Annotated in this window: 54 protein-coding genes (2 of these 54 only partly in view); 31 read left to right on the top strand and 23 right to left on the bottom strand. The window is 58.3% G+C overall.

Annotation, left to right across the window (positions count from 1 at the left end; translation table 11 throughout):
- From ACYZTS_RS13205 to ACYZTS_RS13190, 4 genes are all read right to left on the bottom strand, one after another.
- Nucleotides 1-845, bottom strand: the 5' portion of a protein-coding gene (locus tag ACYZTS_RS13205; RefSeq protein WP_461989711.1) for a cache domain-containing protein. 4 nt of this gene lie to the left of the window's left edge; 845 of the gene's 849 nt are visible here — the first part of the coding sequence; its start codon is at nt 843-845; its stop codon lies off the left edge, out of view.
- A gap of 157 nt (nt 846-1,002) precedes the next feature.
- On the bottom strand, nt 1,003-1,872 hold the full coding sequence (locus tag ACYZTS_RS13200) for an ATPase (RefSeq protein ID WP_028623709.1): 870 nt from the start codon (nt 1,870-1,872) through the stop codon (nt 1,003-1,005).
- A 106-nt stretch (nt 1,873-1,978) separates the two neighbouring features.
- Nucleotides 1,979-2,971 carry an NAD-dependent epimerase/dehydratase family protein gene (locus ACYZTS_RS13195; protein ID WP_461989709.1) on the bottom strand — a complete coding sequence of 331 codons (993 nt, stop codon included), beginning with the start codon at nt 2,969-2,971 and terminating at the stop codon, nt 1,979-1,981.
- Nucleotides 2,972-3,064: 93 nt separating this feature from the next.
- On the bottom strand, nt 3,065-3,964 hold the full coding sequence (locus tag ACYZTS_RS13190; protein ID WP_461989707.1) for a LysR family transcriptional regulator ArgP: 900 nt from the start codon (nt 3,962-3,964) through the stop codon (nt 3,065-3,067).
- A 95-nt stretch (nt 3,965-4,059) separates the two neighbouring features.
- Between ACYZTS_RS13190 and ACYZTS_RS13185 the strand changes: the two genes are divergently transcribed.
- The 10 genes from ACYZTS_RS13185 to ACYZTS_RS13140 all read left to right on the top strand — a co-directional run bounded on the left by ACYZTS_RS13185 (nt 4,060) and on the right by ACYZTS_RS13140 (nt 18,642).
- A complete protein-coding gene (locus ACYZTS_RS13185) occupies nt 4,060-4,461 on the top strand; it encodes an ACT domain-containing protein (protein WP_028623712.1) in 402 nt (133 codons plus the stop codon).
- 6 nt (nt 4,462-4,467) lie between these two features.
- Nucleotides 4,468-5,070 carry a LysE/ArgO family amino acid transporter gene (locus ACYZTS_RS13180; RefSeq protein WP_461989705.1) on the top strand — a complete coding sequence of 201 codons (603 nt, stop codon included), beginning with the start codon at nt 4,468-4,470 and terminating at the stop codon, nt 5,068-5,070.
- A 174-nt stretch (nt 5,071-5,244) separates the two neighbouring features.
- Nucleotides 5,245-5,841 (top strand): superoxide dismutase, encoded by a 597-nt coding sequence (locus ACYZTS_RS13175; RefSeq protein WP_150582555.1) that lies wholly within the window; start codon nt 5,245-5,247, stop codon nt 5,839-5,841.
- An 830-nt stretch (nt 5,842-6,671) separates the two neighbouring features.
- Nucleotides 6,672-8,753, top strand: a complete 2,082-nt coding sequence (locus ACYZTS_RS13170; protein ID WP_461989702.1) for a putative bifunctional diguanylate cyclase/phosphodiesterase — start codon at nt 6,672-6,674, stop codon at nt 8,751-8,753.
- 218 nt (nt 8,754-8,971) lie between these two features.
- Nucleotides 8,972-10,321, top strand: a complete 1,350-nt coding sequence (locus ACYZTS_RS13165) for an imelysin family protein (protein WP_461989699.1) — start codon at nt 8,972-8,974, stop codon at nt 10,319-10,321.
- A 271-nt stretch (nt 10,322-10,592) separates the two neighbouring features.
- Complete coding sequence (locus ACYZTS_RS13160; protein WP_461996323.1) at nt 10,593-12,020, top strand: di-heme oxidoreductase family protein; 1,428 nt, start codon at nt 10,593-10,595, stop codon at nt 12,018-12,020.
- Between the two features lie 27 nt (nt 12,021-12,047).
- Entirely contained in the window at nt 12,048-13,112 is a 1,065-nt protein-coding gene (locus ACYZTS_RS13155) for an imelysin family protein (protein WP_461996321.1), read from the top strand.
- Nucleotides 13,113-13,126: 14 nt separating this feature from the next.
- Nucleotides 13,127-14,224: a DUF1513 domain-containing protein gene (locus ACYZTS_RS13150; RefSeq protein WP_461996319.1), complete on the top strand. Its 1,098-nt coding sequence runs from the start codon at nt 13,127-13,129 to the stop codon at nt 14,222-14,224.
- Nucleotides 14,225-14,439: 215 nt separating this feature from the next.
- Nucleotides 14,440-15,588, top strand: coding sequence for an efflux RND transporter periplasmic adaptor subunit (locus ACYZTS_RS13145; protein WP_461996317.1), 1,149 nt, complete (start codon nt 14,440-14,442; stop codon nt 15,586-15,588).
- A gap of 12 nt (nt 15,589-15,600) precedes the next feature.
- Complete coding sequence (locus ACYZTS_RS13140; RefSeq protein WP_461996315.1) at nt 15,601-18,642, top strand: multidrug efflux RND transporter permease subunit; 3,042 nt, start codon at nt 15,601-15,603, stop codon at nt 18,640-18,642.
- Nucleotides 18,643-18,707: 65 nt separating this feature from the next.
- Here ACYZTS_RS13140 and ACYZTS_RS13135 read toward each other — a convergent pair whose 3' ends face one another.
- From ACYZTS_RS13135 to ACYZTS_RS13095, 9 genes are all read right to left on the bottom strand, one after another.
- Nucleotides 18,708-18,929 (bottom strand): hypothetical protein, encoded by a 222-nt coding sequence (locus ACYZTS_RS13135; RefSeq protein WP_028622847.1) that lies wholly within the window; start codon nt 18,927-18,929, stop codon nt 18,708-18,710.
- Nucleotides 18,930-18,931: 2 nt separating this feature from the next.
- Complete coding sequence (locus ACYZTS_RS13130) at nt 18,932-19,645, bottom strand: lipopolysaccharide kinase InaA family protein (RefSeq protein WP_461996313.1); 714 nt, start codon at nt 19,643-19,645, stop codon at nt 18,932-18,934.
- A gap of 4 nt (nt 19,646-19,649) precedes the next feature.
- Entirely contained in the window at nt 19,650-20,318 is a 669-nt protein-coding gene (locus tag ACYZTS_RS13125) for a class I SAM-dependent methyltransferase (protein ID WP_028622849.1), read from the bottom strand.
- A gap of 159 nt (nt 20,319-20,477) precedes the next feature.
- Complete coding sequence (locus tag ACYZTS_RS13120) at nt 20,478-21,755, bottom strand: sensor histidine kinase (protein WP_028622850.1); 1,278 nt, start codon at nt 21,753-21,755, stop codon at nt 20,478-20,480.
- Nucleotides 21,745-22,428, bottom strand: a complete 684-nt coding sequence (colR, locus tag ACYZTS_RS13115; RefSeq protein WP_028622851.1) for a two-component system response regulator ColR — start codon at nt 22,426-22,428, stop codon at nt 21,745-21,747. The genes ACYZTS_RS13120 and colR overlap by 11 nt, the downstream gene beginning before the upstream one ends.
- A 172-nt stretch (nt 22,429-22,600) precedes the next feature.
- Nucleotides 22,601-24,244 (bottom strand): chaperonin GroEL, encoded by a 1,644-nt coding sequence (groL, locus tag ACYZTS_RS13110; protein WP_028622852.1) that lies wholly within the window; start codon nt 24,242-24,244, stop codon nt 22,601-22,603.
- Between the two features lie 49 nt (nt 24,245-24,293).
- Entirely contained in the window at nt 24,294-24,587 is a 294-nt protein-coding gene (locus tag ACYZTS_RS13105) for a co-chaperone GroES (RefSeq protein WP_028622853.1), read from the bottom strand.
- A gap of 249 nt (nt 24,588-24,836) precedes the next feature.
- Complete coding sequence (locus tag ACYZTS_RS13100; RefSeq protein WP_028622854.1) at nt 24,837-25,313, bottom strand: FxsA family protein; 477 nt, start codon at nt 25,311-25,313, stop codon at nt 24,837-24,839.
- 66 nt (nt 25,314-25,379) lie between these two features.
- The gene (locus ACYZTS_RS13095) at nt 25,380-26,111 is read right to left on the bottom strand and encodes a HugZ family pyridoxamine 5'-phosphate oxidase (RefSeq protein WP_461996310.1); all 732 of its coding nucleotides are present in this window, start codon (nt 26,109-26,111) and stop codon (nt 25,380-25,382) included.
- A 164-nt stretch (nt 26,112-26,275) separates the two neighbouring features.
- On the opposite strand from ACYZTS_RS13095, the gene ACYZTS_RS13090 reads away from it, so the two are divergent.
- Nucleotides 26,276-27,034 carry an SDR family oxidoreductase gene (locus ACYZTS_RS13090; protein ID WP_461996308.1) on the top strand — a complete coding sequence of 253 codons (759 nt, stop codon included), beginning with the start codon at nt 26,276-26,278 and terminating at the stop codon, nt 27,032-27,034.
- A 148-nt stretch (nt 27,035-27,182) separates the two neighbouring features.
- Here the strand turns inward: ACYZTS_RS13090 and apbC are convergent, their stop codons facing one another.
- Entirely contained in the window at nt 27,183-28,277 is a 1,095-nt protein-coding gene (gene apbC / locus ACYZTS_RS13085) for an iron-sulfur cluster carrier protein ApbC (protein WP_461996307.1), read from the bottom strand.
- A gap of 330 nt (nt 28,278-28,607) precedes the next feature.
- Here apbC and metG point away from each other — a divergent pair, with 330 nt between their 5' ends.
- The 8 genes from metG (at nt 28,608) to ACYZTS_RS13045 (ending at nt 35,487) form a co-directional block, all read left to right on the top strand.
- Nucleotides 28,608-30,659: a methionine--tRNA ligase gene (metG, locus tag ACYZTS_RS13080; RefSeq protein WP_461996305.1), complete on the top strand. Its 2,052-nt coding sequence runs from the start codon at nt 28,608-28,610 to the stop codon at nt 30,657-30,659.
- A 215-nt stretch (nt 30,660-30,874) separates the two neighbouring features.
- Nucleotides 30,875-31,444, top strand: coding sequence for an Rnf-Nqr domain containing protein (locus tag ACYZTS_RS13075; RefSeq protein ID WP_461996303.1), 570 nt, complete (start codon nt 30,875-30,877; stop codon nt 31,442-31,444).
- The gene (gene rsxB, locus ACYZTS_RS13070) at nt 31,441-32,451 is read left to right on the top strand and encodes an electron transport complex subunit RsxB (protein WP_028624292.1); all 1,011 of its coding nucleotides are present in this window, start codon (nt 31,441-31,443) and stop codon (nt 32,449-32,451) included. The genes ACYZTS_RS13075 and rsxB overlap by 4 nt, the downstream gene beginning before the upstream one ends.
- On the top strand, nt 32,438-33,427 hold the full coding sequence (locus tag ACYZTS_RS13065; protein ID WP_461996302.1) for an RnfABCDGE type electron transport complex subunit D: 990 nt from the start codon (nt 32,438-32,440) through the stop codon (nt 33,425-33,427). The genes rsxB and ACYZTS_RS13065 overlap by 14 nt, the downstream gene beginning before the upstream one ends.
- On the top strand, nt 33,424-34,032 hold the full coding sequence (locus ACYZTS_RS13060) for an RnfABCDGE type electron transport complex subunit G (protein ID WP_461996301.1): 609 nt from the start codon (nt 33,424-33,426) through the stop codon (nt 34,030-34,032). Before ACYZTS_RS13065 ends, ACYZTS_RS13060 begins: the two co-directional genes overlap by 4 nt.
- Nucleotides 34,029-34,538: an Rnf-Nqr domain containing protein gene (locus ACYZTS_RS13055; protein ID WP_461996299.1), complete on the top strand. Its 510-nt coding sequence runs from the start codon at nt 34,029-34,031 to the stop codon at nt 34,536-34,538. The genes ACYZTS_RS13060 and ACYZTS_RS13055 overlap by 4 nt, the downstream gene beginning before the upstream one ends.
- 25 nt (nt 34,539-34,563) lie before the next feature.
- Nucleotides 34,564-35,202, top strand: coding sequence for an endonuclease III (nth, locus tag ACYZTS_RS13050; protein WP_461996297.1), 639 nt, complete (start codon nt 34,564-34,566; stop codon nt 35,200-35,202).
- A 105-nt stretch (nt 35,203-35,307) separates the two neighbouring features.
- Entirely contained in the window at nt 35,308-35,487 is a 180-nt protein-coding gene (locus tag ACYZTS_RS13045; RefSeq protein ID WP_028624297.1) for a PA3496 family putative envelope integrity protein, read from the top strand.
- 84 nt (nt 35,488-35,571) lie between these two features.
- Here the strand turns inward: ACYZTS_RS13045 and ACYZTS_RS13040 are convergent, their stop codons facing one another.
- Nucleotides 35,572-36,198 (bottom strand): response regulator transcription factor, encoded by a 627-nt coding sequence (locus tag ACYZTS_RS13040; RefSeq protein ID WP_028624298.1) that lies wholly within the window; start codon nt 36,196-36,198, stop codon nt 35,572-35,574.
- 454 nt (nt 36,199-36,652) lie between these two features.
- On the opposite strand from ACYZTS_RS13040, the gene ACYZTS_RS13035 reads away from it, so the two are divergent.
- Nucleotides 36,653-37,345: a hypothetical protein gene (locus ACYZTS_RS13035; RefSeq protein ID WP_461996294.1), complete on the top strand. Its 693-nt coding sequence runs from the start codon at nt 36,653-36,655 to the stop codon at nt 37,343-37,345.
- Between the two features lie 138 nt (nt 37,346-37,483).
- Here ACYZTS_RS13035 and ACYZTS_RS13030 read toward each other — a convergent pair whose 3' ends face one another.
- Both ACYZTS_RS13030 and ACYZTS_RS13025 read right to left on the bottom strand, forming a co-directional pair.
- On the bottom strand, nt 37,484-38,701 hold the full coding sequence (locus tag ACYZTS_RS13030; RefSeq protein ID WP_028624300.1) for an argininosuccinate synthase: 1,218 nt from the start codon (nt 38,699-38,701) through the stop codon (nt 37,484-37,486).
- A gap of 129 nt (nt 38,702-38,830) precedes the next feature.
- Nucleotides 38,831-39,739 carry a flagellar protein MotY gene (locus tag ACYZTS_RS13025; RefSeq protein ID WP_461996292.1) on the bottom strand — a complete coding sequence of 303 codons (909 nt, stop codon included), beginning with the start codon at nt 39,737-39,739 and terminating at the stop codon, nt 38,831-38,833.
- Between the two features lie 157 nt (nt 39,740-39,896).
- Between ACYZTS_RS13025 and pyrC the strand changes: the two genes are divergently transcribed.
- Nucleotides 39,897-40,943: a dihydroorotase gene (gene pyrC, locus ACYZTS_RS13020; protein ID WP_461996290.1), complete on the top strand. Its 1,047-nt coding sequence runs from the start codon at nt 39,897-39,899 to the stop codon at nt 40,941-40,943.
- Nucleotides 40,940-41,617, top strand: coding sequence for a ribonuclease T (gene rnt / locus ACYZTS_RS13015; protein WP_461996288.1), 678 nt, complete (start codon nt 40,940-40,942; stop codon nt 41,615-41,617). The genes pyrC and rnt overlap by 4 nt, the downstream gene beginning before the upstream one ends.
- A gap of 97 nt (nt 41,618-41,714) precedes the next feature.
- On the opposite strand, the gene ACYZTS_RS13010 is transcribed toward rnt, so the two are convergent.
- Complete coding sequence (locus ACYZTS_RS13010) at nt 41,715-42,317, bottom strand: peroxiredoxin (protein ID WP_028624304.1); 603 nt, start codon at nt 42,315-42,317, stop codon at nt 41,715-41,717.
- A gap of 300 nt (nt 42,318-42,617) precedes the next feature.
- On the opposite strand from ACYZTS_RS13010, the gene ACYZTS_RS13005 reads away from it, so the two are divergent.
- Entirely contained in the window at nt 42,618-42,836 is a 219-nt protein-coding gene (locus ACYZTS_RS13005; RefSeq protein ID WP_028624305.1) for a bacterioferritin-associated ferredoxin, read from the top strand.
- Between the two features lie 199 nt (nt 42,837-43,035).
- A complete protein-coding gene (bfr, locus tag ACYZTS_RS13000; protein ID WP_461996285.1) occupies nt 43,036-43,509 on the top strand; it encodes a bacterioferritin in 474 nt (157 codons plus the stop codon).
- A 231-nt stretch (nt 43,510-43,740) separates the two neighbouring features.
- On the opposite strand, the gene grxD is transcribed toward bfr, so the two are convergent.
- From grxD to ACYZTS_RS12985, 3 genes are all read right to left on the bottom strand, one after another.
- A complete protein-coding gene (grxD, locus tag ACYZTS_RS12995; protein WP_007943565.1) occupies nt 43,741-44,082 on the bottom strand; it encodes a Grx4 family monothiol glutaredoxin in 342 nt (113 codons plus the stop codon).
- A 97-nt stretch (nt 44,083-44,179) separates the two neighbouring features.
- Nucleotides 44,180-46,285 (bottom strand): molybdopterin oxidoreductase family protein, encoded by a 2,106-nt coding sequence (locus ACYZTS_RS12990; RefSeq protein ID WP_461996283.1) that lies wholly within the window; start codon nt 46,283-46,285, stop codon nt 44,180-44,182.
- Between the two features lie 133 nt (nt 46,286-46,418).
- On the bottom strand, nt 46,419-46,709 hold the full coding sequence (locus tag ACYZTS_RS12985; protein ID WP_028624308.1) for a type 1 glutamine amidotransferase family protein: 291 nt from the start codon (nt 46,707-46,709) through the stop codon (nt 46,419-46,421).
- A 408-nt stretch (nt 46,710-47,117) separates the two neighbouring features.
- Here ACYZTS_RS12985 and argF point away from each other — a divergent pair, with 408 nt between their 5' ends.
- Both argF and ACYZTS_RS12975 read left to right on the top strand, forming a co-directional pair.
- Nucleotides 47,118-48,038, top strand: a complete 921-nt coding sequence (gene argF, locus ACYZTS_RS12980; RefSeq protein ID WP_461996281.1) for an ornithine carbamoyltransferase — start codon at nt 47,118-47,120, stop codon at nt 48,036-48,038.
- Nucleotides 48,035-49,144, top strand: coding sequence for an ABC transporter ATP-binding protein (locus tag ACYZTS_RS12975; protein ID WP_461996279.1), 1,110 nt, complete (start codon nt 48,035-48,037; stop codon nt 49,142-49,144). Before argF ends, ACYZTS_RS12975 begins: the two co-directional genes overlap by 4 nt.
- A gap of 122 nt (nt 49,145-49,266) precedes the next feature.
- On the opposite strand, the gene ACYZTS_RS12970 is transcribed toward ACYZTS_RS12975, so the two are convergent.
- Nucleotides 49,267-50,049 (bottom strand): PhzF family phenazine biosynthesis protein, encoded by a 783-nt coding sequence (locus tag ACYZTS_RS12970; protein WP_028624311.1) that lies wholly within the window; start codon nt 50,047-50,049, stop codon nt 49,267-49,269.
- 52 nt (nt 50,050-50,101) lie between these two features.
- Nucleotides 50,102-50,572 (bottom strand): Cys-tRNA(Pro) deacylase, encoded by a 471-nt coding sequence (gene ybaK, locus ACYZTS_RS12965; protein ID WP_461996277.1) that lies wholly within the window; start codon nt 50,570-50,572, stop codon nt 50,102-50,104.
- A gap of 369 nt (nt 50,573-50,941) precedes the next feature.
- On the opposite strand from ybaK, the gene ACYZTS_RS12960 reads away from it, so the two are divergent.
- The 5 genes from ACYZTS_RS12960 to ACYZTS_RS12940 all read left to right on the top strand — a co-directional run.
- Nucleotides 50,942-51,793, top strand: coding sequence for an MIP/aquaporin family protein (locus ACYZTS_RS12960; protein ID WP_028623851.1), 852 nt, complete (start codon nt 50,942-50,944; stop codon nt 51,791-51,793).
- A 73-nt stretch (nt 51,794-51,866) separates the two neighbouring features.
- Nucleotides 51,867-53,369, top strand: a complete 1,503-nt coding sequence (gene glpK, locus ACYZTS_RS12955) for a glycerol kinase GlpK (protein ID WP_028623852.1) — start codon at nt 51,867-51,869, stop codon at nt 53,367-53,369.
- A gap of 95 nt (nt 53,370-53,464) precedes the next feature.
- A complete protein-coding gene (locus ACYZTS_RS12950) occupies nt 53,465-54,220 on the top strand; it encodes a DeoR/GlpR family transcriptional regulator (protein ID WP_028623853.1) in 756 nt (251 codons plus the stop codon).
- 294 nt (nt 54,221-54,514) lie between these two features.
- Nucleotides 54,515-56,053: a glycerol-3-phosphate dehydrogenase gene (gene glpD / locus ACYZTS_RS12945; RefSeq protein ID WP_461996274.1), complete on the top strand. Its 1,539-nt coding sequence runs from the start codon at nt 54,515-54,517 to the stop codon at nt 56,051-56,053.
- Between the two features lie 346 nt (nt 56,054-56,399).
- Nucleotides 56,400-56,991, top strand: the 5' portion of a protein-coding gene (locus tag ACYZTS_RS12940) for a glutamate/aspartate ABC transporter substrate-binding protein (protein WP_028623855.1). It continues 323 nt past the right edge of the window; only the first 592 of its 915 coding nucleotides appear in the window; it begins with the start codon at nt 56,400-56,402; its stop codon lies off the right edge, out of view.

The raw sequence follows: 56,991 nt of genomic DNA, 5'->3' as shown, positions 1-56,991 counted from the left end.
GGGCTGTAATAACCCACCGCCACCAGGAAATGCCCGACCTTTTTCAGGTACGCGTGCTTGTCCTCGACTTTGCCGGTCACCGGGTTCTTCCAGCGATATTCGTATTCGCCGTAATCCTGCCTGGCAATCAACGCCAGAATCGGCTCGCCCACCGGTTTGCCCTCCGGGTCCTTGATCTTGCCGAAATCGGTGTTGATCAATCGCAGGTTGGTGCCATGCGCGATATAGCGCTGAGTGTCCAGATCGACGACGAACACATACAGGTCATCCTGCAAGTACCCGCCCTTGAGCGAGTTGATTGCCGTCAACGTGCCCTTCTCGTCCTTGGTCAGATCCATCGCCGCCTTGTTCAGCAAGGCCATGGCCTGCTCCGCAGAGGCTCGCGGCAAGTAATAACCGACCGCCAGAATGCGTTCGCCGATGCGTTGGTAGAACACGCGCTTGCGCTCGACCTTGCCATCCGACCAATTCTGCCAGCGGTATTCAGCCTGCTGGATGCCATTGGCTTGCGGCACTTTCAAAGCGTCCCTAAACGCCTTCTGCACATCCGGCCCGAGGACGTCCGAGACATCACGCCCAATCAATGCCGAAGACGGCCCCCCGCTGGCGAGCATCACGCCTTTGGTGTCGACAACAAACACGTAACGGTCCTTGTCGACGAATTCGCCCTGACGACTGAACGCCGCGAACGCCTTGTCGCCGTTCTCGTGATAATAGGCCAAGGCCTTTTCCAGCAAAGCCCGCGCGGCCTGACTGTCCTCCTGCTCAGTCCCGGCCGCCTGAGCCTGCCCCAGGCACAGCAACAGCATCCCGCCCAACAGGGCCAACTTGTGCAAAACCGCCATTGCGCATTCCTCGTTCTTATCGGTGTCTGGAGAGCGTAGACGGGTTGGCGGCATGTATGGATGTTGAGCAACATTCGGAATGGTTAAAACGGACGCAGCCTCGCAGGCTCGACAGCCGCTACGTACGGCGCAGCTGTGGCGCGTTGCGTGGGTCGGACTAAGGCTTCGCCCGCAACTGCTGCTGCAAATTCTGAATCTGCGCTTGCAGCGTGTTGATGCTTCGGGTGACCTGCCCGCGGAATGCATCGAACTCGGCCGTGCTGGCCGCGCCTTGAGCCGGGCGATTGTCCTGCTGGCTTTTCAACACGATGATGTCTTGTTCGAGCCGCTCGATGGCCGCGCTCGGATTGCCCTGTTTTTTCAGGGCGACAATGTCGGCACCGATGCTTTTCAGCTGGGAATCGTATTGTCCACCGTCAGCGGTGGCTGTTTTTAAGGCGCTCAGCTCGCCGGTCAGGGTTTTCACCTGCGTTTGCAACTGGGTATTGGCGGTCTGCTGCTCGGTGTTCTGCGCCGTCAGCTGCGCGAGGCGCTTATCCAGATCGGTGGTTTGCGCGGTCATCTGGGCCAGCCGTTTATCCAGTTCCGAAGCCTGACCCGCCACGCCCTGTTGCTGCTGGCTCTGGTCCTGCAGTCGGCTTTCCAGCTGTTTGATCTGCAGCTTCAATGCTTCGCTGTCGCTGCTGACATTGGTCTGACTGGCGACGACCCTGCCGGAAATGTCCTGCAAGCGCCCCGCCGCTTCCTCACTGATTCGCGCGAAACTTTCCTGCGTGGCGACCAATTGCTGCTCCATCAGCGAAATCTGCTGGAAGCTCCACCAGGCGAGGCCGGCGAACGCGAAGAACAAAGCGCCGACCAGAGCCCACAGTGGGCCGGTGCTGGCAGCCTTGACCTTGACCACCGGCGCGGTACGCGAATGCACGCTGTTGCGCGCAGTGGTCGGGAAATCATCGTCATCGAGGATGTCGGCACGCAGGCTCGGCACATTGTCGAAATCGTCGTTGGCATCGTTACGCATGGGCATTCAATCAACCTTTGTGAAACATGGTGATGGCTTGATGCGGCGAGTATAACCCCCACGGCCGCAGGGATTGACCCTGAACCTGAAGCTCGGTTCAGTGAGCCGGCTTTCAGCGAACGTCCTGAGCTTTCCACCAGCCGCAGAATTCATCGAGGGCCGTCCACAGACTGACCTTGGGATCGTAATCCAGATAATGCCGGGCGCGGCTGATGTCCAGCGTGAAGTTCCTGTTCATGACCTGCATGCCCAGGCGCGACAGTGTCGGTTCCGGACGGCCCGGCCAGAGCATGCACGCACCTTCGTTGAGCGCGGCCACGGAGTAGGCCAAACCGTAGGAACGGTAACGAGTGACTTGTGGGACTTCCATCTGACGCATGACGTAATTGACCACGTCCCACAACGGAATCGGCGCGCCGTTGCTGATGTTGTACGCCTTACCCAATGCTGATCCGCTGGCCAGCAGACTGCTGAGCAACGCTTCATTGAGATTTTGCACGCTGGTGAAATCGACCTTGTTCAAACCGTTACCGATGATTGCCAGCCGTCCCTTGCGCTGCATGTTCAGCAAACGCGGAAAGATGCTCATATCACCGGCCCCGGTGACGAAACGCGGGCGCAGCGCTACCGTTTCGAGGCCGAACTCCTGGGCGCCGAAGACTTTTTGCTCGGCCAGGTATTTGGTCGCGGCGTAGGGATGATTGAAGCGCTTGGGCACTTGCTCTTCGGTCAGGCCAAGATGATCGCGGCCGTCGAAGTAGATCGACGGTGAGGACAAATGCACCAGGCGTCGAACCCGTTGTTTCAGGCACGCTTCGACGATGTTTTCGGTGACCTGGACATTGCCCTGATGGAAATCCTGATAACGCCCCCACACACCGACTGCCCCGGCGCAATGCACCACCGCGTCTACGTCGGAGCACAGCGCCCGCGCCAGGTCCGCATCGCTCAAATCGCCCGGAATGAACTCGGCGCCGCGGCGTACCAGGTGCTCGACGCTTTCGGCCCGGCGACCGTTGACCCGTACGTCCAGGCCCTGTTCCAGAGCGAAACGCGCGAAGCGTCCGCCAATGAAACCACTCGCGCCGGTAACCAGAATCTTCATGAATTGCTCCAACGAGTGCAGTTGCAAACTTCAAATTTCAAACAGAGAAAAACCCGTCCGCAAGCGCATTACTTGCGGCTTGCAGCTTGACGCTTACCGCTGCTCCCAAGGCACCAACCAATGCGCCGACGAACGCACCAACTGATCGGTGAGCAGGCTCAGCAACTGCCCGCCATTGCGCCAATGATGCCAGTACAGCGGCACATCGATCGGCTTATCTGCCAGCAACTCGATCAGTTGGCCACTTTTCAGCTGCTCGCGCACCTGCAATTCCGGCACCAATCCCCAGCCCAGTCCAGCCTCAGTCAGGCGAATGAAACCTTCGGACGATGGGCACAGGTGGTGTTCGAAACCGCCGTCTACGCCGAGGGACGCGAGGTAGCGATGCTGTAGGAAGTCGTCCGGCCCGAAGACCAACGCCGGCGTTTTCGACAGCAGCTCGGCGCGCACGCCGTCGGGAAAATGCCTGGCGATGAAGGTCGGGCTGGCTAACGCCCGATAGCGCATCGCCCCCAGCAGCACGCTACGCGCACCCGCTACCGGGCGCTCATTGGCGCACAGACAGGCCGCCACTTCACCTGCGCGCATTCGTTTGAGGCCGACTGTCTGGTCTTCGACGATCAGGTCGAGCAACAGATGGTGCTCTGCGCAAAAGTCGCCGATGGCCGGAGCCCACCAGGTGGCGAGGCTGTCGGCATTGAGGGCGATGCGCAGACGTTCCGGCAGGCCTTCGTCATCCAGTGCCGGCACCAGGGTTTGCAGATCGCGCTCAAGCAAACGCACCTGTTGCACGTGGTTGAGTAGCCGTCGACCGATCTCGGTCGGGGCCGGGGGCGTCACGCGCACCAGCACCGGTTGGCCCACTCGAGCCTCAAGCAATTTGATTCGCTGCGAGATGGCCGATTGCGACACATTGAGCACTTGCGCGGCGCGTTCGAACCCGGCCTGTTCGATGACCGCCGCCAACGCAGAGAGTAGTTTGTAGTCGAACATCAGTTTTCCTAATGAGCGATCAGGATGATTGGTTTTCCTTATACAGCCCAAGACCAGAGAATGGCCAGCAAGAACTCATGAAACAGGACATCGACATGACCGGCGAAACTTCACTGGTGACGCTCATTCGCAGCATGAGCCCGCAGTTGAATGCGGGCGAATACGTTTTTTGCACCCTCAGCGACGGGAAAATGCCGACAGACGTAGAGATCGTCGGCAGCTTTCGCGAGCAGGAAGGTCTGACCGTCATTCTGGAACGCTCCGACGCCGAGCGAGCCGGTTTCCATTTCGACTACATCGCAGCATGGCTCACGCTGAATGTGCACTCGTCTCTCGAAGCCGTGGGGTTAACGGCCGCGTTCGCCGGCGCTTTGGGCCAAGCGGGAATCAGTTGCAATGTGGTGGCAGGCTATTTCCACGACCATTTATTCGTCGGCCAGGCCGATGCCGAACGCGCCTTGCATGTGCTGCGCGATCTCGCAGCGAACGCGGAGTAAAGCTTTATGTGGCAGAGCTATGTAAACGGCCTGTTGGTCGCTGCCGGGCTGATCATGGCGATCGGCACACAAAATGCGTTTGTGCTGGCCCAGAGCCTGCGGCGCGAACATCACCTGCCGGTGGCGGCCCTCTGTGTGACGTGCGACGCGTTGCTGGTCGCTGCGGGCGTTTTCGGCCTGGCCACGGTGCTGGCGCAAAACCCGACGTTGCTGGCCATCGCGCGCTGGGGCGGTGCGGCGTTTTTGCTGTGGTACGGCAGCCTCGCGCTGCGCCGCGCCTTCACGAAGCAGAGCCTGCAGCAAGGGGAAAACCAGACGGTCCGGTCGTTGCGTGCGGTAATGCTCAGCGCGCTGGCCGTCACGTTGCTCAACCCGCACGTTTATCTGGACACGGTTTTGCTGATCGGTTCCCTCGGCGCCCAGCAAACCGACCCCAGCGCGTACGTCGTAGGCGCGGCCACTGCGTCGCTGTTGTGGTTTTTCACCTTGGCGCTGGGCGCGGCGTGGCTGGCACCCTGGCTGGCGCGGCCAGGCACCTGGCGAATCCTCGACCTGTTGGTGGCGGTAATGATGTTCGCCGTGGCCCTGCAACTGATCGTCGCCGGCTGATATTCCAAAAGGCTCTGAAACCTCTATTCCACACAGTTGTTGCGTGGTTATGCCGTCCCCCCGGTGCTATGATCCGAACCCTGCGCCGCAAAGAGTACAAACTCCCCGGCGCTTGTTTGGCCGCCCGTGATCGGCCTTGCGCTCACCGCAACTGACCTGATTAGGAGAATCATCATGGCTTTCGAATTGCCGCCGCTGCCTTACCCACACGATGCTCTGCAGCCGCACATTTCCAAGGAAACTCTGGAATACCACCACGACAAGCACCACAACACCTACGTCGTGAACCTGAACAACCTGGTGCCAGGCACCGAGTTCGAAGGCAAGACTCTGGAAGAAATCGTCAAGACTTCCTCGGGCGGTATCTTCAACAACGCCGCTCAGGTCTGGAACCACACTTTCTACTGGAACTGCCTGGCGCCAAACGCCGGCGGTCAACCGACCGGCGCACTGGCTGAAGCGATCAACGCTTCCTTCGGTTCGTTCGACAAGTTCAAAGAAGAGTTCAGCAAAACCTCCATCGGCACCTTCGGTTCCGGCTGGGGCTGGCTGGTGAAAAAGGCTGACGGTTCCCTGGCCCTGGCCAGCACCATCGGCGCCGGCAACCCGCTGACCAGCGGCGACACCCCGCTGCTGACCTGCGATGTCTGGGAACACGCTTACTACATCGACTACCGCAACGTTCGTCCAAAATATGTCGAAGCGTTCTGGAACCTGGTCAACTGGAAATTCGTGGCTGAGCAGTTCGAAGGCAAAACCTTCACCGCCTGAGTACACGCCAGTCAGAAAACCCGGCTTTTTAGCCGGGTTTTTTTTGGTGTGGTGGAAAGTGTCTGGGGGCGCTCATTCGATGAGATGAGGGTTGGCTGGCAGGCCGCTATCGCGAGCAAGCTTGCTCCTACGGGGATTGGGGGCATCTGCGAGATCAGGTCGGTTCACAGGCCGCTATCGCGAGCAAACTTTGCTCCTACAGATCAAATGCATCCCACGCGCACCACCTGCTTCTAACCACTCAAGGCCGAGCGTTAGCTCGCCTGTCGCCCTTGACCTTGGCGTCCCCTCGGGAGGCCGAGTGGAGGTTCTGCGCAGTGGGCAACCCGGCATGGATGCCGGGTTAGCTGCCGCCGGCCATGGATGGCCGATGGCAGCGGGCCCACGGAGCAGGACCGGAGCGAGGGCATGGCGAGCATTAGCGAGCCACCGGACGTCAGGGACAAGAGCACTTGGTTACTTGGTGCTGTTCCAAGTGACTCGCCGTAAGGGCGAAACCCATAGCCGCCCTCACCGCGTAACAGATATGCCCCCAATCACAACACCCAAGATCGCATCGAAACCAGGCATCGTCAAAACCCACGCCCCCACAAAAAAAAGGCCAATTTCCCACAATGAAACCAGCCCCCGACCCCTTGCCCCAACGCCACAGCCGTCTAACATCAAACGAACGGAAAATTAGTCCCGATTCCCCCTAAAGTTGCAGGACCCAACAACCGACACAGTACTAATCCAGACGCCAGCACACGGCCAACCCACGGGCAAATCCCCCTGTGTTTGATTGTCCCTTTGACTGCCATCACCGGATTGCCAATACTCATGGCAACTTGATGCTACCGCACGGAACAAGGAATGACTCTTTGAAGCTGGAACTCAAGAACAGCTTGTCGGTGAAGTTGCTCCGGGTCGTGCTGTTGTCGGCATTGATCGTCGGCGTGGTATTGAGCTGCGCGCAGATTGTTTTCGATGCTTATAAAACACGCCAGGCCGTGGCCGGCGATGCCGAACGCATCCTCGACATGTTCCGCGACCCCTCGACACAGGCCGTCTACAGCCTGGACAGGGAAATGGGCATGCAAGTCATCGAAGGCCTGTTTCAGGACGCCGCCGTGCGCCAGGCCTCCATCGGCCACCCCAACGAAGCCATGCTCGCGCAAAAGACCCGCGACCTGCAGCAATCCAAAAGCCGCTGGCTGACCGACCTGATCCTCGGCAAGGAAAGCACCTTCACCACCCAACTGGTGGGACGCGGCCCCTACAGCGAGTATTACGGTGACCTGAGCATCACCCTCGACACAGCCACGTACGGCCAAGGCTTCATCGTCAACTCGGTGATCATCTTCATTTCAGGGGTGCTGCGCGCTCTGGCCTTGGGCCTGGTGCTGTATCTGGTCTATCACTGGCTGCTGACCAAGCCATTGTCACGGATCATCGAGCACCTGACGGAAATCAACCCCGATCGCCCCAGCGAACACAAGATCCCGCAACTCAAGGGTCACGAAAAAAACGAACTGGGGATCTGGATCAACACTGCTAATCAGTTGCTTGAATCCATCGAGCGTAACACTCACCTGCGCCACGAAGCGGAAAACAGCCTGCTGCGCATGGCTCAGTACGATTTTCTGACAGGCCTGCCCAACCGCCAGCAATTGCAGCAGCAGCTGGACAAGATCCTCGTCGACGCCGGCAAACTTCAACGCCGGGTGGCGGTATTGTGCGTGGGTCTCGATGACTTCAAAGGCATCAACGAACAGTTCAGCTATCAGACGGGCGACCAATTACTGCTCGCTCTGGCTGATCGCCTGCGCGCCCACAGCGGTCGGCTGGGCGCGCTGGCGAGGCTTGGCGGTGATCAGTTCGCGCTGGTGCAGGCAGATATCGAACAACCCTATGAAGCGGCTGAACTGGCGCAAAGCATTCTCGATGATCTGGAAGCGGCATTTGCCCTCGATCATCAAGAGATTCGCCTGCGCGCGACCATCGGCATTACCTTGTTCCCGGAGGACGGCGACAGCACCGAGAAGTTGCTGCAGAAAGCCGAGCAGACCATGACCCTGGCCAAGACGCGCTCGCGCAACCGCTATCAGTTCTATATCGCCAGTGTCGATACCGAGATGCGCCGCCGACGCGAACTGGAAAAAGATCTGCGCGACGCCCTTATCCGCGACCAGTTCTACCTCGTTTATCAACCCCAGATCAGCTATCGCGATCATCGAGTGGTGGGTGTCGAGGCCTTGATTCGCTGGCAGCATCCCGAGCACGGGCTGGTTCCGCCGGACCTGTTTATCCCATTGGCGGAGCAGAACGGCACCATTATTGCCATCGGCGAATGGGTACTGGATCAGTCGTGCAAACAATTGCGCGATTGGCATGACCAGGGTTTCACTGACCTGCGCATGGCCGTCAACCTGTCCACCGTTCAGTTGCACCACGCCGAGTTGCCGCGCGTGGTCAACAATCTGCTGCAAATGTATCGCCTGCCACCGCGCAGCCTGGAGCTGGAAGTGACCGAAACCGGCCTGATGGAAGACATCAGCACCGCCGCTCAGCACTTGCTGAGTTTGCGTCGTTCCGGCGCATTGATCGCGATTGACGACTTCGGCACCGGTTACTCATCGCTGAGTTATCTGAAAAGCCTGCCGCTGGACAAGATCAAGATCGACAAGAGCTTCGTTCAGGACCTGCTCGATGACGACGACGATGCGACCATCGTCCGGGCCATCATCCAGTTGGGAAAGAGCCTGGGTATGCAGGTGATTGCCGAGGGTGTGGAGACCGCCGAACAGGAGGCCTACATCATTTCCGAGGGCTGCCACGAAGGTCAGGGCTACTTCTACAGCAAGCCCCTGCCGGCACGGGAATTGGGCGCGTACCTGAAACAGGCGCAGCGCAGCAATGCGGTGATCTTGTGAAGGCCCAAAGATCGCAGCCTCGTTTTACTCGACAGCTCCCACGGTAGAACCCGCACTTGCGTAGGCGCTGTCGAGAAAAACGAGGCCGCGATCTTTTCTCTGAATAAGAAATATTTACAACCACGACCCTTTACACATAATGCGAAAGATTTGCATTATGTCGCAGCTTTGCGCGCTAGCCGCGCCATTCCACCCCCTCTCGAAGCAGGATGTTCGCCATGATTCGTATGCCTCTGGCTACCGCCAGTCTGTTGGCCATCGCTATTTCCCTCGCCGGTTGTGGCGAAGGCAAAGACAAAGCTGCCGCGCCAGCGCCGACTCCAGCTGCCACGACGACGCCTCCAGCCCCGGCCACTGCACCAGCGGCTGCCGGCAAAGTCGATGAGGCCGCCGCCAAAGCCGTTGTCGCGCATTACGCCGACATCGTCTTCGCCGTTTACAGCGACGCCGAATCGACCGCGAAAACCCTGCAAACTGCCGTTGACGCGTTCCTCGCCAAGCCGAATGCCGAGACCCTGAACGCCGCCAAGGCTGCCTGGGTCGCTGCTCGCGTACCTTACCTGCAGAGCGAAGTGTTCCGCTTCGGCAACACCATCATTGACGATTGGGAAGGTCAGGTGAACGCCTGGCCACTGGACGAAGGCCTGATCGACTACACCGACAAATCCTACGAACACGCACTGGGTAACCCGGGCGCTACCGCCAACATCATCGCCAACAGCGAAGTTCAGGTCGGCGAAGACAAGGTCGATGTCAAAGACATTACCCCGGAAAAACTCGCCAGCCTGAATGAGCTGGGCGGTGCCGAGGCCAACGTTGCCACCGGTTATCACGCGATTGAATTTCTGCTGTGGGGCCAGGACCTGAACGGTACCGGCCCGGGCGCTGGCAACCGTCCGGCCTCCGACTACCTGGAAGGCGCCGGTGCCACTGGCGGCCACAACGAGCGTCGTCGTGCTTATTTGAAGGCTGTGACTCAACTGCTGGTCAGCGATCTGGAAGAAATGGTCGGCAACTGGAAGCCGAACGTAGCTGACAACTATCGCGCGACGCTGGAAGCCGAACCGGGCGAAACCGGCCTGCGCAAAATGCTCTTCGGCATGGGCAGCCTGTCCCTGGGCGAACTGGCGGGAGAGCGCATGAAGGTTTCCCTGGAAGCCAACTCCCCGGAAGACGAACACGACTGCTTCAGCGACAACACTCACTACTCGCAGTTTTACGATGCCAAAGGCATTCGCAACGTCTACCTGGGCGAATACACCCGCGTTGACGGCACCAAGATGACCGGCGCAAGCCTGTCCTCGCTGGTGGCGAAGGCCGACCCGGCTGCCGATACCGCGCTGAAAGCCGACCTGGCTGCGACCGAAGCGAAGATGCAGGTCATCGTCGATCACGCCAACAAGGGTGAGCATTACGACCAGCTAATCGCTGCCGGCAATACCGCTGGCAACCAGGTCGTTCGCGACGCCATCGCCTCGCTGGTCAAGCAGACCGGTTCGATCGAAGCGGCAGCCGGCAAACTGGGCATCACCGACCTGAACCCGGACAACGCTGATCACGAATTCTGATCAACGCTGGCTGAATACAAAGGCGACCTCCGGGTCGCCTTTTTCATGCCTGCCAAACACCGCCTCCCTGTGGGAGCGAGCCTGCTCGCGATGGTGTATCAGTTACACAAGTGTCGCCTGACACACCATCGCGAGCAGGCTCGCTCCCACAGGAATCGCGACCTTCAGTAAAATGTGTTCCACATTAACCAAACGATAATTCCTCTTATTCAATCCCCCCTGCCCTGTTAGACTTTGCGCCTTTGTTTTGCACGTCTCGCAGGATGTCTTGATGCCCTCGCTGCCTCTTCGCTTGTTCGCACTGTTTCTGGCCCTGGGCCTGAGTGCCTGCGATGACGCCCCGCGTTTTACCGAAGCCGAACCCGGTGAAGCCCGCTCAGGAGGCGACGCGACGGTGCGCAAGACTGATCAGAACTCGTTCTCCCTGCCCTCCGCCAACCTCCCGCCATCGCGGCGTGTGGATTTCAGCGTCGGCAACAGTTTCTTTCGCAACCCCTGGGTGATCGCTCCGGCGACCACTACGGCGCGTGACGGTCTAGGCCCGTTGTTCAACACCAACGCCTGCCAGAACTGCCACATCAAGGACGGCCGCGGTCATCCGCCGGCGCCTGGCGCACTAAATGCAGTATCGATGCTGGTACGTCTGTCTATTCCTGATTCGCCGGCCTACGCCAAGGTCATCGAGCAGTTAGGCGTCGTCCCCGAGCCGGTTTACGGCGGGCAATTTCAGGACATGTCAGTGCCCGGCGTCATCCCTGAGGGCAAGGTCCGCGTCGATTACACGCCCGTGCCGGTCCGCTTCCAGGACGGCAGTGAAGTGGAGCTACAAAAACCAACCCTGCACATCACCCAGCTCGGCTACGGCCCGATGCATCCCGACACACGTTTCTCGGCCCGGGTTGCGCCGCCGATGATCGGCCTCGGTTTGCTCGAAGCCATCCCCGACGAGGCGATTCTGGCCAACGCCGAGGCTCAGGCCAAAGACAACAAAGGCATTGCCGGTCGCCCGAATCGGGTCTGGGATGACGTACAACAGAAAACCGTCCTCGGCCGGTTCGGCTGGAAAGCCGGGCAACCGAACCTCAATCAGCAGAACGTCCACGCGTTTTCCGGCGACATGGGCCTGACCACCAGCCTGCGCACCTTTGATGACTGCACTGACGCACAGGTCGCTTGCAAGCAGGCGCCGAACGGAAAGGGGCCGGATGGCGAACCGGAAGTCAGCGACAACATCCTGCGTCTGGTGCTGTTGTACAGCCGCAACCTCGCCGTACCGGCCCGCCGCGATGTCAGCTCCCCCGAGGTGCTGGCGGGCAAAACCCTGTTTTTCCAGGCCGGTTGCCAATCGTGTCACACACCGAAATACACCACCGCCGCCAACGCCAGTGAACCTGAACTGGCCAATCAGGTGATTCGTCCCTATAGCGATCTTCTGCTGCATGACATGGGCGATGGCCTGGCCGACAACCGTACTGAATTCAAGGCCGGTGGAAGCGACTGGCGCACCCCACCGCTGTGGGGTATCGGCCTCACGCAAGCGGTCAGCGGCCACACCCGGTTCCTGCACGACGGCCGTGCCCGCAACCTGCTCGAAGCCGTGCTCTGGCATGGCGGCGAAGCCACCGCGGCGCAGCAAAAAGTTTTGTCTTTCGATGCCGGACAGCGCGCTGCGCTGCTGGCGTTTTTGAATTCCCTTTGATACCCATTCCATAAGCGGGAGCCCGACATGTTCCGTCCCAAATTGTTGTTCACCAGCCTTGCTGCACTTGCGCTCGGAGCCTGTTCACCGCAGGACCCGCAGGCGGTCACTTCGGCAGCCATCGCCAAGTCGGTGATCCTGCCGACTTACACGCGCTGGGTTGAAGCCGACCGCCAGCTCGCGGTCAGTGCCCTGGCCTACTGCGAGGGTAAATCGGACCTGGAGACCGCTCGCGCTGATTTCCTTCATGCGCAGAAAGCCTGGGCCGAGCTGCAACCGCTGCTGATCGGGCCACTGGCCGAAGGCAATCGCGCCTGGTCGGTGCAGTTCTGGCCGGACAAGAAAAACCTCGTGGGCCGTCAGGTCGAGCAACTGGTGACCGCGCAGCCGCAGATCGACGCGGCCGCACTGGCCAAATCCAGCGTCGTGGTGCAGGGCCTGTCCGCCTACGAGTACATCCTGTTCGACAGCAAGCCCGACGTCGCCAACGATGCGCAGAAGAGCAAATACTGCCCACTGTTGATCGCGATTGCCGAACACCAGAAACAACTGGCCGAGGAGATCCTCAAGGGCTGGAACAACACCGACGGTATGCTCGCGCAGATGAGCAAGTTCCCGAACCAGCGCTACGCCGATTCCCACGAAGCGATTGCCGACCTGCTGCGCGTGCAGGTCACCGCGCTCGACAGCCTGAAAAAGAAACTCGGCACGCCGATGGGTCGCCAGAGCAAAGGCGTACCGCAGCCGTTCCAGGCCGATGCATGGCGCAGCCATTCGTCACTGAGCGGACTGGAAACCAGTCTCGCCGCTGCCAAAACGGTCTGGGAAGGCGTCGACAATAAAGGCTTGCGCGGCCTGTTGCCAAGCGAGCAGAAACCGCTCGCCGACAAGATCGACGCCGCTTACGCTGCGTCCCTGACACTGTTCGCCAGCAACCAGCGCTCGCTGGCCGAGATGCTCAGCGACGATGCCGGTCGCCAGCAACTCAACGACATCTATGACAGCCTCAACGTCGTCCATCGCCTGCACGAAGGCGAACTGGCCAAGGCGCTGGGCATCCAACTGGGCTTCAACGCCAACGACGGTGACTGATGAGGACAAGTGCGATGCTGCGACGTCAGGCTCTGACTTTAGGTAGTTTGCTGCTGGGAGCAGTGACACTGGGCGGCTGGACGCTGTTCAAGCAAAAGGACAAAAGCCCTCTGCTGCTGTCAGCGCGTGACGACGGCGACGGCAAGCATTACGCCGTCGGTTATCGGCTGGACGGCACGCGGGCGTTCGCCACCGAAGTCGGCCAGCGTTGCCACGACATCATCAATCACCCGACGCTGCCGATTGCGCTGTTCGTCGCCCGCCGGCCGGGCACCGAGAGCTACCTGATCGACCTGCGCGACGGCACACTGCTGCAGACCGTGACGTCGCTGCCGAACCGGCATTTTTACGGTCACGCCGTGATCCACAAGAGCGGCGACTGGTTGTATGCGACCGAGAACGACACTTCCGATCCGGGTCGCGGCCTGCTCGGCGTGTACAGGTTTGAAGGTGAGCGACTGGTGCACAGCGGCGAGATTTCCACTCATGGCATCGGCCCGCATCAGGTTTCGTGGATGCCGGATGGCGAAACCCTGGTCGTGGCCAACGGCGGGATTCGCACCGAGGCGGAAAGCCGGGTCGAGATGAACCTCCATGCGATGGAGCCGAGCCTGGTGCTGATGCAGCGCGACGGCACGCTGCTGAGCAAGGAGACCCTCGCGCAGCAGATGAACAGCGTGCGTCACCTTGGCATCGCAGACGACGGCACCATCGTCGCCGGGCAGCAATTCATGGGCCCGTCTCATGAATCGTCGGAGTTGTTGGCGATCAAGCGGCCGGGCCAATCGTTCATGCCCTTCCCAGTGGCGGAACATCAATTGCAAGCCATGGGGCATTACACCGCCAGCGTCGCGGTGCACAGCGATTTGCGTCTGGTGGCGTTAACGGCGCCGCGGGGCAACCGCTTTTTCATCTGGGACCTGGACAGCGGCGAAGTGCGCCTGGATGCGCCGCTTGCCGATTGCGCTGGCGTCGGTGCGGTGGCGGATGGCTTCGTCGTAACCTCCGGTCAGGGACGCTGCCGGTACTACGATTGCCGTCAGAAAGATCTCGTTGCAAAACCGCTGGATCTGCCCGCAGGGCTCTGGGACAACCATCTTCATCTGATATGACTTGCCGGGTTATTTTTGTGGCGAGGGAGCTTGCTCCCGCTTGGGGTGCGCAGCAGCCCTAAAAACCGTGGCCCGCTATGCAGCCCAGCGGGAGCAAGCTCCCTCGCCACAGTTCGGTGTATGCCCAGCGCTGAAAGCTACCCGCTGGAAACCCCCACTGACTCGGAGTAATGTGCCCGCCTGTCTTGCCTGATTTCTCCAAGGAACTGGAAAATATGCTGCGTCGCCGCATGCTGATCATGTTGGGTATTGTTCTGCTGATCGTCCTCGTCCTGGGCGCTTACAAAGCCTTTTCCATCTATACGATGATCCAGGGCTTTTCCGCGCCGAAACCGCCGATCAGCGTGGCTGTGGCCACCGCAACCGAACGGCCATGGCAAGCGCGTCTGCCCACCGTGGGCACGCTGACTGCGCTGCAAGGCGTCGACCTGAGCCTGGAGACCAACGGCACCGTCACCGACGTGCAGTTTCAGTCAGGACAGAAGGTCAAGGCCGGTCAACCGATCGTGCAGCTCGACAGCGCCGTGGAAACCGCGTTGCTGGAAACCGCGCAGGCCGACCTTGGCCTGGCTCAGGTCGATTACAACCGCGGCAGTCAACTGGTCGGCAGTCAGGCCATTTCGAAAGGTGAGTTTGACCGACTGTCGGCGGTCCTGAAAAAGAACCAGGCCACGGTCAACCAGCTCAAGGCGTCGCTGGCGAAAAAACGCATCGTCGCACCGTTCAGCGGCACCATCGGCATTCGGCAGGTGGACGTCGGCGACTACCTTGCCAGCGGCACCGTGATTGCCACGCTGCAAAACCTCAGCAGCCTTTACGTCGATTTCTTCCTGCCCGAGCAGTCGATACCGAAAATCGCCGTCGGCCAACCGGTACAGATCATTGTTTCGGCATACCCGACGCAAAGCTTCCCCGGCACCATCAGTGCAATCAATCCGAAAGTCGAGAACAGCACGCGCAACGTTCAGGTACGCGCGACCCTGGCCAACCCTGACGGTAAATTGTTGCCGGGCATGTTCGCCGGTCTGCAAGTGCTGCTGCCCAATCCGCAGCCACGCATCGTCGTCCCGGAAAGCGCGATCACTTACACGCTCTACGGCAATTCGCTGTATGTGGTCGCACAGAAAAAAGCCGAGGATGGCGGCCTGGAAAAAGACGACAAAGGCCAGCCGATTTTGATCGCCGAACGGCGCTTCATAGAAACCGGCGAGCGTCGCGACGGCCAGGTGATGATCACCAAGGGCGTGCAGAACGGCGAGAAGGTGGTCACCGCCGGGCAGATCAAACTGGACAACGGCGCACACATTGCGATCAGCGACGACAAAACCTTAGCCGAGCAGAACAGCCCGCCGCGCGCGGACTGATCAAGGAATCCCATGGCTTTTACCGACCCGTTTATCCGTCGCCCGGTGCTCGCCACCGTGGTCAGCCTGTTGATTGTTCTGCTCGGCTTTCAGGCCTGGAGCAAATTGCCGCTGCGCCAGTACCCGCAAATGGAAAACGCCCTGATCACGGTCACTACCGCCTACCCCGGCGCCAATGCCGAAACCATTCAGGGCTATATCACCCAGCCGATGCAGCAGAGCCTGGCCAGCGCCGAGGGCATCGACTACATGACCTCGGTCAGTCGCCAGAACTTCTCGGTGATCTCGATCTATGCGCGCATCGGTGCCAACAGTGACCGGTTGTTCACCGAGCTGCTGGCCAAGGCCAACGAGGTCAAGAACCAGCTGCCACAGGACGCTGAAGATCCGGTTCTGAGCAAGGAAGCGGCGGACGCCTCGGCGCTGATGTACATCAGTTTCTTCAGCAAGGAGCTGAGCAACCCGCAGATCACCGATTACCTCTCACGGGTCATCCAGCCGAAACTCGCCACACTGCCGGGAATGGCCGAAGCCGAGATTCTCGGCAATCAGGTGTTTGCCATGCGCCTGTGGCTGGACCCGGTCAAACTCGCCGGTTTCGGCTTGAGCGCCAGCGACGTGACCAACGCCGTGCGCCAATACAACTTCCTCTCCGCGGCAGGCGAAGTGAAAGGCGAATACGTGGTCACCAGCATCAACGCCAACACCGAGCTGAAATCTGCCGAAGCCTTCGCTGCGATTCCACTCAAGGTCGACGGCGATAGTCGCGTACTGCTGAGCGATGTCGCGCGGGTCGAAATGGGTGCGGAAAACTACGACACCATCAGTTCGTTTGGTGGTACGCCTTCGGTGTACATCGGGATCAAGGCCACACCGGGCGCCAACCCGCTGGACGTGATCAAGGAAGTGCGCAAGATCATGCCGGACCTCGAGGCCCAGCTGCCGCCGAACCTCAAGGGTGAAATTGCCTACGACGCGACGCTGTTCATTCAGGCCTCGATCGACGAAGTGGTAAAAACCCTGTTCGAAGCGGTATTGATCGTCATCGTGGTCGTGTTTCTGTTCCTCGGGGCGCTGCGCTCAGTGGTCATCCCGGTGGTGACGATTCCGCTGTCGATGATCGGCGTTATGTTCTTCATGCAAATGATGGGCTACTCGATCAACCTGCTGACTTTGCTGGCGATGGTGTTGGCCATCGGCCTGGTGGTGGACGATGCGATCGTCGTGGTGGAAAACATCCACCGCCACATCGAGGAAGGTAAATCGCCGTTCGACGCCGCTATTGAAGGTGCGCGGGAAATCGCCATGCCGGTGGTCTCGATGACCATTACCCTGGCGGCGGTTTACGCGCCGATCGGTTTTCTCACCGGGCTGACCGGTGCACTGTTCAAGGAGTTCGCCCTGACCCTGGCGGGCGCGGTGGTGATTTCCGGCGTCGTCGCCCTGACCCTGTCGCCGATGATGTGCGCCTTCCTGTTGCGGCACGACGAAAATCCCAGCGGCCTCGCGCATCGTCTCGATCTGATTTTCGAAGGCCTCAAACGCCGCTACCAGCGCATGCTCCACGGCACCCTGAATACGCGGCCGGTGGTGCTGGTCTTTGCAGTAATTGTGTTGTGCCTGATTCCGGTGCTGCTCAAGTTCACCAAATCGGAACTGGCGCCGGACGAGGACCAAGGCATCATTTTCATGCTGGCCAGCGCGCCGCAACCGACCAACCTCGACTACCTGAACGCCTACACCGACGAGTTCATCGACATCTTCAAAGCCTTCCCCGAGTACTACTCTTCATTCCAGATCAATGGCGCCACCGGCGTGCAATCGGGGATCGGGGGATTTCTGTTGAAGCCATGGAATGATCGCGACCGAACGCAAATGGAAATCCTGCCCGAGGTTCAGGCGAAACTGGAAAGCATCCCGGGCCTGCAGGTTTTCGGCTTCAACCTGCCATCCCTGCCGGGCACCGGTGAAGGGTTGCCGTTCCAGTTCGTGATCAATACTGCAGGCGACTACGAGTCGTTGTTGCAGGTGATGGACCGGGTGAAGAAGCGCGCCATGGAGTCGGGCAAATTCGCCTTCGTTGACGTCGACCTCGCGTTCGACAAACCCGAAGTGGTGGTCGATATCGATCGCGCCAAGGCCGCGCAGATGGGTGTCTCCATGCAAGACCTCGGCGGCACACTGGCGACGTTGCTGGGGGAAGCGGAGATCAACCGGTTTACCATCGAAGGTCGCAGCTACAAAGTGATCGCGCAGGTTGAACGGCCTTTCCGCGACAATCCGGACTGGCTGAACAATTACTACGTGAAGAATACCCAAGGTGATTTGCTGGCCCTGTCGACGCTGATCACGGTCACCGACCGCGCTCGCCCACGGCAGTTGAACCAGTTCCAGCAGCTCAACTCGGCCATCCTCTCCGGGGTGCCGCTGGTGAGCATGGGTGAAGCCCTCGATACCGTGCGCCAGATCGCACTGGAAGAGGCGCCTGCCGGGTTTGCGGTCGACTACGCCGGTGCATCGCGCCAATACGTTCAGGAAGGCAGTGCGCTGTGGGTGACCTTCGCCTTGGCGCTGGCGATCATTTTCCTGGTGCTGGCCGCCCAGTTCGAAAGCTTTCGCGATCCGTTGGTGATCCTGGTGACCGTGCCGCTATCTATTTGCGGCGCGTTGATTCCGCTGTTCCTGGGTTGGTCGAGCATGAATATCTACACCCAGGTGGGGCTGGTGACATTGATCGGCCTGATCAGCAAACACGGGATACTGATCGTCGAATTCGCCAACCAGCTGCGCAAGGACAAGGGCCTGTCAGCGCGCGAAGCTGTCGAAGAAGCGGCGGCCATTCGTCTGCGTCCAGTGCTGATGACCACGGCGGCCATGGTGTTCGGCATGGTGCCGCTGATCATCGCCACCGGCGCAGGCGCGGTCAGCCGGTTCGACATCGGCACGGTCATCGCGACGGGAATGTCGATCGGGACCTTGTTCACCCTGTTCGTGTTGCCGTGTGTTTATACGCTGCTGGCCAAGCCGGACAAATCTGAAAAGGGACTGCACTAAAGCTCCAGGCAAAAAAAGGCCTCGCACGAGCGAGGCCTTTTATGGGGGTTTCAATCTTTTCAATCCTACGGTTTCAATCCTTGAGAAAGCCCGAACATGAGTAACAACAAATCATGATCGGGCTGAGTGGCCTCGGATGCCTTGGCAATCCGCGGCAAGGGACAACTGGCGTCCTCATTGAATGAACTGAGGACTTGCGTACGCGGCTGCTCCCAAGCTGCCATCGCCAGAGAAGCAACTGCCAAGGCTCCAACCAGGAACAAACCTCGTGCAATTTCTAGTTTCATCGCTATAAACCTTTGATAGCGCTGCCAAACGCCGCCTCGTAAAAGTAGACGAGTTTCTTCCAGTCGGCAGTGCTGAACGACGAATGGCGACGCAACTGCTTCATGTCATGTGAAGCAGCCCGGTAAGCGGTGGGGCGCTGCCGGCATTTTTCCAGATCGATCAGAGCAACTTCGACCTGTGCCGCGTCGCCTTCACCGGATACGCGTACGAAAACATGCTTGATGTAGATGCAGCTGTGTTGCCAACGGCCTCTGTGCATCCGCGCCAAATTGTCCGCCAGATCCTTGAGCACCCGATCATGCACGGCCTCGCCGTGACGTTCGCGACCACCACCGGCGTACCAGTGTTCGATTTCTTCGAAACCGTCCAGGGACTTGGTCACCAGTAACGCGCGCCATTTATGCACAGGGTCGCGCTTGGCCCCGCAGAAAACCAGTTCTGGCACGCGCACTCCAATTTGACGCAAGCCGATCAACGCATCCTGTTCGCGCATTACCGTCGGGCGGCCCAATGGGTGCATCAAGCTGCGGTAGATATGGCCAGTCTGGCGCTTGGCGTAAAGTAATTGCCCATCACTGCCTTTTATCCGCTGCACACCACTTTCACCGCCGCGACGCACATTGGGCTCTTCAACCCATTCGCCGCGCTGATTCCAGTAATAATCAAACCGGTCCTGGGAAGCACCATTCGTGCCTGCTGCACACTGCACTGCCATCGCGTTACCTCTTGCGTAATACGTAAACCCGCCACATGGCATAGAGCGGTATAAAGTCCAGTTGTTCCTGAATGCGGAAACCCGCTTGCTCGAATTCTTTTTCGACCGTAGCAGCCGGTAACACAAATCGATTCTGGTAGCCTTCCTGATCACGCTTTTGCTCGGAACGCTTGCGCTTCCAGGCTTTGAAATTGCCATCCACCCAAAGCGACAGGATCACGCTGTCGCGGGTGACACGTTCGAACTCACGCAAGATGGCCAGTCGATGCTGGGCATCACCGACGTGGTGCAACAAACGCATGCAAAAAATGCTGTCGACGGCGTTGTCCGGCAACGCAATCTCGAATGCTGAGGTGTGCAAGGGTTGTACCCGTCTCACCACATCAGCGGGTTGTAGTTGCTGCGCGACCTTCAGCATGGACTCTGAGTTGTCGGCGCCGATAATCACGCGATTGGGCTTTTGCGCGAGCATGGGCCAGAAACGCCCTGCGCCACAGGGCAAGTCCAGCACCAAACCCGGATCGCCAGCCAATGCCAGCGCCTTGCGCGCCAACTGCTCGTCGCGCCTGTGGGACATGCGGCGGCTGAGGCCGTCCTGATGTTTATGGAAATAACTCTTCGCGTGCTTGTCGTCGTATTTGTCGGAAAAATCTAGTTTGATTGGGCCAGCCATCATCAAGGACTCCTGAACTTCTGATGACACCAGCCTAGGGAGCCGGGTGTCGCGGTCAGGTCATGTCTTTGTGAAAAAATCGTCATGTAAAATGTTGAATTATTTCGGGATTTTACAGTTTATGCGATTTTTGCTGGCCGTATTTGCTCACTTCGAGCATCACTCCATCAGGGTCAGGTCCACTTGAAAGCGGCAGCCGTGAGGCTCCATGGTCGTCAGGCTGACAGTCCAGCCCTGGTTCTCACATATCCGCTGGACCAACGACAGCCCCAGACCCAGGCCATCGCCGCGCTTTTCGGCGCCGCGGACAAAGGGTTCGAACATCGCTTCGCGCTTCTCTTCGGGAATACCTACCCCGCTGTCCTCGACGGCGAAACCGCTCGGCGTCAGGGTCAAACGGATGAAGCCCTGCTCGGTGTAGTGCAGCGCGTTACGCAGCAGGTTACCCATCACCGCGTGCAGCAGTGTGGCGTTATAAACCGTATCGGGCGGATGGCCCGGCTCGAAAAGCAGCGTCAGCCCTTTGGCCTCGATCGGCTCGCGCCACAGATTGAGCAGGCTGTCAGCGACCTGACTAAGGTTCTGCTGGGGCGCGACGTTGACGTCTTCACGCTGAGTGCGGGCCAGCATCAAAAAGGTTTGCACCAGTTCACGCATCTCACCGCAGGCGCGAGCGATACGCTCGACCTGGGCCCTGCCCCGTTGGTCGAGGCCAGGGTTCTCCAAAAGCAATTCACAGGAACTGGCCAGCACCATCAGCGGGGTGCGCAGTTCGTGACTGACGTCACTGGTGAACAGGCGCTCACGGGTCAGCGCCTGGCGCAAGCGCCCAAGCGTAGCGTCGAATGCCACGGCGAGCTCGCCCACTTCATCAGCGGCATAGTCCGGTGCCAGCGGTGGCGCGAGCCCCAATAACTGGTCGCGGTGCCGCACCTGGCGGGCCAGTCGAACCACCGGCGCCATTACTTTTCGCGCCAGTATCCAGCCGAGGAACACCGCCAGCGCAAGGCTCAGAACGAAGCCCACCAGCACCACAGCAAACAGGACCCGCTCACGTTCTTCGAAATCACTCTGGTCTTGCAGCAGCACATAACGTCGACCGTCGACGATCTCGACCATGGCGTGATACGACAGCTGCTCACGGAACACTTCGTGAAACCCTGAATCGAGGTGCCGAAGGTCCTTGGGCACATCGAAGTCGCCCGGCCCGCCGCTGAAATAAAACAGTTGGTCCGGCTCGGGACGGTGGCTCCAGTCCGACACGCTGTCCATCAGTAGCAGTCGCTGAAGATCGCCCCCCAGGCCTGCCGAGATCAGTTTTTCTTCCACCAGGTGCACAGTCGCCACGATGCCCATGGCGAAGGCTCCCGCGACCAACGCGCTCATCAGCGCAAAGGCGATGATGATCCGTTGGGCGAGGCTCTGTCTAAACTCCATCTCGACCCTCGGCAAGGCGATAACCCACACCGTGCACAGTCTGCAGCAAGGGTTTGGCGAATGGCTTGTCGATCACCTGGCGCAACTGATGGACGTGGCTGCGCAAGCTGTCGCTGTCCGGGCAATCATCGCCCCACAGCGCCTCCTCAAGAATTTCCCGGCGCAACACATGGGGACTTTTCTGCATCAGCACCGCGAGCAATTTCAAACCCACCGGGTTGAGCTTGAGCAGGCGCCCCTCGCGGGTCACTTCAAGCGTATCTAGGTCGTAACTCAGATCGCCGACTTGCAAGCTGCGCCGACCACCGCCCTGCGCCCGGCGCATGACCGCTTCGATCCGCGCGGCCAGTTCAGACAAGGCGAAAGGCTTGATCAGGTAATCATCGGCGCCAGACTTGAAGCCTTGCAGACGATCATCGAGCTGATCACGAGCGGTCAGCATGATTACCGGCGTGTCGCGGCGAGCATCTTCGCGCAGGCGTTTGCACAAGGTGTAGCCGTCAATCCCGGGCAACATGATGTCGAGAACGATCAGGTCGTAATGTTCGGTGGCGGCCAGGTGCAGGCCCGACAGACCGTCTTGTGCGCAATCCACGGTGTAGCCTTTAAGCCCAAGGTAATCGGCCAGATTGGCCAGAATGTCGCGGTTGTCTTCGACCAACAGAATTCGCATGGGCACCTCCTCCGTACACAGTAACGGCCATCGCGGCCCGCGCAGCTTAAGGCCAAGTTTGACGCAGAGCCAGAACTGCGTGCGGCGCCAGCGCCTGCAATGTGCGATGACCGGCAATAAAAAACCCCGCCTGCTTTCGCAGGCGGGGCCTTTTTACAGGGGTAAGGCTGGCTTACATCATGCCGCCCATGCCGCCCATACCGCCCATGTCTGGCATGCCGCCGCCAGCTGGTGCGTCATCCTTGATCTCGGCGATCATGGCTTCGGTCGTGATCATCAGGCTGGCGATGGAAGCCGCTGCCTGCAGAGCCGAACGAGTCACTTTGGCCGGGTCAAGAATACCCATTTCGATCATGTCGCCGTATTCGCCGGTAGCAGCGTTGTAACCGTAGTTACCCGAACCCTGCTTGACCTTGTCGACAACGACGCTTGGCTCGTCGCCGGAGTTGGCAACGATCTGGCGCAGTGGCGCTTCAACAGCGCGACGCAGCAACTGGATACCAACGTCCTGATCGGCGTTGTCGCCTTTCAGTTCGGAAATAGCCTGCAGAGCGCGAACCAGTGCCACGCCGCCGCCAGGTACCACACCTTCTTCAACGGCTGCACGGGTAGCGTGCAGGGCGTCTTCAACGCGGGCCTTTTTCTCTTTCATTTCAACTTCGGAGCCAGCGCCAACCTTGATCACTGCAACGCCGCCGGACAGTTTGGCCAGACGCTCTTGCAGTTTTTCACGGTCGTAGTCGGACGAAGTGTCAGCCACTTGCTGACGGATCTGCAGAACGCGAGCCTGGATGTCAGTCTCAACGCCGGCACCGTCGATCACGGTGGTGTTTTCTTTCGACAGGATGACGCGCTTGGCATTACCCAGATGTTCCAGGGTAGTGCTTTCCAGGCTCAGACCGATCTCTTCGGAGATGACGGTACCGCCAGTCAGAACAGCGATGTCCTGCAGCATGGCCTTGCGACGGTCGCCGAAGCCTGGAGCCTTGACGGCTGCAACTTTGACGATGCCACGCATGTTGTTGACAACCAGAGTCGCCAGGGCTTCGCCTTCAACGTCTTCAGCAACGATCAGCAGTGGACGGCCGGCTTTGGCAACGGCTTCCAGCACTGGCAACATTTCGCGGATGTTCGAGATCTTTTTGTCGACCAGCAGGATCAGCGGACCGTCCAGCTCGGCAGTCATGGTCTCTGGCTTGTTGACGAAGTACGGGGACAGGTAACCGCGGTCGAACTGCATACCTTCAACAACCGACAGTTCGTTTTCCAGGCCCGAGCCTTCTTCAACGGTGATCACGCCTTCTTTACCGACTTTTTCCATGGCTTCGGCAATGATGTCGCCGATGGAGCTGTCGGAGTTGGCCGAGATGGTGCCGACCTGAGCGATCGCCTTGGTGTCAGCGCAAGGCTTGGACAGGGCTTTCAGCTCTTTGACAATGGCGATGGTCGCTTTGTCGATACCGCGTTTCAGGTCCATCGGGTTCATGCCGGCAGCGACGGCTTTCAGGCCTTCGTTGACGATCGACTGAGCCAGAACGGTAGCGGTGGTGGTGCCGTCGCCTGCGTCATCGTTGGCACGGGAGGCAACGTCTTTGACCAGTTGCGCGCCCATGTTTTCGAAGCGATCTTTCAGCTCGATTTCTTTGGCAACGGACACGCCGTCCTTGGTGATGGTCGGAGCGCCGAAGCTCTTCTCGATGATCACGTTACGGCCTTTCGGGCCCAGGGTCGCTTTTACTGCGTCAGCCAGGACGTTGACACCGGCGAGCATTTTCTTGCGGGCGGAATCGCCGAATTTAACTTCTTTAGCAGCCATGATCGATATTCCTTAAATACTTTGTAGTAACGGGAAAATGAGCGGGGAATCAGCCTTCGACAACAGCGAGGATTTCGCTTTCGCCGATTACCAGCAGGTCTTCGCCATCGACTTTCACTGTGTTGCTGCCGGAGTACGGGCCGAACACAACCTTGTCACCCACTTTCACGGACAGCGCACGCACTTCACCGTTTTCCAGGGTCTTGCCTGGGCCTACGGCGAGGACTTCGCCCTGGTTTGGCTTTTCAGCAGCCGAACCTGGCAGGACGATACCGCCAGCGGTTTTCTTTTCTTCTTCGCTGCGACGGACGACGACGCGGTCATGCAGAGGACGAAGCTTCATTGTCGATCTCTCCTAATTGTGGTTTTCATCGGCCGGTGTATTCCCGGCGGGTTAAACAAATCCGGCGGTGCCGGGTGCGGTTCGTCAAGCGAACCGCGGAAGTCTGTCTGGCGTTGCTCGCCAGAAACCTTGCGGTGACCGTTACATAAGGGCGTACAAGCTGATTACAAGGGCGGGGGGCGAAAATTTTTCATCTTTGAGCCCCCAAAACGGAACACGGCACCCGAAGGCGCCGTGACGTTAAAAGTGTTACTTGGGATCGCGGTGTTCGTACTCGCCTTCGATCACATCGGGCTCGCGGCCCAACGGCTGACGCGGAGCAGGACCGCCGCGGGGCTGAAGATCATCGGCGAACGCACGCTGACGGATCGCGGCCTCTTCGGCACGCCGGCGCATTTTATTGGCCAGCAGACGACGGGAAATCGGCAGCAACATGATCAGGCCCAGCACGTCGGTAACGAAGCCAGGCAGGATCAACAAGCCACCCGCCAGCGCCAGCATCAGACCTTCCAGCATGGTCTGCGCAGGCAACTCGCCGCGGTTGAGACTTTCACGCGCACGCAGCGCGGTGGACAGACCGGCGATACGGAGCACGAAAACGCCGAGCATCGAGCCGAGAATCACCAGCAGCAGGGCCGGGAAAAACCCGATCGCCCCGCTCACCTTGACGAATACGAACAGCTCCAACACCGGGAACAGTACAAAGAGCAATAAAAAAGGGCGCATCAAATGGTTCCTCAACGCAAGAATGCCTTGCCAGTCTTCCCTAGATGACGTCGCCGTTTCGTGAATTCAAGCGTCGGCCACTTCCTTTTTCGGCCAATCTTCGGCGTGAGCCAGAAAAAACAAGGCTTCGCGCACTTGTGTCGGCGTATTACATGGTGCTTGAAACGCTAGCCAGTAAAGGGCCTGACCGATTCGCAGGTGCATGCCTTCGGTGTCGATGCCGGCAAGCTGCGCAGGTTCGGTCGTCGGTAATCCGGCGAGTTCGACGTAGTGCGCAATGGCTTTGGCGTGATCGGCATTCATGTGCTCGACCATGCTGATTTCGGCCTTGCCAGCGAACGGGTTGGCCAGTGTCAGCTGATCGACCCAGTGAATCGCGCCAAACCCGCCGATGTAGCGATGACGAACAGGTTCGAGCACCCAGAAATCGAAGTCGTGCGCCTGATGATAATTCTGCGACTCGGGGAAATAGCGGTAGTAGCGATCGGCCGCAGCGTCGATGGCGTAATTGTCTTCAAGCTTTTGCGCCTTTGCGAGGTAGGTCAGGCGACCGACCGCCTGTACGTCTTCAGCCCCGCGCTCGCCCACGAACAGCGAGCATTTTGGATCTTTCTGCAGGTTGTGGGTGTGCTGGGCAATGCGGCTGATCAGAATCAGCGGGCGCCCCTGCCCATCCAGACAGTACGGAACGACCGAACCAAAAGGAAAACCAGGCATCGCTTTGGAGTGGGTCGATAGCACCCCTCGGTATTCCTTGAGAAGCAATTCTCGGGCATTCTTGGCCGCTTCAACGCTCAATTTATGACTCCTTATATAGAATCCGTCGAAAAAACGGACAGGCGCCAGGGACAAGTTCCGTTGCGCCTTCTGGGCAATCTCTCGTGCAACCAGGCCGCTGCCGGCGCAGATCGAGAGGCTTTCCAATAAGAAGACCACTTCAAAACGGCTACCGGGGCATGCGAATGCAACTCACTGACAAAGTAATCATTATCACCGGCGGTTGCCAGGGTTTAGGCCGTTCGATGGCCGAGTATTTCGCCGGCAAAGGCGCGAGGCTGGCACTTGTCGATCTCAACCAGGAAAAGCTCGACGACGCTGTCGCCGCGTGCAAAGCCAAGGGCGTCGAGGCGCGCGCCTATTTGTGCAACGTTGCCAATGAAGACCAGGTGACGCAAATGGTCACTCAGGTGGCCGAAGATTTCGGCGCGATCCATGGCTTGATCAACAATGCGGGCATCTTGCGCAACGCCCTGCTGTTGAAGGTCAAGGATGGCGAAATGACCAAGATGAGCCTGGCGCAATGGCAAGCGGTCATCGACGTCAACCTGACCGGCGTGTTCCTGTGCACCCGTGAAGTCGCGGCAAAAATGGTCGAGCTAAAAAACAGCGGTGCGATCATCAATATCTCCTCGATTTCGCGCGCCGGCAATGTCGGCCAGACCAACTACTCCGCAGCCAAGGCTGGCGTCGCTGCGGCGACCGTGACCTGGGCCAAGGAACTCGCGCGCTATGGCATCCGCGTCGCGGGCATTGCGCCAGGCTTTATCGAAACAGAGATGACGCTGGGCATGAAGCCGGAAGCGCTGGATAAAATGACCGCCGGAATACCGCTCAAGCGCATGGGCAAGCCCGAGGAAATCGCTCATTCGGCGGCGTACATTTTCGAGAATGACTATTACACCGGGCGGATTCTGGAGATGGACGGCGGGTTACGGATTTAACGCAAGACCACCACTTCACTGTAGCAGCTGCCGAGGCACGAGGCTGCGTTGCGCGTCCGAAGGACCGCCCTGGGGGCCGCTACGCAGCCCAACGCAGCCTCGTGCCTCGGCAGCTGCTACATAATGAAGCAGCGATCCTTTCTGTAAATCAATCGTCGCTGATGGTGATAGTCGGCATCGCCGGCGATGCCGCTTCCTGCAACACAATTCGTGCGCCGACATGCCGCGCGAGTTCCTGGTAAACCATGGCGACAGGGCTGTCCGGTTCGGCGATCACCGTTGGTTTGCCGCCGTCGGCCTGCTCGCGGATGGCCATATCCAGCGGCAACGAGGCCAGCAACTCGACGCCGTACTGGTCGGCCAGCTTCACCCCGCCACCCTCACCGAACAGATGCTCGGCATGCCCGCAATTCGAGCAGATGTGCACGGCCATGTTTTCCACCACGCCCAACACCGGAATGTTGACCTTGCGGAACATCTCCACACCTTTGCGCGCGTCCAGCAATGCGAGGTCTTGCGGGGTAGTGACGATCACCGCGCCGGCCACCGGAACTTTCTGCGCCAGGGTCAGCTGGATGTCGCCGGTGCCTGGCGGCATGTCGATGACCAGATAATCCAGATCGCCCCACGCGGTCTGCGTGACCAACTGCAACAGCGCGCCCGAAACCATCGGCCCACGCCAGACCATCGGGGTGTTGTCATCGGTCAGAAACGCCATCGACATCACTTCGACGCCGTGGGACACGATCGGCACGAACCACTTCTGCTCCTTGACCTGCGGGCGGGTGCCTTCGGGAATGCCGAACATGATGCCTTGGCTCGGACCGTAAATGTCCGCGTCGAGAATCCCGACTCTGGCGCCTTCACGGGCAAGTGCGAGTGCCAGGTTTGCGGCGGTGGTCGATTTGCCTACGCCGCCCTTGCCCGAGGCCACGGCCACGACGTTCTTGACGTTGGCCAGGCCTGGAATCTGCGCCTGAGCCTTGTGCGCAGCGATCACACTGGTGATGTCGACGCGAGCACTGGTGACGCCGTCAAGACCTTCGATGGCCATTTGCAGCAGTTGCGCCCAGCCGTTCCTGAACAGGTTGGCGGCGTAACCCAGCTCGATCTGGACGCTCACGCGATCGCCCTGGATATCGATGTTGCGCACGCACCCGGCGCTGACCGGATCCAGGTTCAGATAAGGGTCGGTGTATTGGCGAAGGACGGTTTCCACCGTTGCGCGATTGACGGCGCTCATGGGCAACTCCGGTTACAAGACTGGAAAATCAGGCGGGTATCGTACCTTTTCTAAAGTCTGGACGGCATGCTTTCAGAATGTGTCTTCAATCCAGGGCTGACCTCAAAACTTGTAGCAGCTGGCGCAGCCTGCGTCCGGCTGCGCAGCAGTCGTAAATCCAGGCTACTCGGTTTACCTGCAACACGAAGGTGTCCGGTTTAACGACTGCTTCGCAGCCGGACGCAGGCTTCGCCTGCTGCTACAGGGCCGTGGATGCCGGAGGCGGGGGTGAAAAATATGCGCCGGCGCTTTATAGTGGCCGACCTCCGTTTCATCAAGTAGCCGAGCCCCATGTCCGAGCCACGCAAGATCCTCGTCACCAGCGCCCTGCCCTATGCCAATGGTTCGATCCATCTTGGCCACATGCTGGAATATATCCAGACCGATATGTGGGTGCGCTTCCAGAAGCACCGCGGCAACCAATGCATTTATGTCTGCGCCGACGACGCCCACGGTTCGGCCATCATGCTGCGCGCGGAAAAGGAAGGCATCACGCCGGAACAACTGATCGCCAACGTCCAGGCTGAACACAGCGCCGACTTTGCCGATTTCCTGGTCGATTTCGACAACTTCCACTCCACTCACGCCGAAGAAAACCGTGAGCTGTCGAGCCAGATCTACCTGAAGCTGCGCGACGCCGGGCACATCGCCACGCGTTCGATCACTCAGTATTTCGACCCGGAAAAGAAAATGTTCCTGGCCGACCGCTTCATCAAGGGTACCTGCCCGAAATGCGGCACCGAAGACCAGTACGGCGACAACTGCGAAAAATGCGGCGCAACCTACGCGCCGACCGACCTGAAAGATCCGAAATCGGCCATCTCCGGTGCCACCCCGGTGCTCAAGGATTCCCAGCATTTCTTCTTCAAACTGCCGGACTTCCAGGACATGCTGCAAGCCTGGACCCGCAGCGGCACGTTGCATGAAGCCGTGGCCAACAAGCTCGCCGAATGGCTGGATGCCGGCCTGCAACAGTGGGACATCTCCCGCGATGCGCCGTACTTCGGTTTCGAAATTCCCGACGAGCCGGGCAAATACTTCTACGTTTGGCTGGATGCGCCAATCGGTTACATGGCCAGTTTCAAGAATCTCTGCGACCGCACGCCTGAGCTGGATTTCGACGCGTTCTGGAACAAGGATTCAACCGCCGAGCTGTACCACTTCATCGGCAAGGACATCGTCAACTTCCACGCCCTGTTCTGGCCAGCGATGCTGGAGGGAGCGGGTTTCCGCAAGCCGACCGGCATCAACGTGCACGGCTACCTGACCGTCAACGGCCAGAAAATGTCGAAATCCCGCGGCACCTTCGTCAAGGCCCGGACCTATCTGGATCACCTCTCGCCTGAGTACCTGCGCTACTACTACGCGGCCAAGCTGGGCCGAGGCGTCGACGACCTCGACCTGAACCTCGAAGATTTCGTGCAGAAGGTCAACTCCGACCTGGTTGGCAAAGTCGTCAACATTGCCAGCCGTTGCGCCGGTTTTATCCACAAAGGCAACGCTGGCGTGCTGGTGGCCGGCAACGCCGCGCCGGAACTGACCGATGCATTCCTGGCGGCCGCGCCGAGCATCGCTGAAGCGTATGAAGCCCGCGACTTCGCCCGTGCCATGCGCGAGATCATGGGTCTGGCCGACCGCGCCAACGCGTGGATTGCCGACAAGGCCCCCTGGTCGCTGAATAAGCAGGAAGGCAAGCAGGATGAAGTCCAGGCCATCTGCGCACTGGGCATCAACCTGTTCCGCCAGTTGGTGATCTTCCTCAAACCGGTGCTGCCATTGCTGGCCGCCGACGCCGAGGCATTCCTGAACGTCGCGCCGTTGACCTGGAACGACCACGCGACGTTGCTCACCAACCATCAGCTCAACGAATTCAAACCGTTGATGACCCGCATCGACCCCTTGAAAGTACAAGCCATGACAGACGCCTCGAAAGAAGACCTGACCGCCAGCCAGACCGACACCGGCAGCGCTGCACCGGCCGGCAACGGCGAACTGGCCAAGGACCCGTTGTCGCCGGAAATCGATTTTGATGCGTTTGCCGCGGTGGACCTGCGTGTCGCGCTGATCCTCAAGGCCGAAGCCGTGGAAGGCGCAGACAAGCTGTTGCGTTTGACCCTGGACATCGGTGATGAGCAACGCAATGTGTTCTCCGGTATCAAGAGCGCGTACCCGGACCCGTCCAAGCTCGATGGCCGGCTGACCATGATGATTGCCAACCTCAAGCCACGGAAAATGAAGTTCGGTATTTCCGAAGGCATGGTGATGGCGGCCGGCCCTGGCGGTGAAGAAATCTACCTGCTCAGCCCTGACAGCGGCGCCAAGCCGGGTCAGCGTATCAAGTAAGGTTCTGCGCGAAACCGATCCCACAGTCGTGCCCGATGCGACTGTGGGATTTTTCATATCTGGCCCAGAATATCTCTCAAGAAAGGCCTTATTGTGTAGGAGCTGCTGAAGGCTGCGATCTTTTGATCTTAACCAGCAAGATCAAAAGATCGCCGCCCTCGGCGGCTCCTGCGGAATCATTCGCGACCAGCAATAATGTGTGCATACGGACGATCATGACCGAACTGCTTCTGACGCTCATCAGCGCTGCCCTGATCAACAACTTCGTGTTGCACTGGCCGCTGGGCGTTGATCCGCTGCTGGCTGCCGAACGCCGTCAGGTTCACGCATTGGGCCTTGCGACAACGTGTCTGATGCTGATTGTCGGCATGCTTGGCTACGGGCTCTACCACGGCGCGCTCGTTCCGCTGGAACTGGCGTCCCTCAAGCTTTCCGTGTTGTTGCCGCTGAGTGTGCTGCTGATCACACCCTTGCTGAAATTGCTTGCCCGAGTGTCTTCGGCCTTGCCGTTCGAGGGACTCTGGCCGCTGCTGCTGGGCAATGCCGGCGTACTCGGGCTGACACTGTTCAACGCTCAGGAGGACAAGGGAATTCTCTACGCCACCGCGTTGAGCCTTGGCGCCGGCCTGGGTTTCTGGCTGATACTGGTTCTGTTCGGCGACTTGCGCCAGCGCACACTCGACAACGATGTCCCCCTGCCTTTTCGTGGCTTGCCGATCGACCTGATCGGCGCCGGATTGATCGCAGTGGCTTTTCTCGGATTCAGCGGGCTGATCAAAACATGAGTCTGATTCAACGCATCGATGCATTGCTGCCGCAGACCCAATGCGGCAAGTGCGGGCATCCCGGGTGCAGGCCCTACGCCGAAGGCATCGCCAATGGTGAACCGATCAACAAGTGTCCGCCCGGCGGTCGCGAAACCCTCTCCGCGCTGGCTGAGCTATTGAAAGTGCCGGTGATTGAACTGGACGTCAGTCGTGGTTCGGCCCCGGCACAACTGGCCTACATTCGCGAAGCCGAGTGTATCGGTTGCACCAAATGCATCCAGGCCTGCCCGGTGGATGCCATCGTCGGCGCGGCGAAACTCATGCACACAGTGCTCGTTGATGAATGCACCGGTTGTGATCTGTGCGTGGCGCCCTGCCCGGTCGATTGCATCGAGATGCGACCGTTGCAACCGGCGACAGTGGTGCCGATTGTCGGCGGTCTGGCGTTCAATCTCGAAGAACAGCAGGCCCGTGCTGCCAAACGTAATCATGCGCGGCGGCGTTTCGAGCAGCGCAACGCCCGACTCCAGCGTGAAGAGCAGCAGCGACTGGCCGAGCGCCAGGCCCGTGCGCAACGCGCTGCGCATCAGCCCGGAGAGGCAACGGCAGATCCCGTGCATGCTGCTCTCGAAAGGGTGAACGCGCTAAAGGTTGCCAATGCCGATGCTGCGCTGAAGAAAGCCAAGATTGAAGTGGCGATGAGCCGCGCCCAGCTGAACAAATCGCTGAAGGCTTTCGGGCACCCACCGACCTTCGAACAGCAATCGCAATTGATCGTGCTGCAGCAGCAATTCGAGGCGGCGCAAGGTGTGCTGGCGGATCTGGAAAGCACTGCGCCGCCAGTACCTGCCCCTGCAGTCCCGACGCAAAGTGCCGAGCTGAAACGGGCGAAGATTCAGTTGGCCATGCGCCGCGCCGAACTCAATAAAGCGCACATCGCCGGTGCGTCGGCTGAACACGTCGCTTCACTGGAAAAAGCAGTGAACGAGGCGCAACGTCAGGTCGACGCCTATGTCGCGCCTTGAGTCGCCAGACCAACGCCTTCAACACGCCATGAAGCGGGTCCTGCTAGCGGCGATACCCGGACTGCTTACACTGTTCTGGTTTTATGGCTGGGGGGTGTTGATCAACCTCTTGCTGGCCGTAATCTCATCGCTGGCGATTGAAGCGCTTGCGCTGAAACTGCGTAAACGTCCATTCAAGCCAAGCCTGATGGACGGCAGTGCTTTGGTCAGTGCAGTGTTGTTGGCGATCGCATTGCCCGCCTATTGCCCGTGGTGGTTGACGGTCAGCTCGGGGGTATCGGCCATGCTGTTGGGCAAGCACCTTTACGGCGGGGTTGGCAGCAATCCATTCAATCCGGCCATGCTGGGTTACGCGCTGGTGCTGGTGTCGTTTCCGCAACAGATGACTCAATGGCCGGCCAGTCATGGCATGGACCTGCTCGGTGGTCTGCAGCATATTTTCGGATTCAACACCGGGGCACCGGATGCCTGGGCTCAGGCCACGGCGCTGGACAGTCTGCGCATCAATAAAAGCCTGACGATGGATGAATTGTTTTCGACCAATCCGGCATTCGGCTCCTTCGGCGGGCGCGGCATGGAGTGGGTCAATCTGGCCTTTCTGGCGGGCGGCGCGTTCCTCCTGCAGCAACGAGTTTTCACCTGGCATGCACCGGTCGGCATGCTCGCCGGCCTGTTCATCATCAGCCTGCTGTGCTGGAACGGATCAGGCTCGGATTCGCACGGCTCGCCTCTGTTTCATTTGCTCACAGGCGCAACCATGGCTGGCGCCTTTTTCATTGTCACGGAACCGGTGTCCGGCGCCAAAAGCCCAGGCGCACGACTGATGTTCGGCGTCGGTGTGGGCCTGCTCACTTATGTGATTCGCACATGGGGCGGCTATCCGGACGGCCTGGCATTTGCGGTCTTGTTGATGAATCTGGGCGTACCGGCGCTGGAGCGGATGGTCGCCTCCAGAGCGCAGCGAGTGGCACCATGAAGCGCACATCGAGTGTGATCATTCTGCTGTTGCTGGCAGTGACGGGAATGGGCGCGACTTATCTCATTGATTACAGCAGCGCGCCGCACATTGCCGCCGAACAACGTCTGATCGACAGTCGAACTATGCTGGACCTGTTACCACCGGACAGTTACGACAACGATCCGCTGCAACAGCCGCTGCAACTGGACAGCAGCGCTCTGACCCACAGCACATTGCTGGCTGGGTACCTGGCTACTCAGGGCGGCCAGCCCAGCGTCGTGCTGCTAAAAACCAAGACTATCGGCTACGCAGGCGCCATCGTCCTGATGATCGCGATCGACACTCACGGGAAGCTCTTGGGAGTGAAAACGCTCGCGCAATCGGAAACGCAGGGGCTTGGCGCGCGGATTGCCGATTGGCCTAATGCCTGGCTTCAAGGGTTCGCGGGCAAATCTAGTAATGAGACGGTCGACAATGCCTGGGCGTTGAAAAAAGATCAGGGGCAATTTGATCAGATTGTCGGCGCGACCATCACTTCACGGGCAGTGATCAACGCGGTTCATGACGCGTTGCGATACTTCGACGCGCATTCACGGAAGCTGACCGGGATCAGCCCCCCATGAATAAGCCTTCGACGCTGCAGAATTGCCTGATGCTGACGCCTCTTGCAGGCGCAACTGGCTCCTTCGCCAGCGCATTGGGTGTCTGGCTGATGTTCATCGTCGTGGTGGGCACCTATGGAGCGAGCATGACGCTGTTGCGCGCCCGGCTGGTGCCAGCGGCCCGCCTGTTGGCGAGTATTCTTGTGGCAGCAACCCTGACCAGTTGTGCGGAACTTGCCGCGCAAGCCTGGTCGCTGCAATGGCATCAGCCAATGGGCATTTATGCCGGACTGATCGCGTTGCAATGCGTTGTTTTGGAACACACCGGATTTTTCCACAATGCCGCGCGCGATCGCCTGCGATTGTGTCTGCAGTTTGGCGCGTTGATGCTGAGTCTGGGGGCGTTGCGAACGCTCCTCGACGGCAGTGAGTGGCGTCTGGCGACGTTGGCGCCTGGCGGGTTCATCCTGCTCGGCCTGCTGCTGGCCGCCTGGCAGGCTTGGCCGCGCAGAACGTCCCGGCATTAAACATATTCGAGGAAACTGATCGCCCATGAACGCAGCAAAACGTCAGGAAATATTCCGCAGGTTGCATGAAGACAACCCGGAACCGAAAACCGAACTGGCGTATTCCTCGCCCTTCGAATTGCTGATCGCTGTCATCCTGTCGGCGCAGTCGACAGACGTCGGCGTCAACAAAGCCACCGCCAGACTGTATCCGGTGGCCAATACACCGCAAGCCATTTACGCGTTAGGGGTCGAGGGTTTATCGGAATACATCAAGACAATTGGCCTGTTCAACAGCAAGGCCAGGAATGTGATCGAAACCTGTCGCCTGTTGGTGGAGCGTCACGCAGGCGAGGTGCCACAAACCCGTGAAGAGCTGGAAGCACTACCCGGTGTCGGCCGCAAAACCGCAAACGTCGTACTCAACACCGCTTTCCGCCAGCTGACCATGGCCGTAGACACTCATATCTTCAGGGTGAGCAACCGCACCGGCATTGCCCCCGGCAAGAACGTGGTCGAAGTTGAACATAAACTGATGAAGTTTGTGCCCAAACAGTACCTGCTCGACGCCCATCATTGGCTGATCCTTCACGGACGCTACGTGTGCCTCGCTCGCAAGCCTCGCTGTGGCAGTTGCCGGATTGAAGACCTGTGCGAATACAAGTACAAAACCTCAGACGATTGAGACACCGCCCGTTTTTGCGTCTGGTCGATTGAAAAAATCTTTTGTACCCGCCGGAAGATTGTCGATATAAGGAGCGCCAAGGCCGCCTTAGCCTGGAGTAGTCCTATGAGCACTGGCAAAGAGCAATTGGATGTTGAAGATGACTTCACAGCGATTGAAGTGAACGATGCGGAACCTGTGGTGGAAGTGACGAAGACCAATCTGAGCAAACGCCGCACCATTGATAACCTGCTGGAGGAACGTCGGTTGCAGAAGCAATTGGCCGATTACGATTTTGACTTGTAATACCTGAAGGCCTCCCGCAATGGAGGCTTTTTGCTTGATACGAACGTTGCGAGAATCCGAGCTGCCCTCTCTGACCCGAGCGAGCTACACCAGCCCATTACGTTGGGCCAATTCGATCAGATCAACCAGCGATCGTGCATTCAGTTTAAGTAACAGTCGGGTCTTGTAGGTACTTACGGTTTTGTTACTGAGAAACATGCCATCAGCGATCTCCTTGTTAGTCTTGCCTCGCGCCAACTGTTGCAACACCATCATCTCCCGCCCCGAGAGGCGATCCACCATATCCGCTTCGCTGGCATTTCCCAAACTGGAACGCACGGTATGCAAGGCTTGATTCGGAAAATAACTGTAACCTGAAAGAACCGCTTTTATTGCACTGAGCAGCTCGGTGAGATCTTGTTGTTTACATACATATCCAGCAGCACCGGACTGCATGCAGCGCATTGAAAAATGCCCAGGCGCCTGAGAAGTCAATATCAGCACTTTCATCGGCATGGCCGCCGATGACAGGCGCGCTATGACTTCAAGCCCGTCGAGTTTGGGTATCCCGATATCCAGTATGACAATATCTGGCATATGTTCCCGGGCAAGTTGCAGTGCGTCGATGCCATTATCTGTTTCTGCAATGACTTCGTAGCCATGACGCTCCATCAGCATTCGTACCGCAAGACGAATGACAGGGTGATCATCCACGATCAGCACTCTATTCATGGGAAAGTCCAATTTTCGCTGTTCGAATTTTTAGAGCCCGCACAATAGCCTAGTCGTTTGATCCATGGCATGCCGCCTCCCCCAGTCACCCACAACGAAAGACATTTCCTACAAACAACTCAGAAGCCTCCTACAAAAATTCAATAATACCCCGACTCGAAAATCACAGCGATTACATTATGTTTCGAATGTCGCGGAATTTCTGTATCAAATTATAAGAGTAAAAGAAAATAACAATATTTGGTAATAATCTGCAGGCAGCGCGAGCAGAAAGCGCTATCTTCAACCTGCGACACCCTTATTAATTCTTGATCGCAGCACCCTGAGGCTCCGGCATTTAGTAGCAAATGACAAATTTGTGTCGCGAATACCGAAAGCAGTTAATATAACAATTCAAACCCACACCCCAATCAATTAACCCTCTGAGAAAACAGCACTATTATGAGTATAAGATATGATGAAATTCAAAAGAACGATTACCAACCCCATGACAGTCATCGCGATATTCGCAACACTGTCTGAAACTTCCGCAGCGATCTCGTTACCGTTTCTGGATAACGAGGAAAGACAGACTTATATATGGTTTTTGATAAGCTTCCCTTTTTACCTGATATTTTTGTTTTTCATTACACTCAACTTTAATTATCGCTCGCTTTATGCCCCCTCCGATTTTGAGAAGGGAAAGCACTTTATTAGAGTTATGGACAACGACCGTTTTGAACACGGAAGTTCGAAAACATTCACCGGTCAACAGCGTCATCAGCGACAAGATATCATTGAGGATCCACCGGAGCCGCACGGCGTGCGAAATTATCCATGCACCCGGCAACTGGTTCGGCTCCCCGTCCCCTTCAAGGATCTGCACATCATCGATACACGAGGAAAGAACAGGAAGATCGATTTACGCGATCTTTGTGCAGAACATCAGCGAGAAAAGAGTGAGACGGCACGAGTTATAGTATTCCTCACAGCTCGTGACCCGGAAAAATTACTGAAGTCATGTGTGCCCGAGTTTACTGAAAATGCGAGGAGACGATGCAGTTCGGTATTTTGTGTCGCATACAACGTGATTTCACATGAAATGAAGGTGATGGCTGGAGCCTGGCCATCCGCAACGGAGGAACCGGCGCCGGCTCAGCAAGAATGATGAGTTGGAAAAGCAGTCGAAAACAGACTAAAAAACAACAAGAATGAATAATTGCAATGTCAGAACCATCATCCCTATTCTCAAATATGTGGCCGGGTCAGAGACCAGGCCACATATTCCGTCACACCATCAGACGCGTCAGAACAGCTTCCTGCCCTTGTTCGCAGCAATGCGCATGCGCAAGGCGTTGAGCTTGATAAAGCCCGCAGCGTCAGCTTGATTGTAAGCGCCACCGTCTTCTTCGAAGGTCGCGATGTTGGCATCGAACAGCGACTCATCAGACTTGCGGCCAGTGACGATCACATTGCCTTTGTACAACTTCAGGCGCACAACGCCATTCACGTGTGCCTGGGAAGCATCAATCATCTGCTGCAGCATCAGGCGCTCAGGGCTCCACCAGTAGCCGGTGTAGATCAGGCTGGCGTATTTCGGCATCAGCTCGTCTTTGAGGTGAGCCACTTCGCGGTCCAGCGTGATCGATTCGATCGCACGGTGAGCGCGCAGCATGATGGTGCCGCCCGGGGTTTCGTAGCAACCACGGGATTTCATGCCCACGTAACGGTTTTCCACGATGTCGAGACGGCCGATACCGTGTTCGCCGCCGATACGGTTCAGGGTCGCAAGCACAGTGGCCGGGGTCATTTCGACGCCGTCCAGCGCCACGATGTCGCCGTTGCGGTAGGTCAGCTCAAGATACTGCGCCTGGTCAGGAGCGTTCTCCGGGGAGACGGTCCATTTCCACATGTCCTCTTCGTGCTCTGTCCACGTATCTTCCAGCACGCCGCCTTCATAGGAGATATGCAGCAAGTTCGCGTCCATCGAATAGGGCGATTTTTTCTTGCCGTGGCGCTCGATCGGGATTGCGTGCTTTTCAGCGTAATCCATCAGCTTTTCACGGGACAACAGGTCCCATTCACGCCACGGTGCGATCACTTTCACCCCTGGCTTCAAGGCGTAGGCGCCCAGTTCGAAACGTACCTGGTCGTTACCTTTGCCAGTCGCACCATGAGAAATGGCGTCAGCGCCGGTTTCGTTGGCGATTTCGATCAGGCGTTTGGCGATCAACGGACGAGCGATGGAGGTACCCAGCAGGTACTCGCCTTCATAGACAGTGTTGGCGCGGAACATCGGGAAAACGAAATCGCGGACGAATTCTTCGCGCAAGTCGTCGATGTAGATTTCTTTGACGCCCATGGCCTGAGCCTTGGCGCGGGCCGGTTCGACCTCTTCGCCCTGCCCGAGATCAGCGGTGAAGGTCACCACTTCACAGTTATAAGTATCCTGCAGCCACTTGAGGATCACCGAAGTGTCCAGGCCGCCGGAATACGCCAGAACGACCTTGTTTACGTCCGCCATGCCATTACTCCACGGGGTTCTACGGAAAGCCGTCAAGTCTACCGGTCATGCAGAATAATTTACAGAGGCGCGACAGCTTATGACGACGAAGCGACAGAATGTGTCAATCGCGCGACGATGACCGGCTGGTCAGGAATTCTTCGCGGTGCTCGCCGATGCGGTGGTTTGCGGCGCCGCAGGTTCGGCAGGAGCAACCCGCGCCAGGTGCACGTTGACCCGGCGGTTTTTGGCCCGGTTGGCGGAATTGGTGTTAGGCACCAGCGGATATCGCTCCCCGTGGAAACGCACAGTTATCTGTGATTCCTGAATGCCGTTGGCCTTGAAAAAGTCCACAACCGCCAGCGCGCGCCGCCGCGACAGGTCGCGATTAGTCAGGCGATTGCCACTGTTGTCGGAGTGACCGTCGAGCTCGACGTGGTTGACTGTCGGATCAGCCTTCATGAACTCCAGCATCACTTGCAACTGCGCCTTGGCCTGAGCGTCAAGGTCATTACCCTCGCCGGGAAAACCAATTTGCGCCTGTTTGACCTGCTCGAAGTTCTTCGGCAGCAATTTCGCCACGCAACTCTGGTAATCGTTGAACGCCTTGTTGAACTTGACCGGCAACAGGCGCACTTCCGACACCCGGCCGTCGCCAGACGCACGCCGGATGACCGGGCTACGTCCGTCCATCAAACCGTTGATCAAACGCCCCGCCTGGACCTGCGACGTGTTGAACAGCACATTACCGCTGCCAATGTGCACGGAACCGAGATTGATGTCGCCACGTCCTGGTTGCCAAGGCGCTGCCGCCGCCAACAAGGTTGCCGAACCACCGCCCATTACTGCGTTGTAGGCTTTTAAACGAAACGTCGCCTGCTCGCCGGCACGGCGCACGAACTCGCCCGAACCGAAATCAGTAATCGGTTGCGTGAGGCGGCATTCGAACTTGTCCCCTTCGACCGTCCACTCAATGCTCTCCAGACGCGTCTGGAAAGTGAGCGCCATCGCGGGAAGGCTGGCAAACACACTGAGCAAGGCTAAATAACGCTGGCGCACGGGAGGCTCCACTGGCTTCTACAACAAAAAGACCGATACAGATGTTTACGGCATACCTGTTGGATATCGGAAGCTTCCTGCAAAACTTGATAGCGAGTGCCTGCAAGAGTCTTTTCCGGTAGCATTCCCCTCAGTTTGACCCGCCTGGAATCCCCTCATGTCCGACCGCCTGACCCTGCTGCGTCCCGACGACTGGCACATTCATCTTCGCGATGGTGCCGTGTTGACCAATACCGTTGCGGATGTTGCGCGCACTTTTGGCCGCGCCATCATCATGCCCAACCTGGTCCCTCCGGTGCGCAACGCCGCTGAAGCCGACGGCTATCGCCAGCGGATTCTCGCTGCACGTCCGGCCGGCAGCCGTTTCGAACCGCTGATGGTCCTGTACCTCACCGACCGTACCCAGCCCGAAGAAATTCGTGAAGCCAAGGCCAGCGGTTTCGTGCACGCCGCCAAGTTGTATCCGGCTGGCGCGACCACCAACTCGGACTCTGGCGTCACCAGCATCGACAAGATCTTCCCTGCGATCGAGGCCATGGCCGAAGTCGGCATGCCGTTGCTGATCCACGGCGAAGTCACCCGTAGCGATGTCGATGTGTTCGATCGCGAAAAGATTTTCATCGATGAGCACATGCGCCGTGTGGTTGAGCGTTTCCCGACGCTTAAAGTGGTGTTTGAACACATCACCACCGCCGATGCCGTGCAGTTCGTCAATGAGGCGCCGGCCAACGTTGGCGCGACCATCACCGCGCATCACTTGCTGTACAACCGCAACCACATGCTGGCGGGCGGGATTAGGCCGCACTTTTATTGCTTGCCGATTCTCAAGCGCAACACACATCAGGAAGCCCTGCTCGATGCCGCCACCAGTGGCAGCGAGAAGTTTTTCCTCGGCACCGATTCGGCTCCCCACGCTCAGCACGCCAAAGAAGCGGCTTGCGGCTGTGCCGGGTGCTACACCGCCTATGCAGCAATCGAGATGTATGCCGAGGCGTTCGAACAGCGTAATTCGCTCGACAAACTGGAAGCTTTCGCCAGCCTCAACGGCCCGCGTTTCTACGGTTTGCCGGTGAACACCGATCGCATCACCCTGGTCCGCGAAGAGTGGACCGCCCCTACCAGCCTGCCATTTGGCGAGCTGACCGTCATCCCGCTGCGCGCCGGTGAAAAACTGCGCTGGCGCCTGCTGGAGGAACACGCGTGAGTGAAGACCATTTCGACGACGAACAGGACGGTCAAGGCGGCGGAGGTGGTTCACGCCACCCGATGGCCGAGCGTTTCCGCGGGTACCTGCCAGTCGTTGTCGACGTTGAAACCGGCGGTTTCAACTCTGCCACTGACGCTCTGCTGGAAATCGCCGCGACCACGATCGGTATGGACGAGAAAGGATTTGTATATCCCGATCACACCTACTTCTTTCGCGTAGAACCGTTCGAAGGCGCCAACATCGAAGCGGCTGCCCTTGAGTTCACCGGGATCAAGCTAGATCATCCGCTGCGCATGGCAGTGAGTGAAGAAGCGGCACTGACCGACATTTTCCGCGGCATTCGCAAGGCGTTGAAAGCCAACGGCTGCAAGCGAGCGATTCTGGTCGGTCACAACGCCAGCTTCGACCTGGGCTTCCTCAACGCAGCGGTCGCTCGCCTGGACATGAAGCGCAACCCGTTTCATCCATTTTCCAGCTTCGACACTGCAACCCTTGCCGGCCTGGCTTACGGCCAGACCGTATTGGCCAAGGCCTGCCAGGCAGCGGACATCGACTTCGACGGCCGTGAGGCTCACTCCGCTCGCTATGACACCGAGAAGACGGCCGAGCTGTTCTGCGGCATCGTCAATCGCTGGAAGCAAATGGGCGGCTGGGAAGACTTTAACGACTGAGGTGCGGCAAGGGCGAGCTTGCTCGCGCTTGCCGGGTCGAATCCCGCGCACAAAAAACCGGCCGTGATGGCCGGTTTTTTTATGCCTCGAACGCGCCTTACAAGGCAGCAGCGTTTTCGGTCAGGTAAGCAGCAACGCCTTCGGTCGAAGCGGTCATGCCTTTGTCGCCTTTTTTCCAGTTGGCAGGGCAGACTTCGCCGTGCTCTTCGTGGAACTGCAGAGCGTCGACCAGACGGATCAGCTCTTCCATGTTACGGCCCAGCGGCAGGTCGTTGATGATCTGCGAACGAACAACGCCTTTGTCATCGATCAGGAACGCGCCACGGAAAGCCACGCCGCCTTCGGATTCAACATCGTAGGCCTTGGCAATTTCGTGCTTCATGTCGGCAGCCATGGTGTAGCGAACCTGGCCGATACCGCCATTGTTCACCGGAGTGTTACGCCAGGCGTTGTGAGTGAAGTGCGAGTCGATGGACACAGCGATCACTTCAACGTTGCGTGCCTTGAAGTCAAACATGCGGTTGTCCAGAGCGATCAGCTCGGACGGGCACACGAAGGTGAAGTCCAACGGGTAGAAGAACACCAGGCCGTATTTGCCTTTGATGGCCGACGACAGGGTGAAGCTGTCGACGATTTCGCCATTGCCGAGTACGGCCGGTACGGTGAAGTCAGGTGCTTGCTTGCCTACGAGTACGCTCATTGAATATCTCCTGGTGTAGAAACGTGAAGTTCCGGGTTTGTGCCAGCCTGCCACCCTCAGGCGACAGCCCTGTGACACCCACCCGCTTCATAAGGACCGGCCATCATACACTGCGTTTTTGAGCTGTCCTCAACGGATTGTCAGATCAGAGGCGGATTAAAGGACGGTGTTCATCAGAACAAACCGTTCGTCAGTGGCTGGCGCATATAACGCGAAGCTTTCAGAAACCACTTTGACAATCATTCTCGTTAACATTAAGATCCATCGCAATTGAGTCACAACCAGCGACGGTTCTCACTTATGTATGTCTGCCTCTGCACTGGCGTCACCGACGGTCAAATCCGCGATGCAATCTATGAAGGTTGCTGCAGCTACAAGGAAGTCCGTCAGGCTACCGGCGTAGCCAGTCAATGCGGTAAATGCGCCTGCCTGGCCAAGGAAGTGGTGCGTGAAACCCTGACCAAAGTGCAGACTGCCCAGGCGGCGATTCCTTTTCCGGTAGAATTTACTGCCGCGTAAATCCCCTGTTTTGCAGAACCGGACTTGATGTCCGGTTTTTTTATGTCCGCAAATCAATCGCTTACGCACTAGACGCGGAACACAAACATTCTTATTCCGATTAATTTTCACTTAACTTTCAACAACTTAGGTTTGACACTCTGAAGTACGCGGCTCAAACTCGGCCTTATATACAGCGAATACAGGGCAGGACCCCATCATGAAAGGCGACATTACAGTCATCCAGCATCTCAACAAGATCCTTGCCAATGAGCTGGTCGCGATCAATCAATACTTTCTGCATGCGCGCATGTATGAAGATTGGGGTCTGAACAAGCTCGGCAAGCACGAGTACGCTGAATCCATCGACGAGATGAAGCATGCTGACAAACTGATCAAGCGCATTCTGTTTCTTGAAGGCCTGCCGAACGTCCAGGATCTGGGCAAGCTGCAGATCGGCGAGCATACTCGGGAAATGCTCGAGTGCGACCTGCGTATCGAACGCACGGGTCACGCGGATCTGAAAGTAGCCATCGCTCATTGCGAAACGGTTGGCGATTTCGGCAGCCGTGAACTGCTTGAGGATATTCTTGAAGCTGAAGAAGAACACATCGACTGGCTGGAAACCCAGCTGGGCTTGATCGACAAGATTGGCCTGGAGAATTATCTGCAATCGCAGATGGGTGAAGATTAAAGAGCCGGCTAGGCGCCATGTGGAGCTGTGCAGGAGCAGTGTAGGAGCTGTCGAGTGCAACGAGGCTGCGATCTTGGCGATAACAGCGGCGACACCGACACGACTTATCAAGCTCAATAAAAAGCCCCGCCTTCTTTCGAGAGGCGGGGCTTTTTAATGGCTGATGATCAAAAGATCGCAGCCTCGTTTCACTCGACAGCTCCTACACAGCTCCTACAGGGAGCCAGGTGCTCAGGCTTCAGTCTTGTTCGCTGCAGCCGCTTCGACAGCCGCTTTGATCGTAGTCTGCAACGAACCATCTGCAGCCATTTCGGTCATGATGTCGCTACCGCCGACCAGCTCACCACCGACCCACAGCTGCGGGAAGGTTGGCCAGTTGGCATACTTTGGCAGGTTGGCGCGGATTTCCGGGTTCTGCAGAATGTCCACGTACGCAAACTTTTCACCGCACGCCATCACGGCCTGCGCAGCTTTCGCGGAAAAGCCACACTGCGGGGCATTCGGCGAGCCTTTCATGTAAAGCAGAATGGTGTTGTTGGCAATCTGCTCTTTAATCGTTTCGATGATATCCATGGAACACCTCGGCTGAACTTTCCGACTCAAGGGTCGGCACGGTGGCGCATTGTAACGGAAACCCGAGCGCCATGCTCGGTCTCCCCGACAGACTCAATCACGCTGCCGCCACCGTCACCGGTACGCCATTCAACGCCGCATTGCCCGACAACTCGTCTAGCTGGCACTCATCGGTCAGGTCATTGGCACTGGAACCTGGCTGGCTGCTGGCAATGGTCAGCTGCACGCCCGGCCGCGCATGGCCCCAGCCGTGCGGCAGGCTGACCACACCTTTCATCATGTCCAGACTGCCCAGCACTTCGACTTCGATCATGCCGACCCGCGAACTCACGCGCACACGTTGCCCGTCATTAAGCCCACGGCTGGCCAGATCCTCCGGGTGCATCAACAGCTGATGGCGCGGTTTGCCTTTCACCAGACGATGATAGTTATGCATCCAGGAATTGTTGCTGCGCACATGCCGGCGGCCAATCATCAGCAACTCATCGGTGGCAGGCGCCTGCACCGCAGCAAAGCGCGCAAGGTCAGCAAGAATTGCCGCCGGCGCCGCCTGGACTCGCTGGTTTTCGGTCTTCAAACGCGCTGCCAAATTGGGTTTCAGTGCGCCAAGATCCACGCCATGCGGATGATCAAACAGGGTCGCCAGCGACAATTTGTGCGCCGACGCATCGCCATACAACCCCATGCGCAATCCGCGATCGATCATCTGTGCAGGTGGAATCGTCGGCTTCAGTTCCTTCTCAGTCTTCGCGGCAAAGGCCTTGGCCAGCCCGACAAAAATTTCCCAGTCATGTAACGCACCCACCGGTTTGGCCAGAATCGCGCGGTTGAAGCGGCTGACGTTGCGCACCGCAAACATATTGAACGTGGTGTCGTAGTGATCGTTTTCCAGAGCCGAGGTGGACGGCAGGATAAGGTCGGCGTAGCGCGTGGTTTCGTTGATATACAGGTCAATGCTGACCATGAACTCCAGGCCGTCCAGCGCCTGTTCCAGCTGCCGGCCATTAGGCGTCGACAACACCGGATTGCCGGCGACGGTGACCAGCGCCCTTACTTGCCCTTCCCCGCCGGTGAGCATTTCTTCGGCCAGCGCCGACACTGGCAGTTCGCCTGCGTACTCCGGGCGTCCCGACACGCGACTCTGCCACAGGTTGAAATGCCCGCCCGAGGTGGATGCCACCAGATCCACCGCAGGTTCGGTGCACAACGCCCCACCCACGCGATCCAGATTGCCGGTCACCAGATTGATCAGTTGCACCAGCCAATGACACAGCGTGCCGAACGCCTGGGTCGAAACACCCATCCGCCCGTAGCAGACCGCTGTTGGCGCTGCTGCGAAGTCCCGGGCCAATTGGCGGATCTGCTCGGCCGGCACCGCGCACAGCGGGCTCATGGCGTCGGCAGTGAACGTCGCGATGGCTGCGCGCACTTCTTCAAGGCCGTCCACCAGCAAATGACTGTCACGGGTGAGGCCTTCCTTGAACAAGGTGTTGAGCAGGCCAAACAATAATGCCGCATCGCCGCCCGGTCGCACGAACAGATGCTGATCGGCAATCGCCGCCGTTTCGCTACGACGTGGATCGACCACCACCACCTTGCCGCCGCGAGCCTGAATGGCTTTCAGGCGCTTCTCGACATCCGGTACGGTCATGATGCTGCCGTTGGACGCCAGTGGATTACCGCCGAGGATCAGCATGAAGTCGGTGTGATCTATGTCCGGAATCGGCAGCAGCAAACCGTGGCCGTACATCAGATGACTGGTCAGGTGATGGGGCAACTGGTCGACGGATGTCGCGGAAAATCGGTTACGGGTTTTCAACAGGCCGAGAAAGTAATTGCTGTGGGTCATCAAGCCATAATTGTGAACGCTGGGATTGCCTTGATAGACCGCCACCGCATTCTGTCCGTGACGCTGTTGAATCGCTGCCAGACGTTCGGCGACAAGACTGAAGGCATCTTCCCACTCGATGGGCTGCCATTCGCTGCCCACGCGCAGCATCGGTTGGCGCAAGCGGTCCGGATCGTTCTGGATATCCTGCAAGGCGACAGCCTTCGGGCAAATGTGCCCGCGGCTGAAAGTGTCCAGCGGATCACCCTTGATCGAGGTGATCTGCACATTGCCATCGGCTTCGGTAGTCTCGATGGTCAGGCCGCAGATGGCTTCACACAGGTGGCAGGCACGGTGATGGAGAGTCTTGGTCATGGCCAGTCTCTGTCTGTTCTGGGCGGACGATGTCGACCGCGGGAACAAAACTATGGCCCGTGCCCAGCTGTTGCGCCAGCGACGTTCGTCTCGTGAATCGGCGACCATCAGGCCAGCCGATGGCCACCCGAAATCAGTTCGACGGCAGCCTCGGCGGCGCCTGCAACTGAATCTCCTGGATCGTCTCGATCTGCTCGTGAGCGACATGCACGCCGGTCAGTTCGCCGATCAGTCGCCAGTGCTCGTCGAGCCCTGCGCTGATGGTGGCCATGCGATCAATCATTCGCCGGCCGGCGGCTTTGGTGATTTCGTCGTTACTGCGCAACAACTCAAAGGACATTGAGGTCATGGACGCAGTGAGGTGAGTCAGCGAGCGGGCCGTAAGGCCAAGTAATTCCATCAACTGTTGTTCTTTCGATTCCATTTCGAAGGCTTCCTGCGTCGCTCGTGTCTTATTTATAACCCAGCACTATGCATTAGCAAGTGGCTCAAGGGGAGCACATTCTCTGTCATCCATCAAAATCCTGCGCAGGAAACCGACCATCAGCGCGCCATCCCTGCCCGCTTCGATTGCAAAGCCCCGCGGGCACGGTGTACAAATGGGCGGCTGCTGTCAGGAAACAGGCTTCAAATGCGCTACTGCGGTTTACCCGTAGCCCCTCTGAAATCCCCTAAACACCGTAGCCTCTATTGGAAAGACGCGACATTTAATTATAAGATCGCGCCTTCCCCTATTTCGTCGCCCCGTGCGGCTTACGCCGCAGGTCTCGCCCGTTGTTCCGTTAAACAAGGCTTTGAGTATCTGCGGTCCGTTGCAAAAAGGTAGTCAATGATGAGCGCAAGGCACTTTCTCTCCCTGATGGATTGCACGCCCGAAGAGCTGGTCAGCGTGATCCGTCGAGGCGTTGAGCTCAAAGACCTGCGTAACCGCGGCGTACTGTTCGAGCCTCTGAAAAACCGCGTGCTCGGGATGATTTTCGAAAAATCTTCGACCCGCACGCGGATCTCCTTTGAAGCGGGCATGATCCAGCTTGGCGGCCAGGCGATTTTCCTGTCCCCACGCGACACGCAACTGGGCCGTGGCGAGCCGATCGGCGACTGCGCGATCGTCATGTCGAGCATGCTCGACGCGGTGATGATCCGTACCTTCGCCCACAGCATCCTGACCGAGTTTGCGGCAAACTCCCGCGTGCCGGTGATCAACGGGCTGTCCGATGACCTGCACCCGTGCCAGTTGCTGGCCGACATGCAGACGTTCCTCGAACACCGCGGCTCGATCCAGGGCAAGACCGTGGCGTGGATCGGCGACGGCAACAACATGTGCAACAGCTATATAGAAGCGGCGATCCAGTTCGACTTCCAGCTGCGCATCGCCTGCCCGGAAGGCTTCGAACCCAATCCTGAATTCGTCGCCCAGGCCGGTGATCGGGTGACCATCGTTCGTGATCCGCAGGAGGCCGTGCGCGGCGCTCATCTGGTGAGCACCGACGTCTGGACCTCGATGGGTCAGGAAGAGGAAACCGCCAAGCGCTTGAAGCTGTTCGCGCCGTATCAGGTTACCCGCGCCCTGCTCGATCTGGCTGCCAAGGATGTCTTGTTCATGCATTGCCTGCCTGCCCACCGCGGCGAGGAAATCAGTCTGGACGTGCTCGACGACAAACGCTCCGTGGCCTGGGATCAGGCGGAAAACCGTCTGCATGCGCAGAAGGCCCTGCTCGAGTTTCTCGTCGAACCGGCGTACCACCACGCATGAGCCAGCCATTACTGCTCAACCTGCGCAACCTCGCCTGTGGCTACCAGGATCAACGCGTGGTGCAGAACCTCAACCTGCACTTGAATGCCGGTGACATCGGCTGCCTGCTTGGCTCCTCGGGTTGCGGCAAGACCACTACCCTGCGCGCAATTGCCGGTTTCGAGCCGGTGCACGAAGGCGACATTACTCTCGCGGGTGAGACGATCTCCCGTGCCGGCTACACCCTTGCGCCCGACAAACGCCGTATTGGCATGGTGTTCCAGGATTACGCACTGTTTCCTCATTTGAGCGTGGCCGAGAACATCGCTTTCGGCATTCGCAAGCATCCGCATAAGAATCGCGTAACCGAAGAGTTGCTCGAACTGGTCAATCTGAAAAATCTTGGTAAACGTTTTCCGCACGAACTTTCCGGTGGTCAGCAGCAACGCGTCGCACTGGCCCGCGCGCTGGCGCCCGAGCCGCAATTGCTCCTACTCGATGAACCCTTCTCCAACCTCGATGGCGAACTACGGCGCAAGCTCAGCCATGAAGTGCGCGGCATCCTCAAGGCTCGCGGCACCAGTGCGATCCTGGTGACGCATGATCAGGAAGAAGCCTTCGCAGTCAGCGATCACGTCGGGGTTTTCAAGGAAGGTCGCCTCGAACAATGGGACACGCCCTACAACCTCTACCACGAACCGCTTACACCCTACGTCGCCAGCTTCATCGGCCAGGGCTATTTCATTCGCGGTCAGTTGAGCAGCCCGGAATCGGTGCAGACGGAATTGGGTGAGCTTCGCGGCAATCGGGCTTATACCTGGCCGATTGGCGGCGCTGTCGACGTGTTGCTGCGTCCGGACGATATCGTCTATGCACCGGACAGCGGTTTGAAGGCTAGAATTGTCGGCAAGTCATTTCAGGGCGCGTCGACGCTGTATCGATTGCAAATGCCGACAGGTGCGCAGCTGGAATCGATTTTCCCAAGCCATGCCGATCACCTGATTGGTGCCGAGGTCGGTATTCGTGTCGCTGCTGAACACCTGGTGTTGTTTCAGGCATCCGGCAGCACCGCTGCGCAGATTACACAGGCCGAAACCGGAGTCCGGCGTCATAGCGCCGCCAGCTGACACCCTATCTGCTTGTGTAGGAGCAGCCGGTCGACGCTCTATTGCTCGCGATAGCAGTAACGCGGCATGACTGACGCAACGCGTCATTGTTAATCGCGAGCAAGCTTGCTCCAGCATTGTGTTTAACCCAGCATCAAGGTGCCGCTCGCTACGAGCACCGCATGCCCGCCGATTTTTACTCGATCCTCTTCCAGTCGACAGAACAGCTCGCCACCGCGCTTCGAACACTGATACGCCGTCAGGCTCGACTTGCCCAGACGCTTCGACCAGTACGGGATCAGGCTGCAATGCGTCGAGCCCGTTACCGGGTCTTCGTTAATGCCAACAGCCGGAGCGAAATAGCGCGAGACAAAATCGTGCTTAATGCCTCGCGCCGTCACGATCGCCCCCAACCACGGCAACCTGGCCAGCGCCGTCATGTCCGGCTGGCAATCCAGAACCGCCTGCTCTGACTCCAGCACCACGAACAGTTCATTGCCGCCCAGCACATCGACCGCTTCGACACCCAACGCGCGCTCGACGTCCAGGGTCACACCCACTTCCGTGGGGGCGATAGCCGGAAAGTCCAGCCATAGGCGTTCACCGTCGCGACTCACGCTCAGCGGACCGGATTTGCACATGAAGTCCAAGCGTTCAGCCGGCTCGTTGTAAACGTTGAATAGCACAAAGGCGCTGGCCAGCGTTGCATGACCACACAAGGGCACCTCTGTGGTTGGAGTGAACCAGCGGATATGCCAGATCAGACCTTCCCTGACGACAAACGCAGTCTCCGCCAGATTGTGCTCGGCGGCGATCTTCTGCATCAGTTCATCGGCAAGCCAGGCGTCGAGCCGGTAAACCATCGCCGGATTGCCACTGAACGGTCGGTCACTGAACGCGTCGACCTGATAAAACTCGAGCTGCATAAACCTCTCCTTGTGTTCGATCACCCAGCATGCAGCCATCTTAAGCTGGACATCAAGCGCGGCCAATGTCGGCGAACTTCGCCTGGGTGTGTTCGGCCAGCAACGCCGGTGCCAGTTCGACTTCCAGTCCGCGCCGCCCGGCACTGACAAAAATGCTGACGAAGGGCTGAGCCGAATTGTCGATGAACGTGCGCAGGCGTTTCTTTTGCCCCAACGGGCTGATGCCTCCGAGCAGATAACCGGTCGAGCGTTGCGCTGCGGCGGGGTCAGCCATTTCGACCTTTTTGACGCCGGCGGCATGCGCGAGGCCTTTCAAGTCCAGGGTTCCGACGACCGGCACAACGGCAACCAGCAATTCGCCTTTCTCGCTGGCTGCCAGCAACGTCTTGAACACTTGAGCCGGATCCAGCCCCAGTTTTTCCGCAGCCTCCAGACCATATGAAGGCGCCTTCGGGTCATGTTCGTAACTGTGCACGCGATGTTCGGCTCGAACTTTTTTCAACAAATCCAATGCGGGGGTCATGACAGCTCCAGACTGATCGGAGGTGAAAAATCCTGCGCTGAATTCTAGGCCAACATTCAGCGAAAGGCTCGAAATGACTGCATTTCAAAGAGTTGCCGGGCTGGTGGACCGTTCGTCAGTGAATGGTCGAGCCGTAAAACAAAACGATCATTCATGTGACTAATAGCTTCAATGTGACTGGCAGTTCACTTTCGACCTTTGACAGTAGCGTTTCTTGTCTATATTTTTTCGAATCTGAATACCGTACAAATGTACCAATGCTTTGAGATTGCAGCAGGCCGAGAACAGGATGGGGATCCTCTCTCGGTGAAAATCGCGCTTTGGCCTTAACGAAAGAAGCGCCAGACAACAAAAACAATGAGGTTTTCCATGACAACTGCTTTACGACAACCGTCACTCTCCAGCCAATGCATGGCCGAGTTTCTGGGCACTGCGTTGCTGATCTTTTTTGGTACCGGTTGCGTTGCCGCGCTCAAGGTCGCGGGTGCGAGCTTCGGTCTGTGGGAAATCAGCATCATCTGGGGGGTCGGCGTCAGCATGGCGATCTACCTGACTGCCGGGGTTTCAGGGGCTCACCTCAACCCAGCGGTCAGCATCGCCTTGTGCATTTTTGCCGATTTCGAAAAACGCAAACTGCCTTTTTATATCCTGGCGCAGATCGCCGGCGCCTTCTGCGGCGCATTGCTGGTCTACACGCTGTACAGCAATCTATTCTTCGATTACGAACAAACTCACCAAATGGTTCGCGGCACTCAAGCCAGCCTCGAACTGGCATCGGTTTTCTCCACGTTCCCGAACCCGGCTCTGTCGACTGCACAGGCTTTCCTGGTCGAGATGATCATCACTGCCATCCTGATGGGCGTGATCATGTCCCTGACTGACGACAACAATGGCCTGCCTAACGGCCCAATGGCGCCTCTACTGATTGGTTTGCTGATTGCTGTGATTGGCAGTTCGATGGGACCACTGACCGGTTTTGCGATGAACCCGGCCCGCGACTTCGGCCCCAAGCTCATGACTTTCTTGTCTGGCTGGGGTGAAATTTCCTTCACCGGCGGCCGTGATATTCCGTATTTCCTGATTCCGATTTTTGCACCGATTGTCGGTGCCTGCCTTGGCGCTGCCGCGTATCGCGGGCTGATAGCCCGTCATTTGCCCAGCGCCGAACCTGCTACAAAGGACGCAGCACCGGCCATTGACGGCAAACCAAGAACTTCTTGATACCGTAGGCGCGTGATCCTGCCCTCGTGATCCCGCGCCCGACCTCTCCTTTATTTCGTGCAAGGCAATCGACATGACCGACATTCAGAATAAGAACTACATCATTGCCCTTGATCAGGGCACGACCAGCTCGCGCGCGATCATTTTCGATCGAGATGCGAACGTGGTCTGCACCGCACAGCGCGAATTCGTTCAGCATTACCCACAGGCGGGTTGGGTCGAGCATGACCCGATGGAAATCTTCGCCACGCAAAGCGCGGTAATGGTCGAAGCGTTGGCGCAGGCCGGCTTGCATCACGATCAGGTTGCTGCCATCGGCATCACTAACCAGCGCGAAACCACCGTCGTCTGGGACAAAACCACCGGTCGCCCGATCTACAACGCCATCGTCTGGCAGTGCCGCCGCAGCACCGAAATCTGCCAGCAGCTCAAACGCGATGGTCACGAGCAATACATCAGTGAAACCACCGGACTGGTCACCGACCCGTACTTCTCCGGCACCAAGCTCAAGTGGATCCTCGACAACGTCGAGGGCAGTCGCGAACGCGCGCGCAACGGCGAACTGCTGTTCGGCACCGTCGACAGCTGGCTGATCTGGAAATTTACCGGCGGCAAAGTACACGTCACCGATTACACCAACGCCTCGCGCACCATGCTCTTCAACATTCATTCGCTGGAGTGGGACGCGAAGATGCTGGAGGTGCTGGATATTCCGCGCGAGATGTTGCCGGAAGTTAAATCCTCGTCGGAAATCTACGGCCACACTAAAAGCGGCATCGCTATCGGCGGTATTGCTGGCGACCAACAGGCGGCTCTGTTCGGTCAGATGTGTGTCGAGCCGGGTCAGGCGAAAAACACCTACGGCACCGGCTGCTTCCTGTTGATGAACACGGGCGACAAAGCCGTGAAGTCCAACCACGGCATGCTCACCACCATCGCTTGCGGCCCACGCGGCGAAGTGGCTTACGCGCTGGAAGGCGCTGTGTTCAATGGCGGCTCGACCGTTCAATGGCTGCGCGATGAGCTGAAAATCATCGCCGATGCCCATGACACCGAATACTTCGCCAGCAAGGTCAAGGACAGCAATGGCGTGTACCTGGTGCCGGCCTTCACCGGTCTGGGCGCTCCGTATTGGGACCCCTATGCCCGTGGCGCGCTGTTCGGCCTGACTCGCGGCGTGCGCGTGGATCACATCATTCGTGCCGCGCTGGAGTCGATTGCCTACCAGACCCGCGACGTACTTGACGCCATGCAACAGGATTCCGGCGAACGTCTGAAGGCGCTGCGCGTTGACGGCGGCGCTGTGGCGAACAACTTCCTGATGCAATTCCAGGCGGACATCCTCGGCACTCAAGTCGAGCGGCCGAAAATGCGCGAAACCACAGCCCTTGGCGCGGCGTACCTGGCAGGTCTGGCGTGCGGTTTCTGGGGCAGCCTGGATGAACTGCGCAACAAAGCGGTAATCGAGCGCGAATTCGAACCGACGCTGGACGAAGGCGAAAAGGAAAAGCTTTATAAAGGCTGGAAAAAAGCAGTCAGCCGTACCCGCGACTGGGCACGTGAAGACGCTGAATAAGCCACAAACCGGGATCGTAAAAGGTTGTAACTGGTCGGGAGCAGATTCCTGCGTCATCATGGGCAAATTTTGCACGGCAGCCCAAAGGACGCCCCATGAATCTGCCTCCCCGTCAGCAGCAAATCCTCGAACTGGTCCGCGAACGCGGCTATGTCAGCATTGAGGAAATGGCTACGCTGTTCGTTGTTACACCGCAAACCATCCGCCGCGACATCAATCAGCTCGCGGAAGCCAATCTGTTGCGCCGCTATCACGGCGGCGCGGCCTACGATTCCAGTGTCGAAAACACCGCTTATGCAATGCGTGCCGATCAGATGCGTGATGAGAAACAGCGTATCGGTGAAGCCATCGCCTCACAGATCCCCGATCACGCCTCGCTGTTCATCAATATCGGCACTACCACCGAATCGATTGCCCGGGCGTTGCTCAATCACAATCATCTGAAGATCATCACTAATAACCTGCACGTGGCCTCGATGCTCAGTGCCAAGGACGATTTCGACGTACTGCTGACCGGTGGCAATGTGCGACGCGACGGTGGTGTGGTTGGTCAGGCGAGTGTCGACTTCATCAATCAGTTCAAGGTCGATTTCGCCCTTGTCGGCATCAGCGGCATTGATGAAGACGGCAGCCTGCTGGATTTTGATTATCAGGAAGTTCGTGTCTCGCAGGCGATCATTGCCAACGCGCGGCAAGTAATTCTGGCGGCGGATTCGAGCAAATTCGGACGCAATGCCATGATCCGCCTGGGGCCGATCAGTCTGATCGATTGCCTGGTAACCGATCAGCCGCCCTCCCCGGCGCTGGCGCAGTTGCTGACGCAGCACAAGATTCGTCTGGAAGTGGTTTAACTTACTGCCCTATTGTCTTCGTCTGCACCGACGCCATCGCGAGCAGGCTCACTCCCACAAGGATTGCGCTGGACCTGTGGGAGTGAGCCTGCTCGCGATGGCGATCTATCCGGCAACCTCGATATATCGCTCCTACGCATATAAATGTTCGGAAATTTTCCTTTAAGCGCTCTTCGATCAGTATTTTCAATCGAAGTAAGCTGGCTGTGCGCGTCTTTATGGGCTACCATTTTCGCAAATGAACATTAATGTTCGAATTCCAAACATAAAACTGATAAAGCCCGAGGCCAGCCGATGCCAACTTCTACCTTGCCTACGCCCCCTCTCGCAGAGGTCTACGACGTCGCCGTGATTGGTGGCGGGATTAATGGCGGGGGAATCGCAGCAGATGCAGCCGGCCGCGGCCTCTCGGTGTTCCTTTGCGAGAAGGACGATCTGGCCAGCCACACTTCGTCGGCCAGCAGCAAGCTGATCCACGGTGGCCTGCGCTATCTCGAACATTACGAATTCCGTTTGGTGCGCGAGGCGCTGGCTGAGCGGGAAGTGCTGCTGAAGAAGGCGCCGCACATCGTCAAGCAAATGCGCTTCGTGTTGCCGCATCGTCCGCATCTGCGTCCGGCCTGGATGATTCGCGCCGGCCTGTTCATGTACGACAACCTCGGCAAACGCGAGCAACTGCAAGGTTCGAAAAGCCTGAAGTTCGGTGCGGACAGCGCGCTGAAAAGCGAAATCACCAAGGGCTTTGAATACTCCGATTGCTGGGTCGATGACGCGCGTCTGGTGGTGCTCAACGCCATGGCCGCCCGCGAAAAAGGCGCGCACGTTCACACCCAGACCCGCTGCGTCAGCGCTCGTCGCACCAAGGGTTTGTGGCACCTGCACCTGGAACGCGCCGATGGCAGCCTGTTTTCGATTCGTGCCAAAGCGTTGGTGAATGCGGCGGGCCCTTGGGTTGCCAAGTTCATTCGGGACGACCTGAAGATGGAATCGCCGTATGGCATTCGTCTGATTCAGGGCAGCCACCTGATCGTGCCGAAACTTTACGAAGGTGAACACGCGCATATCCTGCAAAACGAAGATCAGCGCATCGTTTTCACCATTCCATACTTGAACCACTTCACACTGATCGGCACCACGGATCGCGAGTACACCGGCGACCCGGCGAAAGTGGCAATTACCGAAGGTGAAACCGATTACCTGCTGAAAGTGGTCAACGCCCACTTCAAAAAGCAGGTCAGCCGCGACGATATCCTGCACAGCTACTCCGGCGTTCGTCCGCTGTGCAATGACGAATCCGATAACCCTTCAGCCGTCACTCGCGATTACACCCTGGCACTCTCGGGCGCCGGCGAAGAGGCGCCGCTGCTGTCGGTGTTCGGTGGCAAGCTCACCACTTACCGTAAACTTGCCGAATCGGCGCTTGCGCAACTGGCTCCTTACTTCAAGCACATCCAGCCAAGCTGGACGGCGAGCGCGACGCTGCCTGGCGGTGAAGACATGACCACGCCGCAGGCACTGAGCTTGCGTATTCGTGACCAGTTTGACTGGATACCGAGCGAAATCTCGCGGCGCTGGGCCACCACCTATGGCAGCCGCACCTGGCGGATGCTCGAAGGCGTGCAGGATCTGAACGATCTGGGCGAACACATCGGCGGCGGTCTCTATACCCGCGAAGTGGATTATCTGTGCAGTGAAGAGTGGGCAACCACCGCCCATGACATTCTGTGGCGCCGCAGCAAGCTCGGCTTGTTCACCACCCCGGAAGAACAGCAGAAACTCGCGGATTATCTGGGCAAGGTTGAACAGAACCGCAGCAAGATCGAAGCGGCCTGATCGCTTAAGTCGGTTACAGCAAAGCCCCTGAATCTTACCCATCAGGGGCTTTTTGCATTTGTCGCCATTTTTGCCCAATTCAAGTCACCCGCTCATTCGGTTTTCCGAACGCGACTCATCGGTCGATTCGGTTAACCGGATTAGCTGGCTTCCACAAACCTATCTTAAATATTTAATTTCCATAAAAATCAATCCCTTGACGTGTTCAGCCTGGCCTGGCACGAGTCATGCTCTACACTCTTTAGCGAAGGCCTGTCGTGCATCCTCCCGGGAGCCGGCAGACAATCGAAGCACAAAAGGGCCGATGAACTGGCTCCATAAAAAAAACAATGTCGAGGAAAATTTGATGCGCATCGTTCCCCATATCCTGGGCGCAGCCATTGCTGCCGCTCTGATTACCACTCCAGTTTTCGCTGCCGAACTCACCGGCACACTGAAGAAGATCAAAGAGTCCGGCACTATCACCCTCGGGCACCGTGACGCCTCCATTCCTTTTTCCTACATCGCGGACGCTTCCGGCAAGCCGGTTGGCTACTCCCACGATATTCAGCTGAAAATTGTCGAAGCCATCAAGAAAGACCTGGACATCCCTAATCTGCAGGTCAAATACAACCTGGTGACTTCGCAGACCCGCATCCCGCTGGTGCAGAACGGCACCGTGGACCTTGAGTGCGGCTCCACCACCAACAACGTCGAACGTCAGCAACAAGTCGACTTCTCCGTTGGCATCTTCGAAATCGGCACCCGCCTGCTGTCGAAGAAAGACTCCCAGTACAAAAACTTCGCTGACTTGAAAGGCAAGAACGTCGTGACCACGGCGGGCACTACCTCCGAGCGCATCCTCAAGTCGATGAACGCTGACAAGCAGATGGGCATGAACGTCATTTCTGCCAAAGACCACGGCGAGTCCTTCCAGATGCTGGAATCGGGCCGTGCCG

The sequence above is a fragment of the Pseudomonas sp. TMB3-21 genome (assembly GCF_054898145.1).
The sequence above is the reverse complement of the archived record's forward strand: the minus strand, read 5'-3'. Positions and strand labels throughout refer to the sequence as shown.

Bases quoted from the DNA above. Each gene is read 5' to 3' on its own strand.
- ACYZTS_RS13105 (WP_028622853.1), bottom strand. From the start codon at position 24,587: ATGAAGCTTCGTCCTCTGCATGACCGCGTCGTCGTCCGTCGCAGCGAA.
- ACYZTS_RS13040 (WP_028624298.1), bottom strand. From the start codon at position 36,198: ATGAATAGAGTGCTGATCGTGGATGATCACCCTGTCATTCGTCTTGCG.
- argF (WP_461996281.1), top strand. From the start codon at position 47,118: ATGAGCGCAAGGCACTTTCTCTCCCTGATGGATTGCACGCCCGAAGAG.
- grxD (WP_007943565.1), bottom strand. From the start codon at position 44,082: ATGGATATCATCGAAACGATTAAAGAGCAGATTGCCAACAACACCATT.
- metG (WP_461996305.1), top strand. From the start codon at position 28,608: ATGTCCGAGCCACGCAAGATCCTCGTCACCAGCGCCCTGCCCTATGCC.
- ACYZTS_RS13060 (WP_461996301.1), top strand. From the start codon at position 33,424: ATGAAGCGCACATCGAGTGTGATCATTCTGCTGTTGCTGGCAGTGACG.
- ACYZTS_RS12985 (WP_028624308.1), bottom strand. From the start codon at position 46,709: ATGGAATCGAAAGAACAACAGTTGATGGAATTACTTGGCCTTACGGCC.
- ACYZTS_RS13175 (WP_150582555.1), top strand. From the start codon at position 5,245: ATGGCTTTCGAATTGCCGCCGCTGCCTTACCCACACGATGCTCTGCAG.
- ACYZTS_RS13190 (WP_461989707.1), bottom strand. From the start codon at position 3,964: ATGTTCGACTACAAACTACTCTCTGCGTTGGCGGCGGTCATCGAACAG.
- ACYZTS_RS13100 (WP_028622854.1), bottom strand. From the start codon at position 25,313: ATGCGCCCTTTTTTATTGCTCTTTGTACTGTTCCCGGTGTTGGAGCTG.
- rsxB (WP_028624292.1), top strand. From the start codon at position 31,441: ATGAGTCTGATTCAACGCATCGATGCATTGCTGCCGCAGACCCAATGC.
- ACYZTS_RS12990 (WP_461996283.1), bottom strand. From the start codon at position 46,285: ATGACCAAGACTCTCCATCACCGTGCCTGCCACCTGTGTGAAGCCATC.
- glpD (WP_461996274.1), top strand. From the start codon at position 54,515: ATGCCAACTTCTACCTTGCCTACGCCCCCTCTCGCAGAGGTCTACGAC.
- ACYZTS_RS13035 (WP_461996294.1), top strand. From the start codon at position 36,653: ATGATGAAATTCAAAAGAACGATTACCAACCCCATGACAGTCATCGCG.
- pyrC (WP_461996290.1), top strand. From the start codon at position 39,897: ATGTCCGACCGCCTGACCCTGCTGCGTCCCGACGACTGGCACATTCAT.
- colR (WP_028622851.1), bottom strand. From the start codon at position 22,428: ATGCGAATTCTGTTGGTCGAAGACAACCGCGACATTCTGGCCAATCTG.
- ACYZTS_RS13125 (WP_028622849.1), bottom strand. From the start codon at position 20,318: ATGGCTGGCCCAATCAAACTAGATTTTTCCGACAAATACGACGACAAG.
- ACYZTS_RS13005 (WP_028624305.1), top strand. From the start codon at position 42,618: ATGTATGTCTGCCTCTGCACTGGCGTCACCGACGGTCAAATCCGCGAT.
- ACYZTS_RS13090 (WP_461996308.1), top strand. From the start codon at position 26,276: ATGCAACTCACTGACAAAGTAATCATTATCACCGGCGGTTGCCAGGGT.
- ACYZTS_RS13150 (WP_461996319.1), top strand. From the start codon at position 13,127: ATGCTGCGACGTCAGGCTCTGACTTTAGGTAGTTTGCTGCTGGGAGCA.
- bfr (WP_461996285.1), top strand. From the start codon at position 43,036: ATGAAAGGCGACATTACAGTCATCCAGCATCTCAACAAGATCCTTGCC.
- ACYZTS_RS13010 (WP_028624304.1), bottom strand. From the start codon at position 42,317: ATGAGCGTACTCGTAGGCAAGCAAGCACCTGACTTCACCGTACCGGCC.
- ACYZTS_RS13195 (WP_461989709.1), bottom strand. From the start codon at position 2,971: ATGAAGATTCTGGTTACCGGCGCGAGTGGTTTCATTGGCGGACGCTTC.
- ACYZTS_RS12975 (WP_461996279.1), top strand. From the start codon at position 48,035: ATGAGCCAGCCATTACTGCTCAACCTGCGCAACCTCGCCTGTGGCTAC.
- ACYZTS_RS13160 (WP_461996323.1), top strand. From the start codon at position 10,593: ATGCCCTCGCTGCCTCTTCGCTTGTTCGCACTGTTTCTGGCCCTGGGC.
- ACYZTS_RS13135 (WP_028622847.1), bottom strand. From the start codon at position 18,929: ATGAAACTAGAAATTGCACGAGGTTTGTTCCTGGTTGGAGCCTTGGCA.
- ACYZTS_RS13145 (WP_461996317.1), top strand. From the start codon at position 14,440: ATGCTGCGTCGCCGCATGCTGATCATGTTGGGTATTGTTCTGCTGATC.
- apbC (WP_461996307.1), bottom strand. From the start codon at position 28,277: ATGAGCGCCGTCAATCGCGCAACGGTGGAAACCGTCCTTCGCCAATAC.
- groL (WP_028622852.1), bottom strand. From the start codon at position 24,244: ATGGCTGCTAAAGAAGTTAAATTCGGCGATTCCGCCCGCAAGAAAATG.
- ACYZTS_RS12950 (WP_028623853.1), top strand. From the start codon at position 53,465: ATGAATCTGCCTCCCCGTCAGCAGCAAATCCTCGAACTGGTCCGCGAA.
- ACYZTS_RS12970 (WP_028624311.1), bottom strand. From the start codon at position 50,049: ATGCAGCTCGAGTTTTATCAGGTCGACGCGTTCAGTGACCGACCGTTC.
- ACYZTS_RS13155 (WP_461996321.1), top strand. From the start codon at position 12,048: ATGTTCCGTCCCAAATTGTTGTTCACCAGCCTTGCTGCACTTGCGCTC.
- ybaK (WP_461996277.1), bottom strand. From the start codon at position 50,572: ATGACCCCCGCATTGGATTTGTTGAAAAAAGTTCGAGCCGAACATCGC.
- ACYZTS_RS13075 (WP_461996303.1), top strand. From the start codon at position 30,875: ATGACCGAACTGCTTCTGACGCTCATCAGCGCTGCCCTGATCAACAAC.
- ACYZTS_RS13180 (WP_461989705.1), top strand. From the start codon at position 4,468: ATGTGGCAGAGCTATGTAAACGGCCTGTTGGTCGCTGCCGGGCTGATC.
- ACYZTS_RS13030 (WP_028624300.1), bottom strand. From the start codon at position 38,701: ATGGCGGACGTAAACAAGGTCGTTCTGGCGTATTCCGGCGGCCTGGAC.
- ACYZTS_RS13065 (WP_461996302.1), top strand. From the start codon at position 32,438: ATGTCGCGCCTTGAGTCGCCAGACCAACGCCTTCAACACGCCATGAAG.
- ACYZTS_RS13055 (WP_461996299.1), top strand. From the start codon at position 34,029: ATGAATAAGCCTTCGACGCTGCAGAATTGCCTGATGCTGACGCCTCTT.
- ACYZTS_RS13120 (WP_028622850.1), bottom strand. From the start codon at position 21,755: ATGGAGTTTAGACAGAGCCTCGCCCAACGGATCATCATCGCCTTTGCG.
- ACYZTS_RS13170 (WP_461989702.1), top strand. From the start codon at position 6,672: ATGCTACCGCACGGAACAAGGAATGACTCTTTGAAGCTGGAACTCAAG.
- ACYZTS_RS13140 (WP_461996315.1), top strand. From the start codon at position 15,601: ATGGCTTTTACCGACCCGTTTATCCGTCGCCCGGTGCTCGCCACCGTG.
- ACYZTS_RS13200 (WP_028623709.1), bottom strand. From the start codon at position 1,872: ATGCCCATGCGTAACGATGCCAACGACGATTTCGACAATGTGCCGAGC.
- ACYZTS_RS13185 (WP_028623712.1), top strand. From the start codon at position 4,060: ATGACCGGCGAAACTTCACTGGTGACGCTCATTCGCAGCATGAGCCCG.
- ACYZTS_RS13165 (WP_461989699.1), top strand. From the start codon at position 8,972: ATGATTCGTATGCCTCTGGCTACCGCCAGTCTGTTGGCCATCGCTATT.
- ACYZTS_RS13045 (WP_028624297.1), top strand. From the start codon at position 35,308: ATGAGCACTGGCAAAGAGCAATTGGATGTTGAAGATGACTTCACAGCG.
- ACYZTS_RS12960 (WP_028623851.1), top strand. From the start codon at position 50,942: ATGACAACTGCTTTACGACAACCGTCACTCTCCAGCCAATGCATGGCC.
- ACYZTS_RS13130 (WP_461996313.1), bottom strand. From the start codon at position 19,645: ATGGCAGTGCAGTGTGCAGCAGGCACGAATGGTGCTTCCCAGGACCGG.
- glpK (WP_028623852.1), top strand. From the start codon at position 51,867: ATGACCGACATTCAGAATAAGAACTACATCATTGCCCTTGATCAGGGC.
- nth (WP_461996297.1), top strand. From the start codon at position 34,564: ATGAACGCAGCAAAACGTCAGGAAATATTCCGCAGGTTGCATGAAGAC.